This window comes from Magnetospirillum sp. SS-4, from assembly GCF_902729425.1.
GTDB lineage: Bacteria > Pseudomonadota > Alphaproteobacteria > Rhodospirillales > Magnetospirillaceae > Phaeospirillum.
Map to the genome: position 1 here is coordinate 1 of NZ_CACVCH010000058.1, position 52,222 is coordinate 52,222.

Below are 52,222 nucleotides of genomic sequence, written 5' to 3' on the forward strand. Positions count from 1 at the left end.
ACGGGTGCCGGTGATGGCGCGAGCCACCGCCGACAGCGACTGGTAGGGGCGGCCCTGGTATTCGAAGCCATCCTCGCGCACGGTGACGCAGTGCTCGACGCCCTTCCATTCCCGCACCAGCCTTGTGCCGGCGATGGGGCGGTCCAGTTCCTTCTTGCGGCGGCCCTTGGTGGTGTCGAAATCCTCCGCCATGTTTTCGAGGCGGGCGATGGTGGTGACCGCCAGCCCGCCATAGGCCAGTTCCTGGAGGCGGTACGCCAGACGGCTTTCCAGAAAAGTGCGGTTGTAGGGCGGCGCCTCGGCCTCGAACAGATCGCGCCACAGCGACTTCAGGTCGGGGATTGGTGCGGTCTTCAGGGCGGCCAAACGGGCCAGCAGGGGTTCCTCGGTCATGATTTCCTCCGTCTGTTGACGGGGACATGACCGCTCTGGCGGGCCGTGTAGTCGAGGCAACTGTCTCTGGCGTCAGCAGATAAACGACTGGATTTCCGGGCCTTTAGCCGGATCAGGCCGACGGCCAGGATGTCGGCGACCTCGTCGAGGCGCTCGGCGGCGGTCATGCGGTCGGGGGACAGGGCGTTGTGCATCGGCGGGGTCCGCAATCCTTCGCTGGGGTCGTTCGCCCCGGCAATTGGTTATTGCGGAAACCCTATGCTTGCTCCTCCGGTCGTGACAATCCGGGGACGGGGACTTTCGAATGGCAACGGATATTGGCGTAAATTGGCGTAAGCACCGGGCATGACATCGACCGATGCTGTGATATTCTGGCCGCGCACCTCGTATGAAGATTCTTCCGCTGGAGGATCGGCATGGTCAAGGACGTGATGGAATTCCAGGAAGAAGCTGCCAGCTTAAGCAGCATTCCTGACCTTCAGGAAGCGGTGACGCGGGCAATGATTGGCCTGGGCCTTCCGCATTTCAGCTATGCCTGGAGCCATTCTCCATTGCTTGACCGCATTGAGATGACCGATGACTCATTCTTCACCACGATTACCGATAAATTTTTTGTGCCGTACATTGAGAGCGGCCTCTACAAACACGACTACTCCATCTACGCATGCCGCGGTACGACCAACATTCCCTCACTGATCGGTCGGACATGTCACCGGTGGCGGAATGTTTCGCGAAGCGAACTGAGCCGCCAGGAACTGGCGTTGGACGATTTCGAGAAGGAGTTCTTCGTCGATGGCCTCACCAGCCTCATCGAAAACCATGACAAGCGGTTCTTCTCCGGGGTTAGCCTGATCGGCCAGGGCATGTCCATGCGTGAGTTTGACCATGCCCTGGCCAATGCCCCGAAAGCACTCCTGCTTTTTCGCATTTATCATGACCGCTTCCATTTTTTGCGGCGGTCAAATGCGGTAATTCAAGTCCATCCATCAGAGCTGCAAATAATCGCCGACACAATTCGGCGAGGTGACGCCGAAGGCGCAAATACGTTGCTTGCCAAGATGATCGATCGCAGTCCCGTTGCCCCGGAAAGGAGCATAATCGTGGCCCCGAAATACGAGATCAAGGCGACGGTCGTGAATGTGATTGAGCATAACGCCGCCCCCATCAATATCGATGCCCGCGCCGTGGATGTCGCGATGACCGACGCCGGCGACTGCCGGAAGGACAAAAATCCACAGCGAGCAGACGATATTACGTTGGCCGATGGGTTCGAGCATTCTGCCGACTACGACAGGATCAGGCTGAACGGTGAGAGGTTCCGCTTCGGAATGATTCAGGCGCGCATTATTCGGCAATTACACGAAGCGAGTCGTACACCCTGCCCGTGGGTTCCAGAAAAGCAGCTTTTGTCGGATGCCGGATCCGGGAGTGAGGATTTGCGCCGCGCTTTTAAGAACCATGACCGCGACGCCCTGTTTGAGACCGATACCATCGGTCGGGTGCGTCTACGACTGTAGCCCCGATCAATATTCCTGCTTGTCAAGGGGACGCCTCGGGGACGAAGCGTCCCCTTTTCGTCGTCGTCTCCTCCCCATACAGCGCCTGAAGTTTTCGACATGCTTCCGCCAGAGTTCACGCAGCGGAGCACGCCGACATGGCCGAACAATTTCTCTGCCAGAAGCAACTGGCCCGACGGTGGGGGATTTCCCACCGCACCCTGGAGAACTGGCGCTACCGTGGTCAAGGGCTGCCGTTCCTGAGGCTGGGCGGCAAGATTTTCTACAAGATTGAAGAAGTCGAAGCCTACGAGACCCGTCAGACCCAGCCTGGCTTCGGGCAGAACGTTCTGTTCGAGGACGTTGCCGTGGCCGAAATGAGGGCGGGCCGATGACCTCGCCCATGACCATCCCGGCCTTCCAGTCCTGGTTCGCGGACGCCGTTCCTGGTGACGGCCTCATCTACCACCAGGGACTCCTCGGCATCGACCGCACTCGCGGCCCGTCATCCCTGCCCGAAAGCGCCCGCTCCCAACTCGACCGTGTCGCTGCCCGTGCCCTGGCTCTGGCCGAGGACGGTGCCGTTCTGCTGGTGCAGCGCCGCATCGCCGAAGACCGCATCGCCTACATCGCCATCAAGGCGAGCGGCGACAAGCCCCGGAGGATCTGACCATGACCATCCCCAACCGCCCCCGCCTTGCCGACATGATGCGGCTGCCGCTGGGCGAGGTCGCCGACCTGCCGGTCGAGATGCTGGCCTTGCTTCAGGAAGATGTTGAACACGGCTTACGCAATGCCAAGACCGCCAAGGACTGGCTGGATGGCGTGCTGGACCGCCGCTACGCCACCATCGCTGCCGAACTGCGGAGCCGCGAGGGCAAGGACACCGGCACGGTGCGATTCGACGATGGCGGAATCACGGTGGTGGCCGATCTGCCCAAGAAGGTGGAGTGGGACCAGGAGCAATTGGCGGCCACCGTCGAACGCATCCGTGCCAGTGGCGACGATCCCACCGAATACGTCGATCTCGCCTTCAAGGTGCCGGAGCGCAAATACGGCGCCTGGCCCATCCACATCCGCGCGGCCTTCGAGGCCGCCCGCACGGTGAAGACCGGCAAGCCGACCTTCACGCTGAAGCAGCAATCCCCCTGAGACAGCGGCGGGGCAGCCCGACCCGCAAGGGCGGGCAAGGCTTCCCTTCGGCGCCCGGTCAACGCCCCGCCGTCCCCCAACCAACGGAGCCCCCCATGGCCGTTCGTATCATCACCGCCGACGAGCGCCTGTCCGCCGCCGGCAACAAGACCTCGGTGGCTATCTTCGGCCCGCCCGGCGTCGGCAAAACGTCGCTGTTGAAGACCCTGCCGCCCGCTCAGACCGTCTGCCTGGATCTGGAGGCCGGCATGAAGTCGGTGCAGGACTGGCCGGGCGCCAGCATCCCGGTGCGCAGCTTCGGCGACTTCCGCGATCTCGCCGTGCTGATCGGCGGCCCCGATCCGGCGGTCGATCCCAACGCCTGGTACAGCGCTCAGCACCACCAGCATGTGCGCTCGGTCTATGCCGGTTCTGGGGTCGAGGAGTTCCTGGCCTCGATGCCGGTGGTGTTCGTCGATTCCATCACCGACCTGACCCGCCAGGCCATGGCCTATGCCAAGCAGCAGCCCGAAGCCTTCTCGGATCGCACCGGCAAGCCCGACATCCGTGGCGCCTATGGCCTGCTGGGCCGCGAGGTGATCCAGGCCCTGAAGCACCTCCAGCATGCTCCCGGCAAGACGGTGATCTTCGTCGGCGTGCTGGAGAAGGTCACCGACGAATTCAATGCCTCCACCTGGCAGCCGCAGATGGAGGGCTCGAAGGCCGGGCGCGAACTGCCCGGCATCGTCGATCAGGTCATCTCCATGCAGTTGTTCTCCCAGGATGCCGAGGGCAATTGGCTTCTGGACGAGAAAGCCGCCGAGCGCCGCCTGATCTGCTGTTCGGGCAATCCCTACGGCCTTCCCGCCAAGGACCGTTCCGGCCGCCTGGACGTGACCGAGCCGCCCGATCTCGGCGCCCTGCTTTCCAAGATCAACCGCATCTGAGGAGTTTCCCCATGTCCTACGACTTCAATGACGCCCAGCCGCAGATGATGCCCACGGGCGAACTGATCCCCGACGGCACCTTCGCCAAGATCCGCATGACCATCCGCCCCGGAGGTGTCAACGGCTCGGTCCCCATGGATGCCGGCCTGCTGAAGGCTGCCTCCGAGAGTGACGCCAAGATGCTCGACTGCGAATTCACCGTGGTCGAGGGGCCGTTTGTGCGCCGCAAGTTCTGGCAGAACTTCACCGTGGCCGGCGGCAAGCTGGACGACAAGGGCCAGAGCAAGGGCTGGAACATCTCGAAGGCGTCGTTCCGCGCCATGGTCGATAGCGCCTTGGGCCTCGGCCCGAAGGACACCAGCGACGCCGCCAAGGCCAAGCGGGTGCTACAGGGGTTGAAGCAGTTGGACGGCATCACCTTCGCCGCCCGTATCATGGTCGAGCCCGCCAGCGACCCCAAGTACCGCGACCAGAATCGGCTGGCCAATGTGGTGCTGCCCGATGAGCCGGAATACGCCGCCGTGATGAAGGGTGAGACGGTGGAGCCGGATCCCGTCAACGCCAAACCGCGCAAGCCCGCCAATGCCGGTGCCGGACAGAACGCCCCGGCCTGGGCCTCCGACGCGGCTCCGGCGGCTTCGCTGCCAGACTCAATGATGGCGCGGAACGCGCCGGCCCAGGCGCCGCAACAGCAGGCCGGCATGCCGTGGACGCAGCAGCCTCCGGCGCAGCAGCAGACCACAGCCCAGCAGTCCACTCCCCCGGCGGCATCGGCCACCGGCCCGGCTTGGCTCAACACCTGACGATGGCGGCGCCTGCCATGACCGATGACGAATGGCAGGCGCATGTGACGCGCCAGGCGGCAAAGGCGATCGGAGAATGGCTCGAAGCCCGCAGAAAACTGCACCAGCCCATCAGGGCTCTGGCGATGTGGGAGTTGGAGGCCATAGCCCAGGCCGCCATCAGCAGCTTCGTGGTGCTGGGCTGTTCGCGGATCAAGGACGAACCGGGCCAGCACCCGGACCTGACCCGGTTCTTGCTGGCCTGACACTGTGTGCTGTGTGCGGTCGAGAAGCCCGAGGCTTCGGCTACGTCCACCTTCTGCGCCATGACGGCTTTCCTCATTACCGATTCTGCTCTCGCCCCTGCCAGCAGGCCGGCGCCGAGATCGCTCGACGGAGCAATGGCATGATCGACAAAACCGCCCGCGAAACCCAGGCCATCAAGGATGCCCGGCCGCTGTTCGCCGAGGCGCTGACTGCGCTGGGCCTGATGGAGCATTTCTTCAACCGTTCCGCAGCCGACATCGACCGCCTAATCGAGGCCGCCGTCACCGGCTACGTGGACTCCATGCAGCGGCAGGCGGGTATCAAGGACCGCACCGGCACTCCCTTCGATGATCCCATCCCGTTCTGAAAGCAGCCGTTATGCTCGACCTCAACCACGGTTCCGGCTGCCAGTACCAGGGACCCGCCCGCGATCCCGGTATCACTGTGGCGGTGAACGCCGCCATCGACCAAATGCTGGTCGCCCGCAACCGGGCGCAGGTGGCCCGCCAGTACGTCAGCACCTCAGGGATAGGCCGCGAATGCCTGCGCCAGATCCAGTACGACTATCTCGCCGTGCCAAAGGACGAAGGCCGGGATTTTGAGCCCAAGACGCTCCGTATTTTCGAGGCCGGGCATCGTGGCGAGGACGTGGTGGCGGCCTGGCTGCGGGCCGCCGGATTCGATCTGCGCACCGAGCGCCGCGATGGCCGTCAGTTTGGCTTCTCGGTGCTGAACGGCCGCGTCAAGGGCCATATCGACGGCTGCCTGGTGGACGGCCCGGTGGCCATGGCCTATCCCGCCCTGTGGGAGAACAAGGCGCTGGGCGTGTCGTCGTGGAAGGACGTAGTCAAGCGCGGCGTGGTGTTGTCCAAGCCGGTCTATGCCGCCCAGCTTGCCCTCTATCAGGCCTATATGGATCTGCCGGCTCCGGCGTTGTTCACCGCGCTCAACCGCGATACCTGGGAAATTCACTGCGAGCTGGTGCCGTTCGATGCCGCCCTGGCCCAGACCATGAGCGACCGCGCATTCCAGGTGGTCCAGGCCAGCGACGCCCAGGAACTGCTGCCCCGTGCCGCTGCCGAGCGGACATCGGTGGTGTGCCGTGGCGGCAAGACCAGTAGTGGCTGGCACGGCACATGTTCGTGGCAGGATCGCTGCTGGGGCGGCTGCCGATGAGCGACATCACCCCCTCGGATAATCAGGCCCGCGCCATCGCCGCCATCCGCCAGTGGCTCGAGACCGGGACGGAGCGGCAGCCGGTGTTCCGGCTGTTCGGCTTCGCTGGCACCGGCAAGTCCACCGTACTGAAATTCGCCCTCGATGATCTGGGCCTCAGCCCCCACACCGAGGATTGTCCCGGCGTGGTCACCGCCACCTTCACCGGCAAGGCCGCTCTGGTGCTGCGGCGCAAGGGCACCCCGGCCCGGACCATCCACAGCCTGATCTACAGCGTGATAGAGGCCACCGAGGAGGAGATCGAGGAAGCCCAGAAACGGATTGCCCAGGCGGAGATCGATGCCCGTGCGCTGATCGGCTTCGACCGCACCGCCGCCGAGGCCGCCATCGAGGCCATGCGCCAGTCCATGCGGGAGATGAAGAAGCCGCGTTTCGCCCTCAATCCCGACAGCCCGGCGGCATCGGCCAAGCTGATCGTGCTCGACGAGGTGTCCATGGTCGGGGACGAGATGGCCCGCGACCTGATGAGCTTCGGTCGTCCCATCCTGGTGCTGGGCGATCCCGGCCAGTTGCCGCCGATCAAGGGTGAAGGCGCCTTCACGCAAGCTACCCCCGACATCATGCTGACCGAGATCCACCGCCAGGCCGCCGAAAGCGCCATCATCCGCCTCGCCACCATGGCCCGCGAAGGCCAGCCCATCGGCTTCGGGCAATACGACGATCATGCCTGGAAGATGCGGATGGCCGACGTGACCCCCGACCAAGCCCTGCGCGGCGGTCAGGTGATCTGCGGCAAGAACGCCACCCGGTTCCAGCTCAACAATGCCCTTCGCCGCGCCGCTGGCCTCGGGGGCTCGGTCCTGCCCACCGGCCCGGCTGAGAAGATCATCTGCCTCAAGAATCAGTCCGATCTCGGCCTGATCAACGGCATGTTCCTGTCGCTGGCCGATATCGTCGACGAGGGCAGCCTGTATTTCTCGGCGGTGGTCACCGACGAGGACGGCAACCCGGTCGGCCCACCGGCCAAAGGCGGCAGGCCGGGGCGTCTGCTGCTCTACAAGGGCCATGTGTGGACGGCCCCTGCGTTGCAAGGAGATTTCTGCGCGATCACGCCCCGGTCGGGTGCAGTCATGTGTCCGGCCTGTTTGCGCGGCACTCTGACCGCTGGCCATGATGTGATCCGCGGAACGGCTCCCAATCATTTCAGAGACCTTATCGGCCATGACCCTTGCAGGGTTTTGCCGTTCCTTGGATTGACCGGTCGCCATCACGCTTTCATCGCCCTCGCAACTGGTTGTTTCTTGTGCCTGTGCCTATGCCGCCAACGCGGTCGGTTCCCTGTAGACGCCGCCCTTGGCCAGGATGGCCCAGGCCATGCGGGCCATCTTGTTGGCCAACGCGATGGAAACCTGACGCACCGTCTTGCGCGCCATCAAGGCGGCAAGCCATGTTCCCTTCTCTTTGCGGCGACGCCACAAGGCGCTGGTGGCGCCAACCACCAGCAGGGAGCGCAGGTAACGATCACCGGCCTTGGTGATCGGTCCCAGCACGGTCTTGCCGCCGGTGGAATTTTGCGAGGGCACCAATCCCAGCCAAGCCGCGAAATCGCGGCCCGTCTTGAACCGTCCGGGATCGCCCATGGTGGCGACGATAGCGCTGGCGATCAGCGGGCCGATGCCGGGGATGGTGGCGATCCGCTGGCTGTCGGCGTTGCCGCGATGCCACCTCAGGATTTCGTGGTCCAGGGCATCAATCTTGGCGTCGGTGTCGCGCCAGTGTGCCGCCACCATCGCCAGCGCCTCGCGAGCGGCCTCGGGCAAGGCCGCGTCGGGGGCGTCCAGGGCGAGGACCACCAGCCGCGCCAATCCGGCCTGGCCTTCCGGTTCAACGATGCCGTATTCGGCAAAGTGCGACCGCAAGGCGTTGGCGAGCATGGTGCGTTGGGTCATCAGCAGGCGCCGGGTCCGATGCAGCATCAGCGCCGCCTGCGCCTCTTCGGTTTTGATCGGGACGAATTGCATGTGCGGTCGCGTCACCGCCTCGGCGATCGCCGCCGCATCGGTGGCATCATTCTTCCGCCCTCGCTTGACGTAGGGCTTGACCTGCGAAGCGGCGATCAGCCGCACCTCGTGGCCCAGCTTGACCAGCGTCCGCCCCCAATAGTGAGCCGACGCGCACGCCTCCATCCCCACAACACACCGGGAAAGACTGCTGAAAAACTTGACGACTTCCGATCGGCGCAACTGGCGCCGGAGCGTCACGGCTCCGGCACTGTCCACCCCGTGAACCTGGAAAACCCGCTTCGCCAGATCCAAACCAACCGTGATAATCTCGGACATGGACGGCCCCCTTCGAATGGTGTGTATCGACAACCACCATCTTGGCGCATTGCGACGCCGGTGAGCAGGGGCCGTCCACCCCATCATTTCGAGGACCATGTCGCTCTCGATCCGAATCGACATGACCGCGATTGGCGCGACAAGAAGAAGCTGACCGAGGCCACCTTCGGCTGGGCGATCACCTGCCACAAGGCGCAAGGGTCGCAGTGGGAGAACGTCGTCGTCTGGGACGATGGTCTCGGCCGCACCGAGCAGGACCGCCGCCGCTGGCTCTACACCGCCATCACCCGTGCCGAACGGGGATTGGTGATCCTGGCATGATCGACCTCAACGACGTCTGGCAGGCACCAGCCCGGCATGATCTGGATGAGATCCGCGACCGCCTCGCCGCCACGGCGCCGGATTGGCTGCCGGGGCTGTTTCCGCAGGCGCGGTGGTCGCAGGACCGGCGGACGCTGCGCTGTGCCGATCTGTCGGGGCGCAGTCCCCGCAAGGACGGTTCGTGCATCATCCATCTTGTCGGCCACCATGCCGGTTGGGGCTTCGACCACGCCACCGGCGAAAGCGCCGGTCCCATCGACCTGATCCACCACGCCACTGGCCTGTCCGACCGCGACCTGTTCGAGGAAGCGGCCCGGCTGGCGCGCCTGGATCGGCCCGCTCCGGTGCGTGCGGCAACGCCGAAGCCGACCCACGACCTGGAGATCGCCCGCATCCTCGGCGGCGTCCAACCGCTGGCGGGAACCATCGGCGAGACCTACCTGAAGGGGCGTGGCATTGGCGATCCCCGCTCGCCGGATTTGCTCTACCACGACGACCTTGCCGATTTCGAAGGACGGCGCGGCTGGCCGGGGCTGGTGGGCATTGTCCGCGACGGGGCAGGCAACCCCACCGGCGGCATCCATCGCACCTTCCTGCGGGACGACGGTTCGGGCAAGGCCCCGCCGGGCAAGAAGATGCTGGGAGCGGTCGACGGCGGCAGCGTGCGCCTTGCCCCCATGCCGACCGATGGCCACCTGGGCGTGGCCGAAGGCATCGAAACCGCCCTGTCGGCCTGGGCCATTTTCGGCGTGCCAACCTGGGCGGCGCTGTCGGCGGGCGGCATCCGCCAGTGGCAGTGGCCGGAAGGCACAAGCCGTGTCACCATCTTCGCCGATGCTGGCGATGCCGGGCAGCAGGCCGCCGCCGCCCTGGCCGACCGCCTCAACCTGGCCGACATCCCGTCCACCATCGTCTCGCCCCTGCATGGGGACGATTTCAACGACGATCTGCGCAAAGGCGCGGTCGCCGCGCATTACCGGCAGGATGGGGCGGAAGCGGTCGGGCCGCTGCCGGTCGCAGGGTACGACGATCTTTACGCTGACGCCTTGGCGCTGACCTTCCCGCCGGAGATGGACGCCCTGGCGCAGTTGCTCGGCCACGTCGCCCAGGCCCGCCTCGATCCGGTCGCCGAGCGTCAGGTGCTGACGGCCATCAAGGCCACCACCCGCATCCCGGTGTTGGTGTTGGAAAAGCAGATCAAGGATCTGCGCCGCCGCACCGGTCCCGCCGGCATGCCGTCCGCCCGCCCGGCGTGGTTCAACCAGCTTCGCACCAGCCCCGACGGCACGCCCGAGCGCAACGAGGCCAACGTCATCACCGCCCTGTCCAATGACGAAGCCTTCGCCGGGGCACTGATCTTCGACGAATTCCGCCAGGAGATCGTCGTCAACCGACCGCTGCCCTGGGACGATCCCCACAAGGCCACCATTCCCCGCCCGTGGTGCGAGGCCGACGACATCCGATGCGCCGAATGGCTCCAGCGCCGCGACATCAACGTTTCCTCGCTGGTGGTGGCCCGCACCATCGGCGCGGTCGCCCGCGACATCCGCGTCCATCCGGTGCGCGAGTACCTGACGGGCCTGAAATGGGATGGCGTGCCCCGTCTGGAAGCCTGGGCCGTCACCTATCTTGGTGCCGCCGACACCCGTCTGTCTCGCGCCTTCGGCTCGCTGTGGGTGCTGTCGGCGGTGGCCCGCGTCATGGACCCTGGGGCCAAGGCCGATCAGGTGCTGATCCTCGAAGGCCCGCAGGGTGCCAAGAAATCGACGGCGCTGAGGACGCTGGCCGGAGCGGACTGGTTCACCGACGAGCTGGCCGAGATCGGCAGCAAGGATGCCGCCCAGCAAACGCGCGGCGTGTGGATAATCGAGATCGCCGAACTGGATGCCATCGGCCGCGCCGAGGTGTCCCGCATCAAGTCGTTCCTGTCACGCTCGGTCGATCGCTACCGTCCGCCCTATGAACGCTACGTCATCGATGTGCCGCGCCAGTGTGTGTTCGCCGGCACCGTCAATCCCGACACCTATCTGCGCGACGAGACCGGCAATCGCCGCTTCTGGCCCATCCGTTGCGGCAAGATCGACATCGACGCGCTACGCCGCGACCGCGATCAGCTTTGGGCCGAAGCCATGGCCTGGTATGCCCAAGGCGTGAAGTGGTGGATTGAGGACGAAGAAACCAAGCACATGGCCGAAGCCGCTCAGGAGGAGCGCTACCAGGGCGATGCCTGGGATGGCCTGATCGACCGCTGGCTGGTCTACGACAAGGAGCGAATCAATTACGGCAATGGCGCCTACGACGACTGGCGCGATGTCGAGGTTGCCCGGCCCGAACCGCTCGCCGACGTGTCGGTTGGCGAAATCCTCAAAAACGCCATCGGCATCGAACCGGCCAAGTGGACCAAGGGCGACCAGATGCGCGTCGGCGCATATCTCAAGGCGCGCGGTTGGGAGCGATACCGTTGTCGCATCAACGGCTCCCTCGAATGGCGGCACAGATCCCCTGGGTAGGCCGGGCCGAAGCCGGTCAGTTCCCGCTGGAATACATCTCCAGGTCCTTCACGCCGCCCGTCTGGGGAAAGGTGATGATGCACCCCAACGCCGCCATTTTGCGAACCGATGGCTGCTCGATGGCCATGCCGCCACATCCCCAGACACTTCGCGATCAACGATGCGACGCACAGTAGTGCACCCAGGTTGAGCGTCAACGGCTTGCTGCCATAGGCCACGTCGCCCGTTCCCACCTTTGGTCGATTGTTCCCACCTGAGACCCCGGTATTCCCGATGGGCAGCCAATTCGACGGCGCTCTGTTCCCACCTGTTCCCACTTCCCGATTCAGGTGGGAACGGCCGGAAGCCGCAGAAACCCTGCCTGTTCCTACCGTTCCCACTGTTCCCACCTTGTTGGGGACTCATTTCAGGAAAAGACAAATGAGCCATAATAGTTGTGCATGACCCAAGCCTGAACAGGCGATGATTTGTAAATTTGTTTTCCTGGGAAAAGGTATTGAAACGACGTTCCAGGTGGGAACGTGGGAACACGTCCCCTCACTTTACGAAAACCTCCGCATTCTTACGGCGTTCCAGGAAACCGCTTGAACGGGGAGTCCAAGGGCAATAGCCTTTCCCTCGACCAAAGCCGAAGGCCCACAACCTCGTGAGCCTTCACCATGACCACCATCCTCGCCCTTGATCTGGGCACCACCACCGGCTGGGCCATGCGTCTGGCCGATGGTTCCGTCGTATCCGGCACCATGGAATTCAAGCCCGGCCGCTATGAAGGCGGCGGAATGCGCTTCTTGCGTTTCCGGTCCTGGTTCGACCACCTGGAATTCGCCGCCAAGAAGATCGACCTCCTGCATTTTGAGGAAGTTCGTCGCCATGCCGGGACCGATGCGGCCCACATCTATGGCGGTTTTCTGGCCCATCTCACCGCCTGGTGCGAACTGAAAAGCATCCCGTACCAGGGTGTACCGGTCGGAACCATCAAGCGCCATGCCACCGGCAAGGGCAATGCAGGTAAGGAAGCGGTGATCGCCGCCATGCGATCCAAGGGCTTCAGCCCAGAGGACGACAACGAGGCCGACGCCCTCGCCATCCTGTCCTGGGCCATCGACACCCAGGGAGGTGTCCGATGAACTGGACGCCGTCCCTGGTCGAGGAACGCCTCGCCGAAGCCGCCGACACCCTGCGCCGTCTGCCCGAAGTCCGGGTTCAGGGGCACGCCAGCACATGGCCTCCCTATATCCAGGAATGCCTGGCGACAGAGGACGTGACGCTCCGCCGTCCGCCGCCCTCGGCCGCCGCCATCACCCGCATGGACGAAACCTTGCCCTGGCTGCGCCATCTCGATCCGGTCGATGCCAGGATCGTCTGGCTGCGGGCCGATGGCGATCCGTGGAAGGTGATCTGCTGGAAGGTCGGCCTGTCCCGCGCCGCCGCGCATCGGCACTGGCTGTTCGCGCTCTGCGTCATCGCCTGGACGCTGAACGGGCGGCGCATCCCCCGTCACATCTCCAAGGTCGATCTGATCGCCCGGACCAAGGCAGCGGAGGAAAGCGAAAAGTGTATCGATACATCGCAGGCCGCGACAGGGATGGCCAGTCTGGGGTAGATGTAAGTCCAGCCTCGCGATGGGCGGCGACGATCACTAAATGATCCGCCGCCCAGAGCGGGCGCAAGAATAGAACACCGTACCGTGGAGAATTGGTTCCTCCCCGGCACCTTCCGCTATGCGGGGGGCATCAGCGCCGAACTTCGCTAGCGACAGCAGAAAAATCAAGGCTACCACCCCGTACCAGTTACCACCCCGGAAGGCGCGTTTGTCCAAGGACAGCGCGCCTTTCGAGCTTTCCGGCCAGGTGGTAGCCCCCCCGGTAGCCGGGCTTCCGGCTACCGCCCCTGTACCACCCGTACCACGGCATCGATCATGCAGCTTGCTCACTCCGAGCCGGTATCCCCGGCGCGCGGCTCGATGCCACACGCCCAGGGGCTGGTTTACGGCTCCGTGTGCAGCGGAATCGAAGCGGCGACGGTAGCTTGGGAACCGCTGGGTTGGCGGGCGGCCTTCTTCGCCGAGATCGAGCCGTTTCCTTCCGCCGTGCTGGCCCACCGCTATCCGGCCATCCCCAATCTGGGCGACATGACCGCCATCGACGGTTCGGCATGGCGGGGAAAAATCGACGTCCTGGTGGGCGGCACGCCCTGCCAAGCATTCTCGGTGGCGGGGCTGCGCAAGTCGCTGGACGATTCCCGTGGCAACCTTGCGCTCAAATTCGTGGAACTCGCCGATGCCATCGACCCAGCTTGGATTGTTTGGGAGAACGTCCCCGGAGTCCTCTCCACCCGCGACAACGCCTTCGGATGCCTTCTGGGCGGACTGGCCGGAGAAGATGGTCCGGTCGTCCCGCCAGGGGGCAAATGGTCGGACGCTGGTACTGTGTTTGGACCCGCGCGGACAGTCGCGTGGCGGGTGCTCGACGCCCAATATTTCGGCCTGGCCCAACGCCGCCGTCGTATGTTCGTTATCGCAGGTGCTGGAGACCGGGCCGATCCCGTCCAAGTACTTCTTGAGCGCGAAGGCGTGCGCCGGGATCATCCGCCGCGCCGAGAAGCGGAACAAGGTCTTGCCCCCACGCTTGATGCTCGCGCTGGCCGAAGCGGCGAAACGTCTTTCGCCACCAGCGGCGGACTGATCGCCGAGGCGTTCGGCGGCAACAACACCTCCGGCCCCATCGATGTCGCTACTGCGCTCAATGCCTGCGCCTCGGCCAGCGGGCGGATGGATTTCGAGAGCGAGACCTTCGTCGCCACCACCTTGCGGGCTCGCGATCTGTCCCGTGGTGTTGACAGCGACTGCACCGACACCCTGATCGCCCACACTTTACGGGCCAAAGCGAACCTTGCCCACCGGCCCGACATCGACACCTTGGTCACGCACTCCCTGCGCGGCGAGGGCTTCGACGCCTCGGAAGACGGCACCGGACGCGGCACGCCGCTGGTGCCGGTGGCGTTTCCCATTCTGGAAGCAGGTGCCCGCACGGGAATCAGCACCACCGATCCCCGCGCCGGAATCGGCATCGGCGGTGACGGCGATCCCATGTTCACGTTGCAGGCGGGCAAGCAGCACGCCGTGGCATTTGCCCAGAACCAACGGGACGAAGTACGCCATCTGGAGGTTGCCGGCGCACTGGCAGCCGAGCCGGGCACCAAGCAGCAGACCTATCTGGCGTTTAACATGCACAAGAGCGGCAATGCCCAGTCGTCGCTCGGCATCGCCGTGGATCATACCGATTGCCTGCGGGCCTTCGAGAAATCGCCCTTTGTCGTCCATTCCCCCGGCATGGCGGTACGTCGCCTGACGCCTCGGGAATGCGAGCGGCTCCAGGGTTTCCCGGACGATTACACCCTCATTCCCTGGCGGCGGAAGGCTGCCGAGGATTGTCCCGACGGCCCGCGCTATCGAGCGCTGGGCAATTCCATGGCCGTGCCGGTGATGGCCTGGTTGGGCCGCCGCATCCAGGATGTTGGAAAACGATAATGACCCATCCGCTTCCCGACACGGTCGAGCATTGGCCCGTCGACCGGCTGATCCCCTATGGCCGCAATGCGCGGACCCATTCGGACAGCCAGGTGGCCCAGATCGCCGCCAGCATGGTTGAGTTCGGCTGGACCAACCCGGTGCTGGCCGACAGCCAGGGCAACGTCATCGCTGGGCATGGCCGACTGGCCGCCGCCAAACAGCTTGGCCTCGATACCGTGCCGGTGGTCATTCTCGACCATCTGACCGAGGCCCAGCGCCGCGCCTACATCCTGGCCGACAACAAGCTGGCCCTGAACGCTGGGTGGGACGACGAAACCCTGGCGGCGGAACTGCACGCGCTCAATGCCGAGGGCTACGACCTCGATCTGATCGGCTTCTCCACCGAGGAACTGGACGCCCTGATGGCGCCTCTCGACGACGAAGGCGACGGGGATGGCGAGGCCGGTGAAGACGAAATCCCCGAGCCACCTGCCGACCCGGTGACGCGGCCGGGCGATCTGTGGATCTTGGGTCGTCACCGCCTGCTATGCGGTGACAGCACCAGCGCCACCGATGTGGAGCGCCTTTTGGCTGGGGCCAAGCCACACCTGATGACCACAGATCCACCATACGGGGTGGAATACGATCCCACCTGGCGGAATGAAGCCGGGGTGTCGTCCTCGGCCCGCACCGGCAAGGTCGCCAACGACGACCGCGCCGACTGGCGAGAAGCCTGGGCGCTGTTCCCCGGCGAAGTGGCCTATGTCTGGCACGCGGCCATCTTCGCCAAGATTGTGGCCGACAGCCTGGAGGCTAACGATTTCAAGATTCGCGCCCAGATCATCTGGTCGAAGAATCGCTTCGTTCTGGGGCGTGGCGATTACCACTGGCAGCATGAGCCCTGCCTATACGCCGTGCGCAAGAATGGCACCGGCCACTGGCAGGGGGCACGCGATCAGGCTACCGTTTGGGCCATTGGAAATAACGGTGATGAAGACGAGGCCACGGTCCACGGCACCCAGAAGCCGGTGGAATGCATGCGCCGCCCGATCCTCAACAACAGCGCCGAGGGCGACGGGGTGTACGAGCCGTTCGCGGGCAGCGGCACCACGGTGATCGCCGCCGAGACCACGGGCCGTATCTGCTTTGCCATGGAATTGAACCCGGCCTATACCGACGTGATTGTCGAGCGCTGGCAGAAACTGACCGGGCAGAAGGCCACCCTGGATGGCGATGGCCGATGCTTCGAGGAAATCGCTGCGGGAAAGGTGATCAGCGCCGGGTGATCCGGCGCAGCGAGGTCTGGTGCTTGCAGTCGGTGGGCTTCCAGTTCACCGGTTTGCACCCCAAGCGCATGTCGCGCTCCCAGAATTCGAGGATCTGCTGGTTGCTGTAGCCCTTGCCCCGGAAGTATTCGAAGTCGCTTTGCGACCACTGGGGATGGGCCTTCAGGGCGGCGGTGGGGCGGACGGTCAGGGCCATGATCACTTCGCCTTCTGGCCGGCGGCGTAGGCCGCTTCCAGGGCCGCCTTGATCTGCCAAACCGCCAGTTCGTGGAAGTCCAGGCGGTCGCTCTTGCGAGTGTCCAGGGTTTCGAAGCCAAGGATCTGGGTGGCGATCTCGGTCAGGGCTTGGTCTCGGGTCTTCATGCTCTTGGCCTCCATTGTGCGGGGGCCAATAACGCTCTGTTCCGCAGGCTTATCAAGTCGATTAATCGATAAAATTCAATGGATTAAAAAATGCGACAAAGCCGCCGCATGTCCCTGACCGAGGCCGTCGTCAACGTGGCGATCGGCTACGGCATCGCGGTCGCGACCCAGTTGGTGGTGTTCCCGATATTCGGCGTCCACATCGCCCTGGCCGATGATCTGGCCATTGGCGCAGCTTTCACTGTGATATCTTTGCTACGAAGCTACCTGCTTCGAAGGTTGTTTGAACGCCTGCGGTGACAATGCGTCGGACGTTTGCTTATGCTGCCCGGCTAAATCAATCTTGAGGGGGATTACATGAGCAAGTCTGCGCTGTCCAAATCCATTCGCGAAGCCACCGGATGCACCGCCGCTCTGGCCGATGCCGCCGTCGATGCGGTGTTGACCACCATCGTCGACGGCGTGAAGGTCGACGGCAGCTTTCGTCTGGCCGGGTTCGGCTCTTTTGCCAAGGTCGAACGCGCCGCGCGTCAGGGCCGTAATCCCAAGACCGGCGAGGCCATCGAAATCGCCGCCTCCACGACGATGAAATTCAGCGCGGCCGCCACCCTGAAGAAGTCGCTGTAAGTCATGGCGGTCAATCCCGAGCAAGTGGCCCGTGCCGCCAGTGACCTGATGGATCACTATGGTCGGGCCGCTCTCGATGTGGCCAAGACACAGGTGGACCGTGCATCAAGGGCCGGTGATATGCCGGCCCTCGATCAAGCCCTGATGGTTCTGACCGAAATCGAGCGCCATCAGGGCAGTTCGTCCACACCGGTGACGTAGGAATCGCCCTTGTTCCAGGACCCTTCATCGAGTTCCCATTCGGTGTCGGCGCTCTCAAACAGCTTCTCGAAGGCTGCCGTCTCGGCCTGATCCGGTGTTTCGGCCTCGACTTGAATGACGGTGCTTTCGGTAACGTCACGGGTGATGATCACGCTATATCGGGGCATGGGCGTCTCCTAATCGGCGATTTTGTACGTGCGGCCCCGACCCTCGACCTTCTCGCTGGTGATCGTCAGGCCCAGCTTCTTCTTCAATGCCCCGGCGATGGCCCCGCGAATCGTGTGTGCCAGCCAGTCGGTGGCCTCCATGATCTCGGCGATGCTGGCCCCCTCGGGGCGCTTCAGCATGACAATCAGGGCTTCCTGCTTGGTTCCCTGGCGCATCTTGCGGACGGGTTGGCCTTCCGTGGCGGTGTCCGGGCTTTCGGGCGAGGTTTCCGGCTGGTCGGCCATGTCCGTTGCCGGTTCCTCTTCCGAGCCCGTGTCCGCGCCCGTGTCGGCGACAATGCCCAACGCCCCATAGGCGGCGGACGTAGCCCGCAGGGTCAGCGCATTGCCGTCCTCGTCCTCGCGCCAGACCGGGGCGCCGGGTTCGGCGGGAATTTCCTCGGCCAGTTCCTTCTTGATCAGGCTGTTCAGCACCATGTTCACCGCGCCGCCCTTCAAGGCAGCGGTGACCGGCAGCAGGAAGCCGCCCTCGCGGGCGCAGGCGGCAGTGAGGATGACGGCTTGGGTTCTCTAATCGGTGTCAACGTCTGGTTCTCCGCCCTTTGTCTTTTCCTTGTGAACAATGCACCATTGGGGACCTGGTTCTCTCCGAAGTCGGTACCATGACCGCTTCATAATGGCCTTTCGATGGAACGTCGGTGCCGCCATGTATCGGGCGTCAGTTCTGCCGTTGCTGGTCAGCATTGGAGACGACATCCAGGCGTAACGCGGTCACCGAGGCTCCGTCCCTCTGGGACACCTTTCCGCCAAGGGCAGAACTCAGAACTCCTGCAGAGCAATCCGTTTTTTATTTCTACGCTGTCGGCACGGGGTGTGGTGTGGACCAGCGAAACGGCTTATTTGTCCGCCACATGCTGAATAAAATCACAGCGAGTTTCCGGGCAAGAGCCACTCTAGCCTTTGCCGCTCCAACTCTCTTGCAAAGCATTTTTGCCCACGCTGCCGGAGAATTTTCGCGACGAATTCGGGACATCGCGACGGTCGCTGCTTCGAATAGATAACTCCGAAGAAGTGCGTCGCCGCATTTACTTATTCTTCCCATGCGATCAACCTCACCAGACTGGTGGCGCTTGGGGGCCAAGCCGAGATATGCGGAAACCTCTTCGCCACGCTGAAATCTTCCCGGGTCATCAATCACTGTCTTGAATGCCAGCGCCGTCATTGCCCCGACACCGGGTGCCGTCATCAGAATTTGTCGGCAAAGCGGATCTCGGCGTGCAACGCCGGTCAGAAGATTGTTTAGGATTTTGATTTCCGTCGAGATCCTCTCCCACGAGGAGAGAAGTGCCTCAATGCCTTTCCCAAGCAATGGTTCATCACTGATGTGACTGCGGACAGTTTCTGCAAAACCTTTCCCATTCGATCGCTTTGTAAACAGGCCGAATGTTTTCAATAGCGCACGGATTGTATTCGACAGGGTTTGCTTCAATCCAACCAATTTCGCACGTGCAACCAGGGCTGAGCGGATTTTGTGACTGTCTAGGCTCTTGACCCGGACTTCAGCATACCAGCCGGTTCGCGCTAATTGCGCGAGTCCCTCGGCATCCAACTCGTCGCTTTTGTTCGGTCGTCCCGACAGCGCAGCCTTTGCTTGGCGAGCATCAACACATACGATGGGGATGCCAAGCTCCTTGAGCCCGTGCCAATGCCATGTCGATAAAATTCCGCTTTCCAGAACCACTCGTTCCGCTTCAGGCGCTCGTTTGCGGATCGTAGCGGCCATAGCGTCTGGCTCGGATCGGCATGTCCCTCGCCAGACAGCGTGTCCAGAACCGTCAATGACACATACACTCGTTTCTTTCAGTGAAACGTCCAGCCCGACATAATGCGACATCGTCGTTCTCCCCTTTTTGGCCAAACTCTTCGGGCAACGTTACATCGCCCACGCAGTCGAAGCGGGAGAAGAGCCGTTTACCGATTACGCCATGTGTCGGAAAGCTGGGTCATGGGGTGGTCCTCCAAGGATGGCGCGGGCCAATCCCGCCGCCTGTACCACCCCAAGCCCCGCCAGCCTGAAGCCGATCGGGGCGGAGGGAATAACCGCCGATCAATCGGCGTCGGCCATGATCTCGAAGTGGGCGACGAAGCCGGTCAGGTAGGGCAGCCCGCTGGGGATGCCGGTGTCGCGCGAGGTGCGGCGGCTGTTCTTCCAGCCCATCCAGCGGCTCACCGCCGCCTCGGTGGCCACTTCCAGCGTTTGTCCGGCAAAGAGCCCGTTGGCGATGTCGTCGGCGAAATGACGCCCGGAGGTGCTGTCCAGAAAATCCCTGACCGCATGGTCGGGGCAGCCTGTGGCAGCCTGAATCGCGGTCATCGCAATGTTCCAGGCTTTGGCTTGGTCGGCGTGATGGCGGATGGTGCCAAAAAAGCCCCATTCGCTGTTGGTGGTCGGCAAGCTCATCATTCGGTCCCCGCTGTTCGTGGGGACATCCATCGCTCTGTCGGGCGATGACATCAACCCGATAAGTCGATCATTTCATTGCTTTCTCGGAGTTCCCGTCATGGGGCTGTCGATACGCGCCTACGCGCGGCATCGCGGGGTCAGTCACGTCTCGGTGCTGCGGGCCGCCAAGGCCGGACGCATCCCGCAGGAGCCGGACGGCACCATCGACCCGGCCAAGGCTGACGCTGCCTGGGATGCCCAGACCGATCCTGCCCGCAAGGCTCCGGCACCCCTACTGGAGAAGACCGCGCCGATTCCGCCAATCCAGGCGGCTCCTTCATCGCCACCCCTGCGCGATGCTTTGCCCTCTGCGAGCACCAACTTCAATCAGGCCCGCACCGCCCACGAGGTGGCCAAGGCGCAGAAGGCCCGCATCCAGGTCCAGCGCCTGAAAGACGAGGTCATCGACCGCGCCAATGCTCTGGCCCTGGTGTTCAAGCTGGCCCGCCAGGAACGCGATGCCTGGGTGACCTGGCCCGCCCGCGTCGCCGGTCAGATGGCGGCGGAGGCCGGGATCGAGCCGCACACCATGCAGGTGCTGCTGGAAACCCATGTGAGAGCGCATCTGAATGAGCTTGCCGATCTCAAACCGGAATTCCGGTGACTTCGACGGCGCGGAGCAGATCTTGGCGGCTTGGTGCGACGGCATGCGGCCCGATCCGCTGCTGACGGTGTCCCAATGGGCCGACCAGCACCGCATGCTGTCGAGCCGGGCCTCGGCGGAACCGGGCCGGTACCGCACGGCTCGTACGCCCTATATGGGCGACATCATGGACGCGCTGTCACCCACCAGTCCGGTGCAGCGGGTGGTGTTCATGAAAGCCGCCCAGGTGGGGGCGACCGAAGCCGGGTGCTGTTTCATCGGCTTCGTCATCCACCATGCGCCGGGGCCGATGCTGTGCGTCCAGCCGACGGTGGAGATGGCGAAGCGGGCGTCGCGGCAGCGCATCGACCCGCTGATCGACGAAAGCCCGGCCATCCGCGAGCGGGTCAAACCGGCCCGGTCGCGGGACGCCGGCAATACCATGCTGTCGAAGGACTTCCCCGGCGGCACCTTGGTGCTGACCGGCGCCAACAGCGCGGTGGGCCTGCGTTCCATGCCTGCCCGCTACCTGTTCCTCGACGAGGTGGACGCCTATCCGGCGTCGGCCGACGAGGAAGGCGATCCGGTGGCACTGGCCGAGGCGCGGTCGCTCACCTTTGCACATCGCCGGAAGGTGTTCCTGGCCTCGACGCCGACCATCCGCGGCATGTCCCGCATCGAGCGGGAATTCGAGGTCAGCGACCAGCGCCGGTTCTTCGTCCCGTGCCCCCATTGTGGGGCGATGCAGTGGCTGAAATTCGAGCGGCTGCGCTGGGATAAGGGCGAGCCGGGCAGCGTCCGCTATGTCTGCGAAGCTTGCGGCCAGGATATCCGCGAACACCATAAGGCCGCCATGCTGGCGGCGGGACAATGGCGGGCCACGGCCACCAGTACCGACCCGATGCTGATCGGCTTCCACATCTCGGCGCTCTATTCGCCGCCCGGATGGCAGTCCTGGCGGGAGATTGCCCGGTTATGGGAAGCCGCCCAGGGCAATGACGATGCGCTCCGGGTGTTCAAGAACACTGTGCTCGGCGAAACCTGGGTTGAATCCGGCGAAGCACCCGATTGGCAGCGGCTCTACGACCGCCGCGAGACTTGGGGTCCGGGCACGGTACCGGCAGGCGGGCTGTTCCTCACCGCCGGAGCCGACGTCCAGAAGGACCGAATCGAGATCGATGTCTGGGCCTGGGGACGCGGGCTGGAAAGCTGGCTGATCGACCACATGGTCATCGATGGCGGGCCGGAGAAGGCCGAGATCTGGGCAGCCTTGGAGGAAATCCTCGGTCGCACCTGGCCACACGCCAGCGGTGTCGCCCTCAAGATCGCCCGTCTGGCGGTGGATACCGGCTACGAGACCTCGGCGGTCTATACCTGGGCTCGCCGGATGGGCGTCGCCCAGGTCTCGCCGGTCAAGGGCGTGGAAGGTTTCAACCGCTCCAGCCCGGTGTCCGGCCCCACCCTGGTGGATGCCACAGAGGGCGGCAAGAAGATCAGGCGCGGCGCCAAGCTGTGGACGGTGGCGGTTTCCACCTTCAAGGCGGAGACCTACCGCTATCTGCGGCTGGAGCGCCCCACCGACGAGGAATTATCCGAAGGCGCCCGTTACCCGGCCGGAACGGTACATCTGCCATCGTGGGCGGACTCTGAGTGGTGCAAGCAATTCGTCGCCGAGCAGTTGGTGACGGTGAAGAACCGCCGCGGTTTCTCGAAACTCGAATGGCAAAAGCTCAGGGAGCGCAACGAGGCGCTGGATTGCCGGGTCTATGCCCGCGCCGCCGCTTGGATCGCCGGGGCCGACCGCTGGCCCGAGGCCAAATGGCGGGATCTTGAGGCCCAGGTGGCGGTGATCGACACCGGCCAGACCGAAACCATTGAATCCCAGGCGGGCCAGATCCGCCGCCCAGCAACCCGCCGCCCCCGGCGGGTTTTTCATTCCAGCTACATGGGATGAAGGTCTGCGTTGAGGGCCAAGCTGCGCCGTAACTTGCGGTCACGCTTGAGAAACCATTCACGGCTCATCGCCTCGGGGCGAGTGGCGTAAGCCTCGGCGTACAGCAAACACCAGCGGCGACCGCGCGTGGATCGCGCCCCCGTGCCGTCGTTGTGCTGGGCCAGTCGCCGCTCCAGATCGACTGTCCAGCCGACATAGGTGCGGCCAGGACTGCCCAACACATAGACGAAACAACGCGATTCTTGTCGCACGTTCACCCGTCGCTCTCCGTCAGCCCGGAAGCAGCCTATGCGGGCGGAACTGCCGCATCAACCAGAGGACTCCGCTCATGACCTTGGACGAGATGAAGAGCGAGCGCGAGCGCGTGATGGCGCGGCGCAACTCGCTGGTGGCCCGCGTCACCGTCGGCGACCGCACCGTCCAGTACGATCTCGCCCAGGCCAACCATGTGGTGGCCGATCTCGACCGCCGCATCGCTGTGCTGGAAGGCCGAAAGCCCCGCCGCCGCATCCTGACGGTGGCTACCACCAAGGGGCTGTGACCATGTTGTCGGCTCTGCGCCGCAAGGTGGGCGCTTTCATCGGCGGATTCGAGGCGGGCCTGGGAAATCGCCGCCTCAAGGGGTTCCAGCCCAGCCGCGCCCACGTCAACACTTTGATCGCTGCCGCCGGGCCGGACATCACGGCGCGTGCCCGGCATCTGGTCCGCAACAACGGCTATGCCGCCAACGCCATCGAAAGCTGGGCGGGCAACGTGGTCGGCGCCGGCATCAAGCCGTCCTCGCTGATCGCCGATCCCGCCATGAAGGCCCAGGTGCAGAAGCTGTGGCTGGCCTGGACCGACGAGGCCGATGCCGAAGGGCTGACCGACTTCTACGGCCTGCAACGCCGGGCGGCGCGGGAAGTGTTCATCACCGGAGAGGTGTTCTTCCGCTTCCGTCCGCGCCGGCCCGAGGACGGCCTGTCGGTGCCGCTGCAATTGCAGATGCTGCCCTCGGAAATGCTGCCGCTGACCCGCAACGAGACGCTGCCCTCCGGCAATGTCATCCGGCAGGGGATCGAGTTCGACCGCATCGGCCGCCGCGTCGCCTATCACTTCCTGCGCCGCCATCCCGGCGATTGCACCGATCCCGGTTTGGCGGGCGAGACGGTGCGGATTCCGGCCTCCGAGATCGTCCACGTCATGGACCCGGTCGATGCCGGGCAGTTGCGCGGCGTGTCCCGCTTCGCCCCGGCCATCGTCAAGCTGTTCCTGCTCGACCAGTACGACGACGCCGAACTGGACCGCAAGAAGGTGGCGGCCATGTATGCGCTGTTCGTCACCACCCCCAGCCCCGGTGAGACCTTCGACATCGCCGAAGATGGCGGTTCCGGCGACCGCACCATGGACGTCCAGCCCGGCCAGGTGGTGATGCTGGAACCGGGAGAGGAGATCCAGACCTCTGCCCCGGCCGATGTGGGCGGATCGTATGAGGCGTTCCAGTACCGGACGCTGTTGCAGATCGCCGCCGCCTTGGGTGTGCCCTACGCCTACCTGTCCAACGACATGCTGAAGGCCAATTACTCCAACTCTCGCCTAGCCCTGTTGGAATTCCGCCGCCGTATCGACGCCTGGCAGCACGCCGTCATGGTGTTCCAGCTCTGCCGGGCGGTGTGGCAGCGGTGGATGGATACCGCCGTGATGGCCGGTGCCCTGGCCCTCAAGGGCTATGAGCCGAACCGGGCCAGCTTCATCGCCTGTTCCTGGCTACCGCCGAAATGGGACTGGGTCGATCCGCTGAAGGATGCCCGCGCCGAGATCGAGCAGATCGAGGCGGGCCTGAAAAGCCGCACCCAGGCCCTGGCCGAGCGCGGCTTCGACGCCGAACAGGTGGATGCCGAAATCGCCGCCGATAAGGCCCGTGAACAGCGGTTGGGGCTGGTTCTCGGCAACCCACCGCCCATGCCTGCGGCTCCGAACTAAGGATTTTCCATGCACGATCTGCCCCATATCGCGGCCCGTCTGTACGGGACGCCGCTGCTGGTCGCCCGCGCCAAGCTGGATGTGATCCTGGGCGCCCTCGGTCCCCGGCTGGCCGGACAGGCGTTGTCCTTTGATGCTGATGCGGCTCCCTCCGCCGAAATGGCGGTGACGCCCGATGGCATCGCCATCGTGCCGGTGATCGGCACCCTGGTGGCGCGGTCGGGATACCTGGGGGCCGCCAGCGGGCTGACAGCCTATTCCGACATTGCCGACCTTATCGAGGCGGCGGCCACCGATCCCGGCATCCGCGCCATCCTGCTGGACGTGGATTCCTCCGGTGGCGAGGTGGGCGGCCTGTTCGATCTGGTCGACCACATCCAGGCCATCCGCAGCCAGTGCGGCAAGCCCATCTGGGCGGTGGCCGACGAGGCGGCGCTGTCGGCGGCCTATGCCATCGCGTGTGTCGCCGACCGCCTCTACGTCACCCAGACCGGCGAGGTCGGGTCCATCGGTGTGGTGGCGGTCCATGTGGACGAATCCGCTGCCGACGCCCAAGCCGGTCTGGCCTGGACCTTCGTCCATGCCGGGGCGTGCAAGGTGGACGGCAATCCCCACCAGCCGCTGTCCGACGGTGCCCGCGTCACTCTCCAGGCCGACGTGGATGCCCTTTATGGCCGGTTCGTCGATCTGGTCGCCAAGTGCCGCAAGAAGCCGCCCGAAGCCATCCGCGCCACCGAGGCGGCGGTCTATCGCGGCGACCAGGCGGTGGCCGCCGGGCTGGCCGACAAGGTCGGCACCCTGCGTGTCGCCCTGGCCGATCTCGGCGCCGTGCTGGCGCGTTCGTCCATTTCCTCCCCCGTTCTGCCCAAACCCAAGGAGACCACCATGTCCGAGCAAACGGGGGACACCCCCGTGATCGCTGCTGTGCCGCAGCAGCTTCCTATTCAGGGCAATGCCGATCTGGAGCAGCGCCTGCGGGCCGAATATTCCGAGATCAGCGCCATCGCCGCCCAGGCCACCCGTCTGGGCATCGCCATCGACGCAGCCGACGCCCTGGCCAAGGGCATCCGGCCCGAGGCCCTGCGCCGCACGGTGCTGGATCAGTTGGCCGCCCGCTCCGATGCGGCCGATTTGGTGGCCGCTGCCCCGGCGGCGGCCACGCCCAAGGCCGAAACCGAAAGCCCCATCGTCCGGCGAGCCCGTGACGCTGCCAGCCGTCACGGAGGTTGACCATGCCTGTCCTCGTTGCCTCTCCCACCCTGGGCGATCTGCTGAAGTTCGAACTGAACGCCAGCTACACCCGCGAGACCGTGACGCTGAAGGCGGGGACCAGTTATCCCCTGGGTTCCGTGCTGGGCCGCATCACCGCCAGCGGTGAATACCGCCTGTCGCCCGCCGCCGAAGTGGTCGGTGACGAAGGTGCCGAGGTGGCCATCGCCGTGCTGCTGGACGCGGTGGATGCCACCGATGCCGCCGTCACCGGCCTGATCGCCGCCCGTGGGCCGGTCATCCTGGCCGAAAGCGTCCTGGCCTTCGATGACTCGGTTGATCAACCCGCCGAACGCGCCGCCAAGATCACCCAGCTTTCTGCCCTGGGCCTCGTCGCCCGCACCACCGCCTGACGCACCGAGGAACACATGAACGCCATCATCAATCCCTTTGACGCGGGCGGCTATTCGCTCGCCGAAATGACCCAGGCCATCAACTTGCTGCCCAACCTGTACACCCGGCTGGGCCAGATGGGACTGTTCCGCTTCGAGAGCGTCACCCAGCGCAGCGTCATCATCGAGCAGGCCGAAGGTGTCCTCAACCTGCTGCCCACCGTGCCGCTGGGCGGCCCGGCCACCGTCGCCAACCGCGACGCCCGGTCCATGCGCTCCTTCACGGTGCCGTGGATCCCGCATGACGATTCCATCACGCCGCAGGACGTCCAGGGCGTGCGCGGCTTCGGCGTCGCCGATGCCGCCGATCCGCTGGCCACCGTCATGGAGCGCAAGCTGACCCGCATGCGGAGCAAGCACGCCCAGACGCGGGAATTCATGGAGGTCAACGCGCTGAAGGGCGTGGTCCGCGACGGCGGCGGGTCCACCCTGTACGACTACTTCAGCGAGTTCGGCCTCGCCCGCCAGCAGGTGGATTTCGCCCTGGGCACCGCCACCACCAACGTCCAGGCCAAGATCCGCGACGTGTTGCGCAAGGTGGAGACGGAACTCAAGGGCGAAACCATGACCGGCGTGCTGGCCCTGGTCAGCCCGGAATTCTTCGACAAGCTGATCGGCCATGCCAAGGTCGAGCAGGCGTACCAATATTTCTCCTCGACCGGCGCCCAGCCGCTGCGGGAAGACGTGCGCCGCCGTTTCCCCTTCGCCGGCATGGTGTTCGAGGAATACAGCGCCACCGTCACCCTCTCGACCGGTGCGACGGAAACCCTGATCCCGCCGGGCGAGGGCATCGCCTTTCCTTTGGGCACCATGGACACCTTCGTCACCTATGGCGCCCCCGCCAATCTGATCGAGACGGTTAACACCCTGGGCGTGCCCATGTACGCCCGGCAGCTTGCCCGCCAGGACGGCAGCGCCATCGACGTCAAGACCGAGGCGTCGATCCTGCCAGTCAACAAGCGCCCGCGTCTGGCCGTGCGCCTGTTCTCGGGCAATTGATGACCGCGTTCGCCGCCGCCTTCGACGACCTGTTCGCCGATCCGAACATGGCTGTCACCGTCAGCTACCAGGGCCGGTCCATTCGTGCCCTGGTGCGGCGGCCCGACCGCGACATCGAGTTCTCCGACATCACCGTCCACACGGGGACGGCGGCGTTCGAGGTCCGGCGCCGCGAGGTTCCGGCTCCCCAGGCGGGGGACACCATCAACCATGACGGCGACAGTTTCGTCGTCCAGGGCGAACCCCGCCTGGATGCCGAGCGGCTGATCTGGATCCTGGATACGAGACCGGCATGAAACTGGCGGCAGCCATCACGGGCGATCTGCGCAAGATCATGGCCGAGGAGGTCAAGGCCGCCGAGGACGCCGTCACCGCCGCCATGCGTCAGGCTGCGGACGGGCTGAAGGCCGATCTCCGCCGCCAGATCACCGAGGCGGGAATGGGCCAGCGGCTTGCCAACACCTGGCGGGCCGAGCTTTATCCCAAGGGCCGGAAAAGCATCAAGGCGGCGGGCTTCGTCTTCACCAAGGCCCCCACCATCATCCGTGCCTTCGACCAGGGCGCGGTGATCAAGTCCAGGCATGGCTTCTGGCTGGCGATCCCCACCGATGCGGCAGGCAAAGGGGCACGGGGCAAACCCATGACGCCGGGCCTGTGGGAACAGATGCACGGGGGGCGGCTCCGCTTCATCTACCGCCGCGGCGCGCCGTCGCTGCTGGTGGCCGAAAACATGCGGGCCCGCACCGGCAAACGGGGAGGCTTCGCCAAGGGCAGCACCTCGGCGCTCCGCACCGGACGCGGGCTGGCCACCGTGGTGATGTTCATCCTGGTGCCGCAGGTCTCGTTGCGAAAGCGACTGGACGTCAACGCCGCCGCCGAGCGGTGGACTTCGGCGCTGCCGGAGCTGATCGTCAGGAATTGGCGGAATTAGGGTCCGTAACCGGCGGCATCCCGGCCACGCTATAGCTGGTGCGTTTGCTGCCGCCCGGATTGCGGACCAGAATGCCTCGATCCAGAAGGTCATTGATGTCGCGTTGGGCGGTATCGACCGAGCATTTGCCGATGGCGGCCCACTTCTTGGCGGAAAGGTTGCCCTCGAATCCGTCCATGAAGCGATTGAGGACGGCCTTCTGGCGGGCTGACATCGGTTCGGAGGTGAAGCGCCGCCAGAATTCGGCTTTGCCCAGCACGCCCTGGGCCGCCACTTCGGCGGCATCGATGGCGCGGCCATAGCATTGGACGAACCAAGACAGCCACGCGGTAATGTCGAGGCTGCCGCGCTGGGTCCGCTCCAGGATTTCGTAGTACTGGCTGCGTTCCCGCTGGATCTGGGCCGACATGCTGTAGAAGCGCTGGCCAGTGCCCTCCATCTGGGCCAGGGCGAGATCGGCGATGGTGCGGGCAATGCGGCCATTGCCGTCGTCGAACGGGTGGATTGTCACGAACCACAGATGGGCGATGGCGCTGCGCAGCAGGCCGTCCATTGGCGGGGTTTGATTGAACCATGCCAGAAACTGCTCGATTTCGCTCCCGACCCGATTGGCCGGTGGGGCTTCATAATGGACCTTGGGTCGTTCAATCGGGCCGGACACTACCTGCATCGGGCCGGCACTGTCGGTGCGCCAGTCGCCAATGGTGATCTTGTGCAGCCCGGACCACCCGGTCGGGAAGAGCGCGGCATGCCACCCGAAGAGGCGTTGCTGTGCCAGGGGGATCGTATGGTTGCGCAGGGCATCGAGCATCATCTCGACAATGCCGTCGATTTTGCGATCTGGGGGCAGCACGCCGCCGTCCGGCAGCCCTAACCGCCGGGCCACCGAGGAGCGGACGCTGGCCATATCCAGCCGTTCGCCCTCGATCTCCGAGGTCTTGATCACGTCTTCGGTGGTGGCCCGGAGTTCCGCCTCGCACTGAAGGTCGAAACCGAGACGCTGCATCTGGCCGAGCAGATGCCCCTGCTTGTGGCGGGCGTCCGCCAGGGGCATCAGCAACGCTTCGGCATCCCAGCGAAATTGGGGCCAGTCGTCTTCCCTCCAGATGTACACGGCATTTCTCCNTGGCCGAGCAGATGCCCCTGCTTGTGGCGGGCGTCCGCCAGGGGCATCAGCAACGCTTCGGCATCCCAGCGAAATTGGGGCCAGTCGTCTTCCCTCCAGATGTACACGGCATTTCTCCGCAGAAGTTACGGAGAATATGGCGTCATTCGCCGCAGGCAGCAACGCAATTCACCGCACATGTTGCGGAGAATTTTGCGCCATTCGCCGCATGAGCAGTTATCGAGGTCGGGAAAGCATGCCCAGCGTCCGCGAACAGATCCTCGTCGCCCTGCTGGCGCGGCTGGAAACGGTGCCCGGCGCCACCGCCAAGCGGGAAGCGCCGTTGCCCGAAACAGTCACCGCCGGTGGGCTGATTATCCTGCGCGACGGCGATCCTGGCGACCCCGAGGTAATGCTGTCGCCGGTCTCCTACCTGTGGGAACACCAGGCCGAGATCGAGGTCATCCTCCAGCGCGGCCAGGACGACGACAGTGCCGCCCTCGACTCCCTGCTGATGGCGGTGGGCGCGGCCTTGTCCACCGATCGCTCCCTCGACGGTCTGGCGGAATGGCTGGACTGGGGCGCCCCCAAGACATCCGGCCTCGCCATCGACGGGGCAGCTTCCTTACGCGGCGCCACGGTGAACATCACCATCCATTACAGCAGCCCAGACCCGTTGGTCTGATCCTTTCCAATCGGAGTTTCGACATGGGCAAGACGCGCGCTTACGGCGCCGATTGCGTGCTGCTGGCTGCCTTCGAGGCGAGCTACGGCGTGCTTCCGGCGGACGGCTACACCCGGCTGTCGTTCAAGGAATGCAGCTTAGGCGCCGAGCGCCCGCTGGGCTACGACCCGCTGCTGGGCCAGGGCCGCGATGCCCAGGACCCGTTCTATGAGGCGATCAAGGACGAGGGCGATATCGGCGTGCCGCTGGATGTTCGGGCGCTCGGCTTCTGGCTGAAGGGCCTGTTCGGTGCCCCGACCACCACGGGCGATGCCGATACGGGCTTCACCCATGTGTTCACCTCGGGCGGCACGCTGCCCAGCCTGGCCCTGGAGATCGGCCACACCCAACTGGCCGTACCGAAGTTCTTTCGCCATGGCGGCGCCAAGCTGGACAAGCTGTCCTTCGATATGGCCCGCAGCGGTGCGGCCAACGGCAGCATCAGCGTCATCGCCCAGGGCGAAGCCGAACTGGCCACCACCATCGACGCCACCCCGGCCAGCTTCCCACTGAAAAGGTTCAGCCAGGGCAGCGGCACCATCCGGGTCGGCGGCGGCCAACTGGCAAACGTTACCGGCGGCAAGCTCAGCATCTCCAACAACCTGGAGCGGGTCGAGACCATCCGCGCCGACGGGCTGATCGACGGCGTCGACGAAACCGAGGCCACCGCCGAAGGCTCGGTGGACATCCGCTTCGGCACCGACACCACGCTGACTTCCGCCATCGCCGCCGAGAGCCCGGTGGCGATGGAATATGGCTTCACCATCCCCGGTTCGGCCTTCGCCCTGACCTTCCATCTGCCCCGCGTCTTCTTGCCCAAGAAGAAGCAGGAGATCAAAGGCCCCGGCGGCATCCAGGCCAGTTACGACTGGCGGGCGGCTCGCGATCCGGTGGCGGGGTATCTGCTCCGCGTCACCCTGGTCAACGACGTGGCGGGGTATTGATCATGATCCGCCTGACCATCCCTAAGGAACCCTACTGGATCGATCTACCCCATGGGGTGCGGGTGTTCGTCCGTCCTCTGACCACGGCGGTGTACGAGGCTGCCCGGTCGCGGGGGTGGCGCATGGCCCGCGCCATCGCCGCCGAACATGCCGATCTGAAGGCGGCCGGGGCCGACATCACCGGCCTGCCGGATCTGTCCGACGAGGACGCCCTGGCCGGCTTGTCGCAAATGCTGTTTGCCCAAGGTCTGGCCCGTTCCGCCATCACCAAGTGGGAGGGCGTGCTGGACCAGGCCGATCAACCGGCGGAGGTCACCGACGCGGCTATCGCCGAACTGATGCAGCTTCCCCGCATGGCCGAGTCCTTCGTGGTCCAATACACCGAAACCCACGAAGCGGTCATCGCCGAGGGAAACGTCTCCAGGCCCGCGCCGAATGGCACTTCGGCGGTGGGCCGGAATACTGCCGAGGCTGCGGAGGAGGCTGCGACTGCCCCTACGACCGAAACGCCCCCCTGACCGAAGCAGGCTGGCAAACCTGGGAATTGCTGACCGGCAATATCGGCACGATCCGCCTTGGCCCGCGCGGCGGCATCACCGGCCTCGATCTTCCGGCTCTGCTGATCCAGGCCCAAGCACTCGGTTATGACCAGCCCCTGCTGGCGCGGCTGCTGCCTTTCGCCGAGCGGGGGATGGTGACGGGGGCGATGAAGACGCAAACCGAGACCTGACCCCATGGCCACCAAGTCCGTCTCCATCCGCCTGTCTCTGCAGGACGGCGAAACCGTCCGCCGTGCCCTGCTGAAACTGGGCGAAGATGGCCAGAAGGCGTTGACCCGGATCGAGGGGGCCGCGCAACCCGCCTCCAAGTCGCTGTTGGCGATCAACGCCGCCAGTCAGGACATCCAGGGCGGCATGGCGGCTTTCGCCTCGCGCCTCGGCCCTATCGGTTCGGTGATGATGGCGCTGGGTCCGGCCGGGCTGGCGGCGGGCGCGGCCATCGGCCTGTTCGGCAGGGCCATGGCCGAGTCCACCATCAAGGTGGAAAGCCTGGAGGCCCGGCTTAAAGGTCTGGTCGGCGCCGCGGCCCTGACCGAAACCACCTCGTATCTCTACGCCCAGGCACAGAAAACCGGCACCGCCCTGGAAACGGTGATTGGCGCCTATTCCCGGCTGGCCGCGTTGCAGAAGGCCGGGATCATCACCACCGGCGAAAGCCGGGCGCTGCTGGAGGGCTTTCAGTCCACTGCCATCGCGCTGGGGGCTTCCTCCGAACAGTTGGAGCAATCGCTGTTCGGCCTCGCCCAGGGTCTGTCCTCGGGGACGCTCCGCGCCGAGGAACTGAACCAGATCGTCGAGCCGATGCCGGGCCTGCTGCAGGCATTGGACCGGGCCGCCGGGCTGCCCTCGGGCGGGTTCCGGCAGATGGTGACCCAGGGCAAGGTCACGGCGGACTTCTTCCGCGACACCCTGATCAAGGCGCTCAAGGGCTTTGATGCCGCGGCCCTGGAAAGCGCCGACACCGCCGAGCGGGCCTTCACCCGCATGGCTAACGCCTGGCAGGGATTCACCAATGCTCCCTGGCTGCGCGGCATCCTGTCGGGGGGCGCCAATGCCGGATCAGCAGCGCTGGAATCGCTGACGCCGGGGGACAATTCCCTGAAAGTCCGCCTGGCCGCTCTGGACAAGCGCATCGCTGCCCTTGGCGGCGAACAGGCACTCGACAAGCCGTTGCCCGCCGGCACCCATTCGGTGGTGGTGCAGGCGGTCCAGCAGGAAAACGAGGAACTGCGTCGTCTGCTGGCCGAGCGCCAGGTGATTTCCGACGATCTCGACGAGATCACCCGCAAGCGGGCGGGCATGGAAGCCCATGCCAAGATGCAGCGCGACCAGATCCGGGCCGAACAGCGCGAGCCCACCTATGTGGAGAAGCTGGCCGACCTGAAGTTCGAGGTGGAATGGCAGGAAAAGCTCAATGCGGCCCGGGCCGCAGGCAATGCAGAGTTCGCGCGCGCCAAGGCCCAGTACGATGCGGCCAAGGGCTTTCGCCAGCTTGAGAAGGAGTTGTTCCAGCAAGGTGGTGTCTATCGCACCCCAGCCAAGGAGCAGGAAATCCGCGACATGCTGGCCCGCGAGGCCCAGGCCAAGGGGGCGGGCGAAATGTCCGCCCAGGCCCAGGCCGAGGTTCTGGGCCTCGACATCCAGGCCCGTGGCCAGGAGCGCCTTGCCGTGGCGGCCCGCGAAGGTGGCCGTGCCCAGATCGACGCGGCCCGCGCCGCCAAGGTGCTGGAATTCGCCTTCAAGAACGGCGGTGTCGCCGTCGACGCCTATGACCAGGCGCTCCGCCGGATCGATGACGCCAAGCTGTTGGAGCAGAAGAACGGCCTGATCCGCTCGCTGGAGCAGGAAAGTGCCGCCAATGATCGCCTTGCGGATACGGCCCGTGGCTCGGTGGCCGACATCATCCTGGCCGAACGCACCAATTGGCTGGCCGAGCAGGCTGCCAAGGGGCTGACCGACGCCAATGGCGAATTGGCGACCTCCTATGCCCAGGTGCAGAAGTCCCGCGCCAACAGCGAAGCGGCTCGTGCCATTGCCGATCTGGAGCGCGAGATCGACGCCCAGGTTCGGCTGGCCGAGGCTTTGCGCAGCGGGGATCGCACCCGGGTCCGCGACGTCACCATCGACACCGACGTGGCCAAGTTCGCCCGCAGCCACAAGCTGGCCGAGGACAATCTCCAGGTGGGCGAGTATCGGGCCGCCCGGTCGCGCCAGTATGCCGAGGCGGTCAAGGACGAGGCCCAGCAGACCAATCTGGCCTATGACGCCACCCTGCGCTTCAAGGACGAACTGGCCAAGCTGAACGAATTGCGGACCAGCGGCGCCTTGTCAGAGGAAGCCTACGCCCGCCGCTATCAGGAACTGGAGCAGGACAAGCTGGCCGCCAGCCGCGACTGGCAAGACGGCGCCATCCGCGCCGTGCGGGCCTATGCCGACGAAGCGACCAATGCCGCCGCATCCGCCGAGCGGGTGATGAACGGCGTGCTGAAATCGTCCGAGGACGCCTTCGTGCAATGGGCCATGACCGGCAAGCTGGCGGCGGGCGATTTGTTCAATACCTTGGCGGAAGAAGCCCTGCGGGCCGCCTGGCGCATGGCGGTGGTTACACCGTTCTTCGGCGGGGCCGAAGGCGGCTTGTTCGGCAGCCTGCTGACCGGCATCGGCAGCTATTTCTCCGGCGGTTCCGGCGCGGTGCAGGTCTATGACAATGCCGCCAGCGTCGGACCGCTGATGTCCGAGGCTCCGGTCGGCGGCTTCCATTCCGGCGGCATGGTCGGCGGACGACCGACCTTCGTCCGCCGGGTCGATCCCACCATGTGGTCTGCGGCGCCGCGTTACCATGCGGGCGGCATCCTGCGCGGCGAGCGGCCCATCATCGCCCAGGACGGCGAAGGCATCTTCACGCCTCGGCAGATGAACAATGCCGACCGTTTGCTGGGGGCCGCCCTGGCCCGCCCTGAAGCCGCCAATGTGCAGATCACCGTCCACAACAACGCCGCCAATGCCGAAGCCAAGGCTCAATGGAGCCAAGGCGGGGATGGCCGCATCCAGATCGACATCTTCGTCGAGGAAATCGAGGGCCGGATCAGCCGCCGTCTCTCCCGCGGCGAGGGTATGGCCCCGGTGCTGGAACACCGCTACGGCCTTAACCCGGCGGCGGGGAGTTATCGATGAACCAAGAGACGAGGAGCGGCGAAGCCGCGACAGGGAAATGACGATCACTTGGCCCGCCACCTTGCCCCTGCCGTCCATCCAGGGCTACGGCATCCGCCCGGGCGAGGCAATCCTGCGCACCGAAATGGAGGCGGGACCGGCACGGCAAAGGCGGCGATTCACCCAAGTGCCGTCGCGCCTGTCGGTGCGCTGGCGGATGAAGCCGGAGCAGTTCGCCCTGTTCGAGGCTTGGTACCGCTGGCATGCCCAGGAGGGTGGCGCCTGGTTCGCGATCGACCTGCTCGGCGGCATCGGGCTCACCACCCATGAGGCCCGTTTCACCCGTCAGTTCGAGGCGAGGCCGGCGAACCGTGTCTTGTGGGAGATCACCTCCGAACTGGAAATCCGCGAGCGACCGACGCTGACCGAGGACGCGCTGGCCATCGCGCTCGATTCCGACATGGCGGCGCTGTTCACCACCATCGATCGCCTGCATCAGCTGGTCCACGCCAGTCTTCCCGGTCCCCTCTCCTGGTAGGAGCCATTCATGACCATGCAGACCGATCTGCAGGCGGCCGTCGACAAGGCGGCATCCGCCGGCGCCAAGCTGCACGCCATCGTCCACGGCGATGCGGCCGATACCGTCGAGACGGAGAACGGCCCGATCAAGACCGTAGCCGGAACCATCGCCGACAACGAGACTGCTATCGCCGCCAGCCGGGCGGAACTGGACCAAAAGGTCGCCGATGCTTCCGGCAGCGCCCAGGCCGCTTCGGCTTCCGCCCTTGCCGCGGCAGGCAGCGCGGCGACCGCCTCGGAACGCGCAGCCAAGATCCCCGACGTGGCCCCAGCCCATGCCCTCAAAGGAATCCGGGTCAATGGGGCCGGCGACGCTTACGAGCTTTATGTCGGCGGCGGCGACGTCAACGGCCCCGTCGGGGCGGCGGATGGTGATCTCGTCCGCTTCGACGGCGCCACCGGCAAGCTGCTGAAAGGCGGCGGCAAGGTGCAGGCCGCCGACATCCAGGCGGGCGTGCTGGGCAGCGTGGCGGCCCGCAATGTCGGTACTGCCCCCGGCGCCATTCCCGACGTCCTGGCCGACGGCAAGCTCCCCGCATCCGTGCTGCCGGCCATCGATCTGTCCACCCGCGTCGCCAAGACCGGCGACACCATGACCGGCCCGCTTGCCGGAACCACTTTCAAGTCCGGCGGCAGCGCCGCTGCCACCGGCTTTCAGATCGCCAGCGGCGCCGACCTGGCGACGTTGTTCAAAGCCGCCAGCTACACGGCCCTGCAATCGGCCGGAACCTCTGCCAGCGGCGACGGCGCAGGAAATTACACCTCGGTCTCGCTGAGTTACAGCGGGACGCAGGTGATCCTCTACACGACCAAGAACTGCAACTGCAATTGCATGGGATAGGGGCGCCGCAATGCTCATCGCCTACTCCAAGCGACTTGGCTATCGGGTCGGCTTCATCCTCAGTCTTTCCGAAAGCGGCTTCACCACGTCGGTCTACCGGCAATGGGTTGAAGGCACGCATTCCGAGGAAAGCAAAATCGACGGGGCCTCAATCGCCGATATCCTGGCCGGTCGGGATCTGGTCATCTCGCCCCCGGTCACGTTCGACTTCGCCGAGATCCAGGGCCGCCGCGAGTTCTCGGATTATGGGTTCTGGTGCTCCACTCTCGACCCGCTGGATATCCAGAAACCGCTGGGGATCTGGTTCAACCGTTTCGCCGAGACAGCCATAACCCGGCGGGACCGGGAGGAAAGTCCGCGAAACATGGAGACGGCGCCGTTGCACGTCTATGTGCCGTTCCTGTCCTCGACCTTCGCCGAATGCGCCCTGCACATCATGACCCATCCCGATTGGCCGCTGATCATCGACCACAGCCCGGTCGAGCAGGAGGTCGAGGCAACCCGGTCGGCGGTATTGCCGCGGATAGAGGCAACAAATGCATTGCAGGTTGCCGCCGACGGCTATGCCTCCGTACCGGTCCGGCTCGTCGATCAACAAGGAGAGCTGCTTTCGTCGGCTGCCTGCGACCTCTATTTGGCCGAAACCGGCGGATATCTGCCTAAACGGCGTGTTCGGGCGGTCGACGGCAAGGCTTGGTTCAAGGTCGGCGCCCTGGGCCTTGATCCTGGCGACACGGTCAAGATCAAGCTCGGTTTCCGGCATTTCTCCGGTCTCGCCGACATCAATGTCGAGGTGGTGTGATGTTCAAGCTTTTCCTGGAACGGGCCGACGGCAGCCCGCTGACCGTTAATTGGAACCCCCACACCGCCCAGTTGACCCATGCGGACGGCCAAGCGGTCGACCTGGCCCCCATCGGCATGGTCCATGAACCTCGGCCCCATAGCGCCGTCGCCCGCGTCCATCCCGAGCACAATCAACTGGGCAAGGATCGGCGTTTACACATGGTCCGCATCCTGTTTGGGCTGGCCTGCAATTTCTCCTGCGGCTACTGCTCGCAGGCCATATCGCGTCATGCCGACGATTCCATCGCCGACACCACCGACGTCGATGAATTCGTGCGTCGCCTGCCCGAATGGTGCCGCACCCCGCCCGGAGAAGAGATCCGCTTCGAGTTCTGGGGCGGCGAGCCGCTGGTCTATTGGAAGAAGATCAAGCGTATGGCCGAGGCCATTCGGGCCATGTGGCCGAACGCCCAGTTCTGGATGCCCACCAACGGCAGTCTGCTCGACCGCAACAAGGTGGAATGGCTGATGAAGCTGGGCTTCTCGCTCTCCATCAGCCATGACGGCCCCGGCCAATCGGTGCGCGGCCCCGATCCCCTCGATGACCCGATGGCGCTGGCGGGCATCCGCCACGCGGTCGAGCATCTGGCCCCCATGGGCAGGATCGCCTTCAACAGCGTACTGACGCTGGCCAACCACGACCCGGTGGCCATCCGCGACTTCTTCCTGGCAAAACTCAACCTGCCGCCCGGCGCCGTTACCCCTCAATTCGTCACCGAGGGCATGGTGATGGTTCACCAGGCTCATGATGCACTGATGTCGCCGCAGACCGAGGAAGACCATCGCCGGGTGCGGCAGACCATCTTCGACGGCATCGCCCGGCCCGACATGATCCCGGTCGCCCATGTCAGTTACAAGCTGAGTGGCTTCTTCGACGTCCTGCGGACGGCCAGGACCTCGGATGCCCTCGGCCAGCGATGCGGCATGGACCGGCTGGACACCATCGCGTTGCGGCTCAACGGCGACGTCATTCTCTGCCCCAACGGGGCTGCGCCCACCCAGAAACTGGGCAGCGTCCATGATTTCGACGCCATCCTGCTGCGGCATTCGACCCACTGGAGCCACCGTGAGGAATGCCGGCATTGCCCGGTGCTGCCCCTGTGCGGCGGCGGCTGCATGATGTTCGGGGAAGGCAGCAACAGCCACCGGGCGACCTGCGACAATTCCTTCACCTTCGAGATCGCCTATCTCGCCCTGGCGCTTTACCTGCTGACCAACGCCCGTCTGGTCCGCATCGAGGGGCAGCGCATCCGTTTCCCTGGCGTCACCGCCTTCGACTTCTGACGGAGCATCGTCATGACCGAACAATCCCCCGACATCTGGGCCGGTGTCGCCAGCCAGTATGTCGGCGCCTGGGGGCAAGCGGCTCCCATGGTCCAGGTCGCCGCCATCATCGCAATGGTAACCGTGGTGGCGATCCTGGCCTGGGCATGGTCGCGCAAGACATCCAGGACCGACTCCGGCATCCCGGTCGAAGCCTTCGCCCATGTGGTCGAGGAACAGGCCCGCCAGACCGAGGCCCTGCGCTCGGCGGTCGAGGGCCTGTCCGAAATCGTCCACGAGATGCGCAAATTGCTGGAAGCCCGAACCTTCTGCCCGTTCCCGTCGCCCCTATGCGTTCCCGGCAAGGACAACCATGCCTGATCCGTCTCTCAGCCAGGCGCTGAAGGAGGCCTTCGCCTCGGCGCCGTCAGGGACTGTCGTCCTCGACACGCTGGAGATCTGGCATCCCAGCTTCACCGAGCCGATCCGGGTGGTCCGCGACCATGTTGATCTGGTCGCAAGGCTGGAGGCCGGGGCTCCTCGTGATGCGGGCCAGATGGTCGCCTTCGCCGGCATGGCCTTCAACTTCGCGCCGCCACCGGTGGACACCGCGCCGGTACCGGAAATCACCCTGGCCTTGGATAATGTCGGCCGCGACCTGGCCGATGCCCTGGAGGCCGCCGCCACCAGCCAGGATGTGATCGAGGTCACCTGGCGGCCCTATCTTTCCACCGATCTGGAGGGGCCGCACATGGACCCGCCGATCACGCTGACGCTGACCGAGGTCGAGGCAGACACAATGCGGGTCACCGGTCGTGCCCGCATGCTCGACATCGGCAACAAGGCGTTTCCCTCCATCACCTACACCGCTCGGCGGTTTCCCGGTCTGGCGCGGTAGGCGGGACTATGGCTCCCATGGATTGAGGATATCGACGCCCGCCGCGCTGAAGTCGGAAACATTGCGGGTCACCACTGTCAGTCGGTGCTTCATGGCGGTTGCGGCAATCAGGCTGTCGATGGCCGGCAGGGGCTGCTTGAGACGGGCGGTCATCCGCCCCCATTCGTCGGCGACGGCACTATCGACCGGCAGGACGCGTCCCTCGAACCACTCGGGGAGTTCGATTTCCAGCCACGCAATGATCTGGGATCGGCGGCGGCCATCGGGCAGTTTTTCGGCGCCGCGCCGGATTTCACCCAAGGTCAACGAACTGATGAACAGGACCTCGGGCGGAACCGACTCGAACCATTCCACCACCTGCGGCGCCGGGGTGGGACGGATCAGTTCCGACAGGGCGCAGGTGTCGATCAGATAGCTCAAAGATCGACATCCCGCAGGCCGGAGCGATCCCGCTCGACGTCCAGTTCGGTTCCCGCCAGGGGCGAGGCGCGCAGGAACTCGACCAGCGATGCCTTCTTTCCCTTCAGCCGTTCGTACTCGTCCTGGGACATCACCACCGCCGTGGTGCGTCCGCGCACGGTGATGGCCTGCGGGCCTTCGACTGCGGCGCTGCGCAGCAATTCGCTGAACCGGGCCTTGGCGTCCTGAACCTGCCACGCGTGCATGGGCGTCTCCTGACCATTCTGACCAGATGAAGATAGCGACAATGACTCGAAAATGCCAGTCATCGGGCGGGAGCATCCATTGGGCTGCCGCCACCATCGGCCTGCCATGGTCACCCCATGGCCGGGGGCCGGACCGGTTCAATTGCTGGGAATTCGTCCGTACCGTGCAGGACCGGCATTTCGGTCGGGTCCTGCCCGACATCGCCAATCCTGAAGACACCCTCGCCATGGGCCGTATCTTCCGTGATCACCCGGAACGGCGGCGCTGGGTCAGGGTGATGGATCCGGTGGAAGGCGATTGCGTCCTGCTGCGCCGTTCCCGCCATCCCATCCATGTGGGCGTTTGGATCGACGTGGATGACGGCGGCGTCCTGCATTGCGCCGAGGAGTCCGGGGTGGTGTTCCAGCGTCCCGACGCCCTTCGCCTCAACGGCTGGGCGGTCGAGGGCTTCTATCGGTTTTCGCCATGAACGCGTCCGCTGTCGAAGACGGCTCCGCCATCTGCATCATCGTCACCAATCCGTTCGAGCCGGTGGCCAGCCGCTCCGTTCACTCGGTGGAGGCTGGAATAACTGTCGGCGCCTTGTTGCAGGGTTGCGGCATCGCCGAGGATAGCTGGGCCGCCGGGCCGGAAATCCGCATCGGCACCGACGTGGTGCCGGCGGATGTCTATGCCCTGCGGGTGATCGGCGCAGGCGACATCGTCACCGTGATCCGCTGGCCCATGGGTGGAGGCGGCGGCGGTGGCGGCGGCGGCAAGAACCCCATGCGGGTGGTTCTGACCATCGCTGTGATGGTGGCGGCCTTCTATGGCGGAGCAGCACTGGCTCCCTATATCGGCTCCGCTTTCGCCGAGGCCGGCATCGGCCTGACCATGGAAGCCGCCACCGCCATCGGCGCGGGGGCCATCACCCTGGCCGGCACGGCGTTGATCAACACCGTGGTTCCGGCGCCCAAGCCTTCCATTCCTTCCATGAGTTGGGGCGGCAGCGGCGCGATCCCGGCGGCCAGCCCCACCTACAGCTTGCAGGCTCAGGGCAACCAGGCTCGTCTGGGCCAGCCCATTCCGGTGATCTATGGCCGCCATCTGATCTATCCCGATCTGGCCTCGGAGCCGTACCAGGATTACGTCGGCGGCGAGCAGTTCCTCTACCAGCTTCATGTCGTCGGCCAGGGCGAATATGAAATCGGACAGATCCGCATCGAGGACACCCCCATCTCGTCCTTCGAGGAGGTGCAGACCGAGATCGTGCCGCCCGGCGGTGAGGTGACGCTGTTCGACCCGGACGTGATCACCGCCGCCGAGGTGGCCGGCCAGGAGTTGCTTGCCCCCAATCTGGCGCCCTCCGGCGATGACGGCTTCGTCGGCCCCTTCACCGCCACTCCGGTGGACACCTCGGCTTCGGCACTGGGCATCGACGTGGTGATGCCGCGCGGCCTCTATTACGCCAATGACGGCGGTGGTCTCGATAGCCGCACCGTTCAATGGCGGGTGGAAGCTCGTCCCGTCGATGAAGAGGGCGATCCCTTGGCCGAGTGGTCGGTGTTGGGCAATGAAAGCCGAACCGCCGCCACCAATTCCCCCATCCGCTTGTCCTTCCGTTACACCGTGTCTCCCGGTCGTTATCAGGTGCGCCTCAAGCGTCTGGACAATAAGGACACCGCCGAGCGGGCCGGTCACGAAATCCGCTGGGCGGCGCTCCGCGCGTACCTTGTCGGCCAGCCCGATTTCGGCGCCGTCACCCTGCTGGCGGTGAAGATGCGGGCCACCGACAACCTGACCCAGCGGTCCAGCCGCATGATCAATGTCATCGCCACACGCAAGCTGCCGGTGTGGTCGGCTGATAGCGGGTGGTCGGCTCCCCAGCCGACCCGCTCCATCGCCTGGGCCTTCGCCGACGCCTGCAAGGCCCAATATGGCGGCAAGCTGGCCGATGCCCGCATTGACCTCGCGGCGTTGGCTGCCCTGGATGCCATCTGGGCCGCCCGTGGTGACTCGTTCGACGCGGTGTTCGACACCAGCATGACCGTGTGGGAGGCGCTCTCCCGCATCGCCCGCTGCGGCCGCGCCGTCCCGATCCAGCAGGGCGGCATCGTGCGGATTATCCGCGACCAGCCCCAGACCATCCCGGTGGCGCTGTTCGGGCCGCGCAACATCGTCAAGGGCTCGTTCAAGATCAAATACGTCATGCCGGGAGAGGACACCGCCGACGCGGTGACGGTGGAGTATTTCTCGTCGCGCACCTGGAAGCCCGATGAGACCACCGCCAAGCTGGAGGATTCCTCCGGCGACAATCCGGCCAAGGTCAATCTGTTCGGCTGCACCGCCAAGGACCACGCCCAGCGGGAAGGTCTCTACATCGCCGCCAATAACCGCTATCGCCGCCGCCTGGTGACCTTCCGCACAGAGCTGGAGGGCATGATCCCCACCTATGGCGATCTCGTCGCCATCACCCACGACATGCCCCGCTGGGGCCAGGGCGGCGAGGTGATTGGTCACCAGGGGGATGTGCTGGCGTTGTCGGAGCCGGTGGAATGGACCGAGGGCGCCAGTCATTATCTGGCGCTGCGCCGCCGCGACGGCAGCCTTGCCGGGCCGTTCATGGTCGAGGCCATGCCGGGAGATCCGGCCAAAGTCCGCATCCTCGATCTCCTGACCGTCACCCCTTATGTCGGCGGTTCGGAAGAGCGGACGTATTTTAGCTTCGGCCCCGGCCAGGCCTGGGCGCAGACCGCTCGCATCCTCGCCATCCGTCCCCGCGCCGCGCAGGTGGAAATCTCCGCCGTCGCCGAGGATTTCCGCGTCCACGTCAATTAGCCGTTTGTCATTTCCCGTTCCCCATCAGCCGCCCCTCTGGGCGGCTTTTCTCGTTGGAGACAGCCCATGACCAAGACCTGTGCCCTGCCGCGTGGCATCCGCCTGAACAACCCCGGCAACATCAAGGAATCGCCTGGCGACAAGACTCAATGGCAGGGCGAGCGGGCCACCGACGACGATCCGGTGTTCGAGGAATTCGTCAGCCCCGAGGCCGGGATCCGGGCGCTGGCCCGCATTCTGGTCGGCTACCAGCGCCGCTACGGCCTGAACACCGTCGCCGGCATCATCAATCGCTGGGCGCCGGGCTGCGAGAACGACACCGGGTCCTACATCGCCCATGTGGCCTCCCGCCTCGGCGTGACGCCCGACCAAGCCATCGACGTCACCCGGCCGGAAGTCATGGTCGATCTGGTGGAGGCCATTATTCGTCATGAGAACGGCCAGCAGCCATACCCCAGAGAAGTGATCCTGGCCGGAATTGGCATGGGGCTGGGGAGCGCCCGACCATGAACCTGCTCGATCTCCTCGGTGATGCCGCCGCCATCGCCGCCAATCCCATTGTAGGGCTGGCCAAGGTGGCGCTGGAGGTGGCACCGGACATCGCCAGCCTGTTCGGCGACGATGCCGAGAAGGCCGTCGGCAAACTGGCCGACACCGTCCGCGCCATCACCGGCACCGACGATCCCGCCCAGGCCCGCGAGGCGCTGGCCGATCCCAATCTGGTCTTCCAGCTTCGCTCCCAGGCCCAGGCCTTCGCCCACGAGGAGCGGATGCAGCAGATAGCCAACGCCGTCACCACGCTGACCGCTACCTTGGCCGACCGTCAGAACGCCCGCGCCCGCGACAGCGAGTTCATCAAGGCCGGGCGCAGCAACACCCGCGCCAATGTCCTGCTGGTGACGGCGGGGGCTGGCATCATCGGCGGCATTGCCTTCATGGTGTTCGGCCACGTCGACGGCAACACCGCCGTCGGGGGATGCATCATCTCGGTCGTCACCCTGCTGGCAGGCAAGTTCGCCACCGCCTTCGATTTCGAGTTCGGCGGATCGGCGGATTCCGAGCAGACCCGCACCCTGCTGGCGCAGGCGCCGCCAATCGGCAAGTAAGCAATCCATATTTCGTATCGACGTGACCGGTCACGGGAGCAATCCCCGACCGGCTGCACTTTTTGTTGGTGGGCGTTATCCGAGGTCGCAGGTCTTCCCGTCGTCATCTTTGGTTGGCAGCAATCATCAGTTCCGGCTGATGACAGGGATTGGTACTTGGCACAGATCGGCACCTGAATTACCCTATGAACAGAAAAACCGTGCCAATCTCAATTGACCGGAAACAACGATTGCCCGCGACATGCGGCAGGTCGTTCCGTTGGCTCTGTCTTGAACCCGAGTAATTTGATGGAAATTAATTGTTTCTGCGACTCGGCCCGTGACGTCCAGGCAATGATGGAGAACGCTCGCGCCGTCCTCTCCTCGTCCAGTGACCCATCGCTTGTCGCGACAGCGGAAGCACACTTGGCGATCGGGGAACAATGGATCGCCAAGTGTCACCACTGCCTCATGGGACAATCCCATGGGGCACGGCCCAGTTGTGCGAAATCATCGCTTGGCCCTTGACGTTCTTCTGGTCGGCCCCAAACGGGGCAGCCGATGCCATATCACTGGGTACGGCCACTCCTGCACCAATGTATAAAGCCGCCCCGTCAGCACTTTGACCGGCCTCACGCAACGCGCTGAGAGCCGCATTTTTCGGGCAATCAAGCCGCATCACGACATGCAATCAATTCGCAATTGCCCCCCCCCGCAGAAACAAAACCACAAGACTCAAATCCCCGTCTCAGACGGGGTTGCAAATTCGGATAATGCACGTATAAGAATAACCTCAAACGGAAAATGCGTCCTGGGCTTATCCGCATCATGCAAGGTCGCCGGACGATGTCAGCTTGGCGTTAAGGGGGTAAGATATGTCGGTTAAGGCTCGGCTTTGGGCTGGTGCGTCGCTGGTCGCGATGTTGGCGTCGGGCGCTGCCAATGCGCAGGTCTATTACGATAGCGGCGCTGGTTATGCCGACCAAGGGGCTGCCCCAGGAGCGCAATCCTACAGCGGCACCAAGGTGCTGGAGATCAATACCGGATCCGGGACGGCGCCGACGACGGCAGTCTATGACGGTAACGCCACCTTCGGCGGGCAGGTGCTCAGCGCATCGGGGGCCGCCGCTCTTGCGGTGACCGGGGGTACGACGACCGTCACCATCGGCGCGACAGGAAGTCAATTGGGGGGCGTCATCGGCAATGACAGCACCGGTGCCGGCATCACGGTTTCGGGTTCGACTGCCAACCTTAGCCTGACCAACTATCGCGGCCAGATTTACGCTGGCAGCTCCAACGCCGTAGCGGTGAATTCTGGTGGCACCGTGGCCATCACTCTGGGCGGGGCAGGGACGACTGCGGGCGACTACAACGTCGATGCCAAGAATGCCTTCATCACCTACTTCGATGATGCAAATACAGGCGCGAATTCTGCCATCTACGTCAATGGCGCCACGCAATTTGATCTGACCGCGAATAAGGGGGCGCAGGTTCGCGCTGAAACCAAGACCGTCGGGAACCTGGGGACCAGCGCGGGTGCCATTGTTGTAACGGGCGCCATCACCAATGGCGGCACCATCACCCTGGGTGACAACACCCTTTTGGCCCGCACCGTCAGTGGCGCGGCCCAGAGCGGTGGGATCGCCATCGACATGTCTGGGCACACCGGCGGGGCGATGACGGTTGACATCCAGTCGGGATCGCAAGTCTACGGTGCGATCAAGCTCAGCAGCAGCGTCAACGACACCGTCAAGATCGGGGCGGCTGCCGGCGCTTTGAAGACCTCGACCTTCGACGGCAGTGTGGTGGCGGGCGGAAGCGGCGTCGGTAATGTGGTCTTCTATGGCGGTGGCGCCACGGCGGCCCCGACCGGAAATTTGGGCCAAAGCGGCACCAATTTGAATTCGGTTCAGTTGACGGGTGACGGCACCAATTGGACCACCAACAACTCGAAGATTTATGCCAACACGCTGACAATCGGCAACGGTTCTGCCAGCGATACCACGACCTTGAATCTCAGCGGCAGTTCGACCATCAGCAACGCGGTGTCGCTTTCCAACCAGAATGCCGCCTTGGTGATCACGTCCTCGTCCGCCACGCCGGTTGGCGGCGCCATCACCGCCACCAATTCCGGCTACGGCACGGTGACCATGACCGCCATTGCCGGGGGTAATTCCTTAAATGCCATCGGTGACGCGACGAACAGCATCGGCACCCTGATCCTGAAGGGGGCTGGCGGCGCGGGGAACGTAACGCTGTCCGGCGACACCTACGCCAACACCATCACCCTCAGTCAGACGACCGCCGTGTCGGTGGTGGCTAGCGGCAAGCTGGTCGGCGCGGTGACGCTGAACAACGGCTCGACCCTGACCATCAAGGATTCCTATACCGGGACCATCACCTCGGGTTCGGCCGGCACCGGCACCGTGACCTTCGACAAGACCGGCGGCGGTACAATCACGTCCGGCGGTGCCATCGGTTCGACCCGTTTGTCAAGCGTTGTGGTCGCCAACGGCACCACCCTCAGCCTGGGCCACGACCTCGCGGCGACTGGAATCAGCGCCAACGGCACCATCAACCAGACCGCCGGCACTATGACCGCCAATGCCGGCAGCGGTACGGTGGCCATCGCCGCAGCTCAAACCTTGACCCAGTCGGGAAGCGCGAAGATCATCGGCAACGTCACCTTGGCCGACGCCGATTCCAAGCTGACCCTGGGTACCGGCAGCGGCGGCAACGCCGTGGTCGGCACCATCAACGGCGCCACGGCCAGCGGCCAGGGCGATCTGGTGTTCAACGGCAGCACCGCCGTCGGCGGCATCATCGGCGGCACCAATCCGCTTGACACCATCAAGGTGCAGTCCGGCACCGTCACCTCGGCCTACAACATCTCGTCGGCCAACGGCACCACCATCGATTCCGGCACCACTCTGTCCATGTCGGGAACATCGGTCTTGGCCGGGGCCGTCAGCAACAGCGGCACCTTCACCACCACCGGCACCGCCAACGGGCTGGTCACCAACAATTCCGGCGGCATCGTCAACGTCAATGCCGGCACCCTTAGCGGCGGCTTGGCCAACACCGGTACCGTGAACCTCTATTCCGGCAGCACCCTGTCGGGTACCACCACCAACAATGCCGCCGGCACCATCAACCTGTTGACCGGCAACAGCACCGTGTCGGCCAACATCACCAACAACGGCACCTTGGACCTGTCCCAGTACAAACTGACGGTGAATACCGGCAGCGCCTTGACCTTGGGTGACGGTTCGACCATCAAGACCACCATCGCGGCAAATGGCGGAACGTCGACAGCAACGGCGGGGAGCTCTCTTGGTTATCTGTCTCTTGCCGATGCACCGACACAGAATGCGGGAACTGTCACCATTACCCCCACCAAGGGCAGTGGCGTAACCATTCAAACCAACACCTACTACCTGTTGGCCGATGCACCGGATGGTTATACTTGGGATACCAGCAAGTTTTCCGCCAGCAATACTGGCGGCATCACTTGGACCCTGGTCAAGGATGACGCCACCGGCAATCTCTATCTGAAGGCGGCGACCGCGACGACCGAGGGGTTGTCCTCCAATGCAGGGGCTGCCGTCAATGTCGTGAATAATTATACCGGCAGCAGCACCGCAATGACATCGCTGGCCAATGCAATTCAGGGCCTGACCACCACGGCGGAAAGCGAAAAGGCCGGTCAGCAACTGGCCCCTTCGCTCAACGGCGCGGCGATCCAGGGCGCGACTAATGCCGGCACCCAAGTTTCCAACGTCCTGTTCGCCCGTCTCGATGATAATCGCACGGCTGTGGCCTCACGCTCGGGCGGCACCGGCATCGCCTCGGGTGAGGTTCGTCGTGGTGCCGAGGCCTGGGTCCAGGCGTTTGGCAGCGCCTTCGATCAGGGGCAACGCCAAGGGGTCGATGGCTATGACGGCACCACCATCGGTCTGGCCGGGGGGGTCGAGGCCGGTGTGGCCCGGAACGTGACCGTTGGCGCCTCCTTCGCCTATGCCTCTACCGATCTTTCCGACAAGGGCAACCGCTCGGGCAATTCCACCGACATCGACAGCTATGTGGGCAGCCTGTATGGCACCTATCAGGGCAGCCCATGGTTCGTGGATGTCTCCGCTTCGTACGGGCGACACAACAACCACACGACCCGCGTGGTTTCGATCGGCGCCGTGAATGAACGCCCGACAGCGGATTATTGGAGCACCCAATACAGCGCGAAGGTGGTCGCCGGCTACCCGATCAACGTCAAGGGGGCGGTCGTGACACCGTCGCTCGGCGTCATCGGTACTATCCTGTCCACCGAAGCCTATAGCGAAAGCGGCGCCGCATCGACCGCGCTGAACGTCGACGAACAAAGCTACTACCAATATGGCAGTGTCTTGGGGCTGAAAGTCGCCCATGACTTCACGGATGGTCGGTCGAAATACACGCCTGAACTGCGTGCTTCTTGGACACATGACTTCCGTGCGTCGACCATGAACAGCAATTCTTCGTTCTCCGCCGACAATTCGGTCCGCTTCGGCACCACAGGTCTCGAACCTGACCGGAACGCCTACCAAGTAGGCGGCGGCTTGTCCTATGTGTACGACGAAATCTACACCGTCTCCGGGCGGTATTCCTATGATTGGCGGGAGGCGTATGGCTCCCATACCGGACAACTGGAAGCTCGGATCAAGTTTTGATCACTTTCAGTTGCACTCACGTCATTTAAATGCATTTCAGGAGGGGTAAATGGGTCGTTCGTCTTCGGTGTCTACGCCGCCCACAGTCCAATCGGTCACCGCAAATGCTGGCGTCTACACGACGGATAGCACCATTACCCTAACGGTCGCATTCAGTGAAAACATCACCGCGACCACGACTACCGGCAGTTACTTGCTGCTGTCCATCGACGGGCAAACCGTTCAGGCACAGTTGTCGGCGACGGCGACCGACGTCAACACACTGACCTATACCGTTTCCGGTTCGTCGATTTCCGGTCTGCTGGACAGCGACGGAACCATCAGCGTCGCCGGCCTCAGCTTCACGGCCGGAACACTGAAGTCGGCGGGTTCCTCCGGTCTTGACGCCTCCACTGTTGCCGCCATGAATGTGACCCCCTCCGGCGGCAGCAGCATCTATGTCGATGGCTTGCAGGCCCAGATCGTCTCGGTTGATACCCCTGTCGCCGGCAGCTATGGCGAGCCGGACCACCTTGATTTTGTCGTCAACTTCAACCAAACGGCCACCAAGACTGGATCGCCCCAACTACAGCTAAATATCGGCGGCGCCACTTATTACGCCGATTATTACTCTGGCGACGGAACGTCGGCCGTTACCTTCCGCTGGGAAGTCCCTGACGCCTCCTCCATCTCCACCAGCTCGGTTTCCGTCACCGGGCTTTATTATGCCACCGGTTCCGATTACCTGAGCGGCAGCACCAGCATCAGCGGTCAAAGCTATACCGCCAATCATGTCAGCACGACGCTTGCCGGTGTTGGCTCGACGTCCAGCTTGGTCATCGACACGGTTGAGCCCGATGTTTCCGGCAATATCGCCGTCCCCAGTAACGGCAGCTACAAGGCCGACAGCACGCTGACCTTCGCCGTCACCTACGACGAAGCGGTAACGGTTACCGGCACGCCGCGCTTGATCCTGACCAACGGCGGCACCACCGTCTACGCCACTTATTCGGATTCCCAATCCACATCCACGGTGAAAAAGTTTGTCTACACCGTGCAGTCGGGCGACAACCTGGCAGGCATCACCGTCGGCGACATCGACCTCAATGGCGGCTCGATGAAAGACACCGCCAATAACGATGCCGGCACGTCGTTGACCGGCCACGGCAACGGCGCCTTGGCCTCGGTTGTCGTCGACACCACCGCTCCCACCCTGTCCAGCGCCGCCAAGCCGACGGACGGTGTATTCGCCACTGGCGGCACCCTCGACTATACGGTCACCTACGACGAAGCCGTCACCGTCAACACGACCGGCGGCACCCCCCGTATCGCGCTGAACATCGGTGGAACCACGGCCTACGCGACCTATGTTTCCGGCAGCGGAACCACGACCCTGACGTTCCGCCACACCGTGACCTCGGGTGAGCAGGACAACGACGGCGTGACCGTCACCTCCTCGTCCATCGATCTGAACGGCGGCCTGATCCGCGACACTGCCGGCAATAATGCCGCCACATCGCTGAGCGGCCAGACCCTCAGCAGCACCGGGATTATCGTCAATCCCAGCCTGCCTGAAATGGATTCTGTGTCGGCGTCCACCGATGGCCCTGTCAGCAACCTGTCCGACACCAATTACATCGATCTGACGGTGACGTTCAGTGAAGCCGTGACCATCTCCGGCAGCCCATTGCTGAATTTGACGGTCGGCAGCACGGCGGTCACAGCATCCTTGCAGTCCATCACCGATTCGACCCATGCGGTGTTCCGCTATACCGTCGTCGATGGACAGAACGATTCCGACGGTATCGCCGTTACCGGGATCAACCTGAACGGCGGCAGCATCACATCGAGCTCCAGCGGTCAGAACGCCATCTTGGTTGTGTCGGGCGGAGCTTTGGCGACCTCGACCGTCATCGATACCGCCGAACCTGTTGTCAGCAGTGTTGCCGTGCCTTCGGCAGACACCTACAGCGCCGGAGATGTGCTGACCTTCAGCGTCACCTGCAGCGAAGTGTTGACTATTTCCGGCGGGTCTCCGCAGCTGAGCCTGACCATTGGCTCGTCCGACGTGCTGGCAGACCTTGACGCTGACGCGACGGCTGCGGCTTCGACCGGCAGCAATACCGTGATGGTTTTCAAGTATACCGTCCAGGCCGGAGAGAACGACCTCGACGGAATCACCGTCAACAGCTTGGTGACCAACGGCGCCGGCATCACCGATGATGCCGGAAATTCGCTGACCACTACTCTGAACAACGTGGCTGTCACCACCGGCGTGTTGGTGGATAATACCGCGCCGACCATTGATTCGGTGACCCTGCCCGACGCTGGTACCTACATTGAAGGCGACACGCTCACCTTCGTCCTGAACATGAGCGAGGCCACGACCGTCAGCGGCGGCACTGTTCTGCGGCTTGACATCGGCGGTCAGACCATCGATGCGACTCTGGCAGGCGGCAGCGGAACCGACACCCTGACCTTCGAGTATGTGATCGCGCAGGATGACGCCATTCCCACCGATCCGTCCACCATCACCGTGGTGTCGCTGACCGGCGGAACCGTGGAAGACGCGGTGGGAAATGCCGCAGATCGCACCCTTCCGACCATTGATACCACGGGGATCGAGGTCGACAAGAACGACGACCCGACCGACATTGCCCTGTCGGCCAACCAAGTGAGCGAAGCAGATGATGCTTCCGACTCGAATGTCCTCATCGGCACGCTGAGCAAGACCGACCCTGATGGCACCGGCACCTACACCTATGCGATCGCGGAAGGCGACACGGGTGAAGCCAATTTCGTCATTGTCGATGACCAATTGTACTTGAAGGCTGGGGTTGCGCTGGATTACGAGGACACCACGTCGCTGTCGGTCGCGGTGACTGTTTCCGATGGACGCGGCGGCAGCTATCGCGAAGTTATGACCGTCGATGTGACCGATGTGTCGGTTGCCGGTGCCGTAACCGACACGCCCGATCCGTCTCTTCCCGGCCCGACCCTGACGCTCACCAAGTTCGATCCGTCCGGCTTGAATGTGTTCGATCCGCAGGGATCGAATGTCACCGTGACCCTAGGCAGCGACATCACCGATAACGGTATCGCCGTCACGGTTGCCGACTTTGAAACCGCCGTGAACGTCTATGCCGCGAATATCGATGGTGTGGACAGCCTGACCCTGATCGGCGACGCCAACGACAACATCTTGGTGGGTACCTCTGGGGCCGACAACATCCTGGGCGGCAACGGCGCCGACACACTGATCGGCGGCGCCGGTGCGGACGACATCACCGGCGGCGTCGGCAACGACGTGTTCGCCGTGACCGCCTTGTCCCAGATCACCTCCGTTGATCTTTCCTCCGTCCCGGCCGATAAGGTGGCCGCGGCCGCCGCCGGAATCGACATTATCGAGGACTTCACCCAGGGCGAAGACGTCATTTCGCTGACGGGACTCGGAATCTCTCTCGCTCAATATGCGCAGGGGACGACCATTTTCTCGCAGGGTTCATCCCTGCCGAGCGACGGCCTGCGCGCCAATGAAATGTTCGTCCTGACCGGTGTGGGAACCGGTGGCGCCGACGCCATCATTCTGATCAACGACACCGGCTCCACCATCACCGACATTTCCGACGCACGCCAACTCTGGATCGTTGACGGCAGCAGCATCACCTGGGCCACCACCGATTTCGCGGACGTCGCCACCAACACGACGTTGCAGGCGATCGATGATGCTGATTTGACCGGGCTGGATTTGAGCGGGTTTAGCAGCATAGTTGTGTCCGCCGAAAAGACAGCGACGCTTTCGGCGTCAAATGTCGGCAATATCGGAACCATTTCAGGCGCTGGTGACGTTAATGTAACAAATTTGACGCAGGCAACACTTTTTAGTTCAGTTGCCCTCATGTCCGTTACTGGGTCTGTGTCTTTTGAGGGGGCTTTAAACGAGACCATCGCG

General features: G+C 64.4%; 58 protein-coding genes and 1 pseudogene. 45 read left to right on the forward strand and 14 right to left on the reverse strand.

Annotation, left to right across the window (positions count from 1 at the left end):
- Positions 1-393 (reverse strand): DUF2924 domain-containing protein (locus tag MTBSS4_RS10460; protein WP_173983352.1); only part of this gene is annotated, 393 nt, incomplete at its 3' end.
- Entirely contained in the window at positions 390-587 is a 198-nt protein-coding gene (locus tag MTBSS4_RS10465) for a hypothetical protein (protein ID WP_173983353.1), read from the reverse strand. The genes MTBSS4_RS10460 and MTBSS4_RS10465, both read right to left, overlap by 4 nt.
- A gap of 222 nt (positions 588-809) precedes the next feature.
- On the opposite strand from MTBSS4_RS10465, the gene MTBSS4_RS10470 reads away from it, so the two are divergent.
- The 10 genes and pseudogenes from MTBSS4_RS10470 to MTBSS4_RS22365 all read left to right on the forward strand — a co-directional run.
- Entirely contained in the window at positions 810-1,910 is a 1,101-nt protein-coding gene (locus tag MTBSS4_RS10470; RefSeq protein ID WP_173983354.1) for an autoinducer binding domain-containing protein, read from the forward strand.
- A gap of 137 nt (positions 1,911-2,047) precedes the next feature.
- Positions 2,048-2,284 carry a helix-turn-helix domain-containing protein gene (locus MTBSS4_RS10475; protein WP_173983355.1) on the forward strand — a complete coding sequence of 79 codons (237 nt, stop codon included), beginning with the start codon at positions 2,048-2,050 and terminating at the stop codon, positions 2,282-2,284.
- Positions 2,281-2,559, forward strand: coding sequence for a hypothetical protein (locus MTBSS4_RS10480; protein WP_173983356.1), 279 nt, complete (start codon positions 2,281-2,283; stop codon positions 2,557-2,559). Before MTBSS4_RS10475 ends, MTBSS4_RS10480 begins: the two co-directional genes overlap by 4 nt.
- A gap of 2 nt (positions 2,560-2,561) precedes the next feature.
- Complete coding sequence (locus MTBSS4_RS10485) at positions 2,562-3,041, forward strand: hypothetical protein (RefSeq protein WP_173983357.1); 480 nt, start codon at positions 2,562-2,564, stop codon at positions 3,039-3,041.
- A gap of 95 nt (positions 3,042-3,136) precedes the next feature.
- The gene (locus MTBSS4_RS10490) at positions 3,137-3,967 is read left to right on the forward strand and encodes an ATP-binding protein (protein WP_173983358.1); all 831 of its coding nucleotides are present in this window, start codon (positions 3,137-3,139) and stop codon (positions 3,965-3,967) included.
- An 11-nt stretch (positions 3,968-3,978) separates the two neighbouring features.
- Positions 3,979-4,770: a hypothetical protein gene (locus MTBSS4_RS10495; protein WP_173983359.1), complete on the forward strand. Its 792-nt coding sequence runs from the start codon at positions 3,979-3,981 to the stop codon at positions 4,768-4,770.
- A 17-nt stretch (positions 4,771-4,787) separates the two neighbouring features.
- Positions 4,788-5,015: a hypothetical protein gene (locus MTBSS4_RS10500; RefSeq protein WP_173983360.1), complete on the forward strand. Its 228-nt coding sequence runs from the start codon at positions 4,788-4,790 to the stop codon at positions 5,013-5,015.
- Between the two features lie 140 nt (positions 5,016-5,155).
- Positions 5,156-5,383, forward strand: a complete 228-nt coding sequence (locus tag MTBSS4_RS22360; protein WP_254432487.1) for a DUF6511 domain-containing protein — start codon at positions 5,156-5,158, stop codon at positions 5,381-5,383.
- An 11-nt stretch (positions 5,384-5,394) separates the two neighbouring features.
- Complete coding sequence (locus MTBSS4_RS10510; RefSeq protein WP_173983362.1) at positions 5,395-6,192, forward strand: hypothetical protein; 798 nt, start codon at positions 5,395-5,397, stop codon at positions 6,190-6,192.
- A pseudogene (locus MTBSS4_RS22365) lies at positions 6,189-6,908 on the forward strand (AAA family ATPase); the annotation flags it as partial. The gene MTBSS4_RS10510 and the pseudogene MTBSS4_RS22365, both read left to right, overlap by 4 nt.
- A gap of 597 nt (positions 6,909-7,505) precedes the next feature.
- Here the strand turns inward: MTBSS4_RS22365 and MTBSS4_RS10520 are convergent.
- Positions 7,506-8,531, reverse strand: a complete 1,026-nt coding sequence (locus MTBSS4_RS10520) for an IS110 family transposase (protein ID WP_173983405.1) — start codon at positions 8,529-8,531, stop codon at positions 7,506-7,508.
- 60 nt (positions 8,532-8,591) lie between these two features.
- Here MTBSS4_RS10520 and MTBSS4_RS10525 point away from each other — a divergent pair, with 60 nt between their 5' ends.
- From MTBSS4_RS10525 to MTBSS4_RS10550, 6 genes are all read left to right on the forward strand, one after another.
- A complete protein-coding gene (locus MTBSS4_RS10525; RefSeq protein ID WP_254432489.1) occupies positions 8,592-8,852 on the forward strand; it encodes an ATP-binding domain-containing protein in 261 nt (86 codons plus the stop codon).
- A complete protein-coding gene (locus MTBSS4_RS10530; RefSeq protein WP_173983363.1) occupies positions 8,849-11,362 on the forward strand; it encodes a VapE domain-containing protein in 2,514 nt (837 codons plus the stop codon). Before MTBSS4_RS10525 ends, MTBSS4_RS10530 begins: the two co-directional genes overlap by 4 nt.
- A gap of 659 nt (positions 11,363-12,021) precedes the next feature.
- The gene (locus MTBSS4_RS10535; RefSeq protein ID WP_173983364.1) at positions 12,022-12,489 is read left to right on the forward strand and encodes a crossover junction endodeoxyribonuclease RuvC; all 468 of its coding nucleotides are present in this window, start codon (positions 12,022-12,024) and stop codon (positions 12,487-12,489) included.
- Complete coding sequence (locus MTBSS4_RS10540) at positions 12,486-12,965, forward strand: DUF6362 family protein (RefSeq protein ID WP_173983365.1); 480 nt, start codon at positions 12,486-12,488, stop codon at positions 12,963-12,965. The genes MTBSS4_RS10535 and MTBSS4_RS10540 overlap by 4 nt, the downstream gene beginning before the upstream one ends.
- Before the next feature lie 315 nt (positions 12,966-13,280).
- Complete coding sequence (locus tag MTBSS4_RS10545) at positions 13,281-14,891, forward strand: DNA cytosine methyltransferase (RefSeq protein WP_173983366.1); 1,611 nt, start codon at positions 13,281-13,283, stop codon at positions 14,889-14,891.
- Positions 14,891-16,159, forward strand: coding sequence for a site-specific DNA-methyltransferase (locus MTBSS4_RS10550; RefSeq protein ID WP_173983367.1), 1,269 nt, complete (start codon positions 14,891-14,893; stop codon positions 16,157-16,159). Before MTBSS4_RS10545 ends, MTBSS4_RS10550 begins: the two co-directional genes overlap by 1 nt.
- Here the strand turns inward: MTBSS4_RS10550 and MTBSS4_RS10555 are convergent.
- Complete coding sequence (locus tag MTBSS4_RS10555; RefSeq protein WP_254432488.1) at positions 16,146-16,355, reverse strand: hypothetical protein; 210 nt, start codon at positions 16,353-16,355, stop codon at positions 16,146-16,148. The genes MTBSS4_RS10550 and MTBSS4_RS10555 overlap by 14 nt on opposite strands.
- A gap of 2 nt (positions 16,356-16,357) precedes the next feature.
- Positions 16,358-16,522: a hypothetical protein gene (locus MTBSS4_RS10560; RefSeq protein WP_173983369.1), complete on the reverse strand. Its 165-nt coding sequence runs from the start codon at positions 16,520-16,522 to the stop codon at positions 16,358-16,360.
- A 90-nt stretch (positions 16,523-16,612) separates the two neighbouring features.
- On the opposite strand from MTBSS4_RS10560, the gene MTBSS4_RS10565 reads away from it, so the two are divergent.
- The 3 genes from MTBSS4_RS10565 to MTBSS4_RS10575 are packed head-to-tail and all read left to right on the forward strand — an operon-like array spanning position 16,613 to position 17,350.
- Complete coding sequence (locus tag MTBSS4_RS10565; RefSeq protein ID WP_173983370.1) at positions 16,613-16,822, forward strand: hypothetical protein; 210 nt, start codon at positions 16,613-16,615, stop codon at positions 16,820-16,822.
- 57 nt (positions 16,823-16,879) lie between these two features.
- Positions 16,880-17,149, forward strand: a complete 270-nt coding sequence (locus MTBSS4_RS10570) for an HU family DNA-binding protein (protein WP_173983371.1) — start codon at positions 16,880-16,882, stop codon at positions 17,147-17,149.
- 3 nt (positions 17,150-17,152) lie between these two features.
- Positions 17,153-17,350: a hypothetical protein gene (locus tag MTBSS4_RS10575; RefSeq protein WP_173983372.1), complete on the forward strand. Its 198-nt coding sequence runs from the start codon at positions 17,153-17,155 to the stop codon at positions 17,348-17,350.
- On the opposite strand, the gene MTBSS4_RS10580 is transcribed toward MTBSS4_RS10575, so the two are convergent.
- From MTBSS4_RS10580 to MTBSS4_RS10595, 4 genes are all read right to left on the reverse strand, one after another.
- Entirely contained in the window at positions 17,320-17,517 is a 198-nt protein-coding gene (locus tag MTBSS4_RS10580) for a hypothetical protein (RefSeq protein WP_173983373.1), read from the reverse strand. The two genes, MTBSS4_RS10575 and MTBSS4_RS10580, sit on opposite strands and share 31 nt — an antisense overlap.
- A 9-nt stretch (positions 17,518-17,526) precedes the next feature.
- Positions 17,527-17,994 carry a DUF3489 domain-containing protein gene (locus tag MTBSS4_RS10585; protein ID WP_173983406.1) on the reverse strand — a complete coding sequence of 156 codons (468 nt, stop codon included), beginning with the start codon at positions 17,992-17,994 and terminating at the stop codon, positions 17,527-17,529.
- A 376-nt stretch (positions 17,995-18,370) separates the two neighbouring features.
- A complete protein-coding gene (locus MTBSS4_RS10590; protein ID WP_173983374.1) occupies positions 18,371-19,411 on the reverse strand; it encodes an IS110 family transposase in 1,041 nt (346 codons plus the stop codon).
- Positions 19,412-19,624: 213 nt separating this feature from the next.
- Positions 19,625-19,981 carry a hypothetical protein gene (locus MTBSS4_RS10595; RefSeq protein ID WP_173983375.1) on the reverse strand — a complete coding sequence of 119 codons (357 nt, stop codon included), beginning with the start codon at positions 19,979-19,981 and terminating at the stop codon, positions 19,625-19,627.
- Between the two features lie 97 nt (positions 19,982-20,078).
- Between MTBSS4_RS10595 and MTBSS4_RS10600 the strand changes: the two genes are divergently transcribed.
- Both MTBSS4_RS10600 and MTBSS4_RS10605 read left to right on the forward strand, forming a co-directional pair.
- Complete coding sequence (locus MTBSS4_RS10600; protein ID WP_173983376.1) at positions 20,079-20,624, forward strand: elements of external origin; 546 nt, start codon at positions 20,079-20,081, stop codon at positions 20,622-20,624.
- A complete protein-coding gene (locus MTBSS4_RS10605; RefSeq protein WP_368667775.1) occupies positions 20,590-22,557 on the forward strand; it encodes a phage terminase large subunit family protein in 1,968 nt (655 codons plus the stop codon). The genes MTBSS4_RS10600 and MTBSS4_RS10605 overlap by 35 nt, the downstream gene beginning before the upstream one ends.
- Here the strand turns inward: MTBSS4_RS10605 and MTBSS4_RS10610 are convergent.
- Complete coding sequence (locus MTBSS4_RS10610) at positions 22,545-22,814, reverse strand: GIY-YIG nuclease family protein (RefSeq protein ID WP_173983377.1); 270 nt, start codon at positions 22,812-22,814, stop codon at positions 22,545-22,547. The genes MTBSS4_RS10605 and MTBSS4_RS10610 overlap by 13 nt on opposite strands.
- Before the next feature lie 71 nt (positions 22,815-22,885).
- Here MTBSS4_RS10610 and MTBSS4_RS10615 point away from each other — a divergent pair, with 71 nt between their 5' ends.
- The 7 genes from MTBSS4_RS10615 to MTBSS4_RS10645 are packed head-to-tail and all read left to right on the forward strand — an operon-like array spanning position 22,886 to position 28,110.
- Complete coding sequence (locus tag MTBSS4_RS10615; RefSeq protein WP_173983378.1) at positions 22,886-23,098, forward strand: hypothetical protein; 213 nt, start codon at positions 22,886-22,888, stop codon at positions 23,096-23,098.
- Between the two features lie 2 nt (positions 23,099-23,100).
- Entirely contained in the window at positions 23,101-24,519 is a 1,419-nt protein-coding gene (locus tag MTBSS4_RS10620) for a phage portal protein (protein ID WP_173983379.1), read from the forward strand.
- Between the two features lie 9 nt (positions 24,520-24,528).
- Positions 24,529-25,749: a S49 family peptidase gene (locus tag MTBSS4_RS10625; protein WP_173983380.1), complete on the forward strand. Its 1,221-nt coding sequence runs from the start codon at positions 24,529-24,531 to the stop codon at positions 25,747-25,749.
- A 2-nt stretch (positions 25,750-25,751) separates the two neighbouring features.
- Positions 25,752-26,141: a head decoration protein gene (locus MTBSS4_RS10630; RefSeq protein WP_173983381.1), complete on the forward strand. Its 390-nt coding sequence runs from the start codon at positions 25,752-25,754 to the stop codon at positions 26,139-26,141.
- A 15-nt stretch (positions 26,142-26,156) separates the two neighbouring features.
- Positions 26,157-27,179: a major capsid protein gene (locus tag MTBSS4_RS10635; protein WP_173983382.1), complete on the forward strand. Its 1,023-nt coding sequence runs from the start codon at positions 26,157-26,159 to the stop codon at positions 27,177-27,179.
- Positions 27,179-27,475 (forward strand): hypothetical protein, encoded by a 297-nt coding sequence (locus MTBSS4_RS10640; protein WP_173983383.1) that lies wholly within the window; start codon positions 27,179-27,181, stop codon positions 27,473-27,475. The genes MTBSS4_RS10635 and MTBSS4_RS10640 overlap by 1 nt, the downstream gene beginning before the upstream one ends.
- Entirely contained in the window at positions 27,472-28,110 is a 639-nt protein-coding gene (locus MTBSS4_RS10645) for a DUF6441 family protein (protein WP_173983384.1), read from the forward strand. The genes MTBSS4_RS10640 and MTBSS4_RS10645 overlap by 4 nt, the downstream gene beginning before the upstream one ends.
- On the opposite strand, the gene MTBSS4_RS10650 is transcribed toward MTBSS4_RS10645, so the two are convergent.
- Together MTBSS4_RS10650 and MTBSS4_RS22780 are read right to left on the reverse strand one after the other, a co-directional pair.
- Positions 28,091-29,164, reverse strand: a complete 1,074-nt coding sequence (locus MTBSS4_RS10650; protein WP_254432490.1) for a DUF4172 domain-containing protein — start codon at positions 29,162-29,164, stop codon at positions 28,091-28,093. The two genes, MTBSS4_RS10645 and MTBSS4_RS10650, sit on opposite strands and share 20 nt — an antisense overlap.
- Positions 29,164-29,343, reverse strand: a complete 180-nt coding sequence (locus MTBSS4_RS22780; RefSeq protein ID WP_173983386.1) for a DUF4172 domain-containing protein — start codon at positions 29,341-29,343, stop codon at positions 29,164-29,166. The genes MTBSS4_RS10650 and MTBSS4_RS22780 overlap by 1 nt, the downstream gene beginning before the upstream one ends.
- 128 nt (positions 29,344-29,471) lie before the next feature.
- Here MTBSS4_RS22780 and MTBSS4_RS10660 point away from each other — a divergent pair, with 128 nt between their 5' ends.
- Genes MTBSS4_RS10660 through MTBSS4_RS10710 form a run of 11 tightly spaced genes read left to right on the forward strand, consistent with a single transcriptional unit; the run spans position 29,472 to position 39,020 of the window.
- Positions 29,472-29,900 (forward strand): acyl-CoA transferase, encoded by a 429-nt coding sequence (locus MTBSS4_RS10660; protein ID WP_173983387.1) that lies wholly within the window; start codon positions 29,472-29,474, stop codon positions 29,898-29,900.
- 23 nt (positions 29,901-29,923) lie between these two features.
- On the forward strand, positions 29,924-30,883 hold the full coding sequence (locus MTBSS4_RS10665; protein ID WP_173983388.1) for a phage tail tube protein: 960 nt from the start codon (positions 29,924-29,926) through the stop codon (positions 30,881-30,883).
- Between the two features lie 2 nt (positions 30,884-30,885).
- Positions 30,886-31,401, forward strand: a complete 516-nt coding sequence (locus MTBSS4_RS10670) for a hypothetical protein (protein ID WP_173983389.1) — start codon at positions 30,886-30,888, stop codon at positions 31,399-31,401.
- 26 nt (positions 31,402-31,427) lie between these two features.
- On the forward strand, positions 31,428-31,613 hold the full coding sequence (locus tag MTBSS4_RS10675; RefSeq protein WP_173983390.1) for a hypothetical protein: 186 nt from the start codon (positions 31,428-31,430) through the stop codon (positions 31,611-31,613).
- Between the two features lie 4 nt (positions 31,614-31,617).
- Positions 31,618-34,617 carry a tape measure protein gene (locus MTBSS4_RS10680; protein ID WP_173983391.1) on the forward strand — a complete coding sequence of 1,000 codons (3,000 nt, stop codon included), beginning with the start codon at positions 31,618-31,620 and terminating at the stop codon, positions 34,615-34,617.
- Positions 34,618-34,654: 37 nt separating this feature from the next.
- The gene (locus MTBSS4_RS10685; RefSeq protein WP_173983392.1) at positions 34,655-35,134 is read left to right on the forward strand and encodes a hypothetical protein; all 480 of its coding nucleotides are present in this window, start codon (positions 34,655-34,657) and stop codon (positions 35,132-35,134) included.
- A gap of 9 nt (positions 35,135-35,143) precedes the next feature.
- Positions 35,144-36,016, forward strand: a complete 873-nt coding sequence (locus tag MTBSS4_RS10690) for a hypothetical protein (RefSeq protein ID WP_173983393.1) — start codon at positions 35,144-35,146, stop codon at positions 36,014-36,016.
- A 10-nt stretch (positions 36,017-36,026) separates the two neighbouring features.
- Positions 36,027-36,818 carry a hypothetical protein gene (locus tag MTBSS4_RS10695; protein WP_173983394.1) on the forward strand — a complete coding sequence of 264 codons (792 nt, stop codon included), beginning with the start codon at positions 36,027-36,029 and terminating at the stop codon, positions 36,816-36,818.
- Positions 36,818-38,143 carry a radical SAM protein gene (locus tag MTBSS4_RS10700; protein ID WP_173983395.1) on the forward strand — a complete coding sequence of 442 codons (1,326 nt, stop codon included), beginning with the start codon at positions 36,818-36,820 and terminating at the stop codon, positions 38,141-38,143. The genes MTBSS4_RS10695 and MTBSS4_RS10700 overlap by 1 nt, the downstream gene beginning before the upstream one ends.
- A gap of 12 nt (positions 38,144-38,155) precedes the next feature.
- Positions 38,156-38,503 carry a hypothetical protein gene (locus tag MTBSS4_RS10705; protein ID WP_173983396.1) on the forward strand — a complete coding sequence of 116 codons (348 nt, stop codon included), beginning with the start codon at positions 38,156-38,158 and terminating at the stop codon, positions 38,501-38,503.
- A complete protein-coding gene (locus MTBSS4_RS10710; RefSeq protein ID WP_173983397.1) occupies positions 38,496-39,020 on the forward strand; it encodes a DUF1833 family protein in 525 nt (174 codons plus the stop codon). Before MTBSS4_RS10705 ends, MTBSS4_RS10710 begins: the two co-directional genes overlap by 8 nt.
- A gap of 6 nt (positions 39,021-39,026) precedes the next feature.
- Here MTBSS4_RS10710 and MTBSS4_RS10715 read toward each other — a convergent pair whose 3' ends face one another.
- Positions 39,027-39,440 carry a type II toxin-antitoxin system VapC family toxin gene (locus MTBSS4_RS10715; RefSeq protein ID WP_173983398.1) on the reverse strand — a complete coding sequence of 138 codons (414 nt, stop codon included), beginning with the start codon at positions 39,438-39,440 and terminating at the stop codon, positions 39,027-39,029.
- The gene (locus tag MTBSS4_RS10720; RefSeq protein WP_173983399.1) at positions 39,437-39,685 is read right to left on the reverse strand and encodes a type II toxin-antitoxin system Phd/YefM family antitoxin; all 249 of its coding nucleotides are present in this window, start codon (positions 39,683-39,685) and stop codon (positions 39,437-39,439) included. The genes MTBSS4_RS10715 and MTBSS4_RS10720 overlap by 4 nt, the downstream gene beginning before the upstream one ends.
- A gap of 41 nt (positions 39,686-39,726) precedes the next feature.
- On the opposite strand from MTBSS4_RS10720, the gene MTBSS4_RS10725 reads away from it, so the two are divergent.
- The 6 genes from MTBSS4_RS10725 to MTBSS4_RS10750 form a co-directional block, all read left to right on the forward strand.
- Positions 39,727-40,155, forward strand: coding sequence for an NlpC/P60 family protein (locus MTBSS4_RS10725; protein ID WP_173983400.1), 429 nt, complete (start codon positions 39,727-39,729; stop codon positions 40,153-40,155).
- Positions 40,152-42,503 (forward strand): host specificity factor TipJ family phage tail protein, encoded by a 2,352-nt coding sequence (locus tag MTBSS4_RS10730; RefSeq protein WP_173983401.1) that lies wholly within the window; start codon positions 40,152-40,154, stop codon positions 42,501-42,503. Before MTBSS4_RS10725 ends, MTBSS4_RS10730 begins: the two co-directional genes overlap by 4 nt.
- Before the next feature lie 66 nt (positions 42,504-42,569).
- Positions 42,570-43,013 (forward strand): structural protein, encoded by a 444-nt coding sequence (locus tag MTBSS4_RS10735; protein ID WP_173983402.1) that lies wholly within the window; start codon positions 42,570-42,572, stop codon positions 43,011-43,013.
- A complete protein-coding gene (locus tag MTBSS4_RS10740) occupies positions 43,010-43,609 on the forward strand; it encodes a hypothetical protein (protein WP_173983403.1) in 600 nt (199 codons plus the stop codon). Before MTBSS4_RS10735 ends, MTBSS4_RS10740 begins: the two co-directional genes overlap by 4 nt.
- Positions 43,610-44,463: 854 nt before the next feature.
- Entirely contained in the window at positions 44,464-48,291 is a 3,828-nt protein-coding gene (locus tag MTBSS4_RS10745; RefSeq protein ID WP_173983404.1) for an autotransporter domain-containing protein, read from the forward strand.
- Positions 48,292-48,340: 49 nt separating this feature from the next.
- Positions 48,341-52,222 (forward strand): beta strand repeat-containing protein (locus tag MTBSS4_RS10750; RefSeq protein WP_368667776.1); only part of this gene is annotated, 3,882 nt, incomplete at its 3' end.

Bases quoted from the DNA above. Each gene is read 5' to 3' on its own strand.
- MTBSS4_RS10660 (WP_173983387.1), top strand. From the start codon at position 29,472: ATGCCCAGCGTCCGCGAACAGATCCTCGTCGCCCTGCTGGCGCGGCTG.
- MTBSS4_RS22360 (WP_254432487.1), top strand. From the start codon at position 5,156: ATGATCGACAAAACCGCCCGCGAAACCCAGGCCATCAAGGATGCCCGG.
- MTBSS4_RS10465 (WP_173983353.1), bottom strand. From the start codon at position 587: ATGCACAACGCCCTGTCCCCCGACCGCATGACCGCCGCCGAGCGCCTC.
- MTBSS4_RS10615 (WP_173983378.1), top strand. From the start codon at position 22,886: ATGACCTTGGACGAGATGAAGAGCGAGCGCGAGCGCGTGATGGCGCGG.
- MTBSS4_RS10595 (WP_173983375.1), bottom strand. From the start codon at position 19,981: ATGATGAGCTTGCCGACCACCAACAGCGAATGGGGCTTTTTTGGCACC.
- MTBSS4_RS10685 (WP_173983392.1), top strand. From the start codon at position 34,655: ATGACGATCACTTGGCCCGCCACCTTGCCCCTGCCGTCCATCCAGGGC.
- MTBSS4_RS10625 (WP_173983380.1), top strand. From the start codon at position 24,529: ATGCACGATCTGCCCCATATCGCGGCCCGTCTGTACGGGACGCCGCTG.
- MTBSS4_RS10590 (WP_173983374.1), bottom strand. From the start codon at position 19,411: ATGTCGCATTATGTCGGGCTGGACGTTTCACTGAAAGAAACGAGTGTA.
- MTBSS4_RS10665 (WP_173983388.1), top strand. From the start codon at position 29,924: ATGGGCAAGACGCGCGCTTACGGCGCCGATTGCGTGCTGCTGGCTGCC.
- MTBSS4_RS10540 (WP_173983365.1), top strand. From the start codon at position 12,486: ATGAACTGGACGCCGTCCCTGGTCGAGGAACGCCTCGCCGAAGCCGCC.
- MTBSS4_RS10520 (WP_173983405.1), bottom strand. From the start codon at position 8,531: ATGTCCGAGATTATCACGGTTGGTTTGGATCTGGCGAAGCGGGTTTTC.
- MTBSS4_RS10470 (WP_173983354.1), top strand. From the start codon at position 810: ATGGTCAAGGACGTGATGGAATTCCAGGAAGAAGCTGCCAGCTTAAGC.
- MTBSS4_RS10475 (WP_173983355.1), top strand. From the start codon at position 2,048: ATGGCCGAACAATTTCTCTGCCAGAAGCAACTGGCCCGACGGTGGGGG.
- MTBSS4_RS10645 (WP_173983384.1), top strand. From the start codon at position 27,472: ATGAAACTGGCGGCAGCCATCACGGGCGATCTGCGCAAGATCATGGCC.
- MTBSS4_RS10745 (WP_173983404.1), top strand. From the start codon at position 44,464: ATGTCGGTTAAGGCTCGGCTTTGGGCTGGTGCGTCGCTGGTCGCGATG.
- MTBSS4_RS10545 (WP_173983366.1), top strand. From the start codon at position 13,281: ATGCAGCTTGCTCACTCCGAGCCGGTATCCCCGGCGCGCGGCTCGATG.
- MTBSS4_RS10650 (WP_254432490.1), bottom strand. From the start codon at position 29,164: ATGCCCCTGGCGGACGCCCGCCACAAGCAGGGGCATCTGCTCGGCCAG.
- MTBSS4_RS10530 (WP_173983363.1), top strand. From the start codon at position 8,849: ATGATCGACCTCAACGACGTCTGGCAGGCACCAGCCCGGCATGATCTG.
- MTBSS4_RS10605 (WP_368667775.1), top strand. From the start codon at position 20,590: ATGAGCTTGCCGATCTCAAACCGGAATTCCGGTGACTTCGACGGCGCG.
- MTBSS4_RS10630 (WP_173983381.1), top strand. From the start codon at position 25,752: ATGCCTGTCCTCGTTGCCTCTCCCACCCTGGGCGATCTGCTGAAGTTC.
- MTBSS4_RS10565 (WP_173983370.1), top strand. From the start codon at position 16,613: ATGCGACAAAGCCGCCGCATGTCCCTGACCGAGGCCGTCGTCAACGTG.
- MTBSS4_RS10720 (WP_173983399.1), bottom strand. From the start codon at position 39,685: ATGCACGCGTGGCAGGTTCAGGACGCCAAGGCCCGGTTCAGCGAATTG.
- MTBSS4_RS10575 (WP_173983372.1), top strand. From the start codon at position 17,153: ATGGCGGTCAATCCCGAGCAAGTGGCCCGTGCCGCCAGTGACCTGATG.
- MTBSS4_RS10730 (WP_173983401.1), top strand. From the start codon at position 40,152: ATGAACGCGTCCGCTGTCGAAGACGGCTCCGCCATCTGCATCATCGTC.
- MTBSS4_RS10495 (WP_173983359.1), top strand. From the start codon at position 3,979: ATGTCCTACGACTTCAATGACGCCCAGCCGCAGATGATGCCCACGGGC.
- MTBSS4_RS10700 (WP_173983395.1), top strand. From the start codon at position 36,818: ATGTTCAAGCTTTTCCTGGAACGGGCCGACGGCAGCCCGCTGACCGTT.
- MTBSS4_RS10740 (WP_173983403.1), top strand. From the start codon at position 43,010: ATGAACCTGCTCGATCTCCTCGGTGATGCCGCCGCCATCGCCGCCAAT.
- MTBSS4_RS10585 (WP_173983406.1), bottom strand. From the start codon at position 17,994: ATGGTGCTGAACAGCCTGATCAAGAAGGAACTGGCCGAGGAAATTCCC.
- MTBSS4_RS10670 (WP_173983389.1), top strand. From the start codon at position 30,886: ATGATCCGCCTGACCATCCCTAAGGAACCCTACTGGATCGATCTACCC.
- MTBSS4_RS10550 (WP_173983367.1), top strand. From the start codon at position 14,891: ATGACCCATCCGCTTCCCGACACGGTCGAGCATTGGCCCGTCGACCGG.
- MTBSS4_RS10600 (WP_173983376.1), top strand. From the start codon at position 20,079: ATGGGGCTGTCGATACGCGCCTACGCGCGGCATCGCGGGGTCAGTCAC.
- MTBSS4_RS10580 (WP_173983373.1), bottom strand. From the start codon at position 17,517: ATGCCCCGATATAGCGTGATCATCACCCGTGACGTTACCGAAAGCACC.
- MTBSS4_RS10705 (WP_173983396.1), top strand. From the start codon at position 38,156: ATGACCGAACAATCCCCCGACATCTGGGCCGGTGTCGCCAGCCAGTAT.
- MTBSS4_RS10640 (WP_173983383.1), top strand. From the start codon at position 27,179: ATGACCGCGTTCGCCGCCGCCTTCGACGACCTGTTCGCCGATCCGAAC.
- MTBSS4_RS10560 (WP_173983369.1), bottom strand. From the start codon at position 16,522: ATGAAGACCCGAGACCAAGCCCTGACCGAGATCGCCACCCAGATCCTT.
- MTBSS4_RS10695 (WP_173983394.1), top strand. From the start codon at position 36,027: ATGCTCATCGCCTACTCCAAGCGACTTGGCTATCGGGTCGGCTTCATC.
- MTBSS4_RS10570 (WP_173983371.1), top strand. From the start codon at position 16,880: ATGAGCAAGTCTGCGCTGTCCAAATCCATTCGCGAAGCCACCGGATGC.
- MTBSS4_RS10735 (WP_173983402.1), top strand. From the start codon at position 42,570: ATGACCAAGACCTGTGCCCTGCCGCGTGGCATCCGCCTGAACAACCCC.
- MTBSS4_RS10710 (WP_173983397.1), top strand. From the start codon at position 38,496: ATGCCTGATCCGTCTCTCAGCCAGGCGCTGAAGGAGGCCTTCGCCTCG.
- MTBSS4_RS10680 (WP_173983391.1), top strand. From the start codon at position 31,618: ATGGCCACCAAGTCCGTCTCCATCCGCCTGTCTCTGCAGGACGGCGAA.
- MTBSS4_RS10620 (WP_173983379.1), top strand. From the start codon at position 23,101: ATGTTGTCGGCTCTGCGCCGCAAGGTGGGCGCTTTCATCGGCGGATTC.
- MTBSS4_RS10725 (WP_173983400.1), top strand. From the start codon at position 39,727: ATGACTCGAAAATGCCAGTCATCGGGCGGGAGCATCCATTGGGCTGCC.
- MTBSS4_RS10500 (WP_173983360.1), top strand. From the start codon at position 4,788: ATGACCGATGACGAATGGCAGGCGCATGTGACGCGCCAGGCGGCAAAG.
- MTBSS4_RS10555 (WP_254432488.1), bottom strand. From the start codon at position 16,355: ATGGCCCTGACCGTCCGCCCCACCGCCGCCCTGAAGGCCCATCCCCAG.
- MTBSS4_RS10635 (WP_173983382.1), top strand. From the start codon at position 26,157: ATGAACGCCATCATCAATCCCTTTGACGCGGGCGGCTATTCGCTCGCC.
- MTBSS4_RS10490 (WP_173983358.1), top strand. From the start codon at position 3,137: ATGGCCGTTCGTATCATCACCGCCGACGAGCGCCTGTCCGCCGCCGGC.
- MTBSS4_RS10480 (WP_173983356.1), top strand. From the start codon at position 2,281: ATGACCTCGCCCATGACCATCCCGGCCTTCCAGTCCTGGTTCGCGGAC.
- MTBSS4_RS10690 (WP_173983393.1), top strand. From the start codon at position 35,144: ATGACCATGCAGACCGATCTGCAGGCGGCCGTCGACAAGGCGGCATCC.
- MTBSS4_RS10510 (WP_173983362.1), top strand. From the start codon at position 5,395: ATGCTCGACCTCAACCACGGTTCCGGCTGCCAGTACCAGGGACCCGCC.
- MTBSS4_RS10485 (WP_173983357.1), top strand. From the start codon at position 2,562: ATGACCATCCCCAACCGCCCCCGCCTTGCCGACATGATGCGGCTGCCG.
- MTBSS4_RS10535 (WP_173983364.1), top strand. From the start codon at position 12,022: ATGACCACCATCCTCGCCCTTGATCTGGGCACCACCACCGGCTGGGCC.